Source organism: Burkholderia sp. Bp8994 (genome assembly GCF_003853805.1).
In the GTDB taxonomy this organism is placed as follows: Bacteria; Pseudomonadota; Gammaproteobacteria; order Burkholderiales; family Burkholderiaceae; genus Burkholderia.
Window position 1 is genome coordinate 1 of sequence record NZ_QTQH01000020.1, and the last position, 56607, is coordinate 56607.

The window sequence follows — 56607 nt, forward strand, 5'->3', positions numbered from 1 at the left end:
GCGAAGGGCTGCGCGTGCACGCGCAGCCGCGGCCTGCAGGATGTAGGCGAGTCCCGTCCGCTCCGCCAGAAAATGAAGAAGCCCGCCTCGTGCGGGCTTTTTCATTTGCGTCGTTGATCGCGCCCGCGCGTTGCGCACCTGCTTTTCTCCCGTGCCACCCCGTATGTTGTAATATCGGACGTTTTGTCCAATTTTCCCGTCACGCATGCTCGATTTCTTCCGTAATCACCAGCGCCTGATGATGGCGCTCCTGCTCCTGATCGTGTTGCCGGGGCTGGGTTTCGTCGGGATCCAAGGTTTCCGCGGCTTCTTCGACGACAGCGCGAACGTCGCGGCGATCAACGGGCACAAGATCACGCGGGTCGAATTCGACGGCGCGTTCCGTCAGCAGGTCGACCAGGCGCGCCAGGCGCTCGGCGGGCAGTTCGACATCAAGGCGTTCGACACGCCCGAACATCGCAAGCAAGTACTCGACGGCCTGATCCAGCAACGCGTGCTGGCCGACGAGACGCAACGCCTGCACCTGACCGCATCCGACAACGCCGTGCGCGATGCGCTGATGAGCGACCCGATGATCGCGTCGCTGAAGAAGCCCGACGGTTCGATCGACGTCGAACGCTACGCGCAGCTGCTGTCGTTCCAGGGGATGACGCCCGAGCAGTATCAGGAGCGCGTGCGCTACAGCCTCGCGCTGCAGCAGATTCCGGCGAGCATCATCGCGAGCGCGTTCACGCCGAAGGGCCCGGCGCAACGCCTGTCGGAGCTGGCCGCGCAGCAGCGCGAAGTGCAGGCGCTGCTGCTGAAGACGAGCGACTACGCGGCGAAGGTACAGCCGACCGACGCACAGCTCGCCGCGTACTATGACGCGCGCAAGCAAAGCTTCGCGACGCCGGAAACCGCGACGATCCAGTATCTCGTCTATTCGCCGGCCGCCGCTGCCGCGAGCGCGCAGCCGACCGAGGCGGACATCAAGAAGTTCTATGACGACAACCCGACGCACTTCCGCTCGGAAGCGCAGGTGCGCGTGAGCCACATCTTCATCGCCGCGGCGAGCAGCGCGAGCGCGGCCGACAAGGCAGCCGCGAAGGCGAAGGCCGAGCAGTTGCTGGCGGACGTGAAGGCGCATCCGGACCAGTTCGCGCAGATCGCGCAGAAGAGCTCGCAGGATGCGCCGTCGGCTGCGAAGGGCGGCGATCTCGGCTTCATCACGCGCGGCTCGACGGCGGGCGGCAAGGCGTTCGACGATGCGGCGTTCGCGCTGAAGCAGGGCGACGTGAGCGGTGTCGTGCAGTCGGATCTCGGCTTCCACATCCTGAAGGCGACGGAAGTGAAGCCGTCGGTGGTCAAGCCGTTCGCGGACGTGAAGGACCAGATCGCAATCGACCTGAAGCAGCAGTACGCAGCGAAGGCATTCACGGACAACGCGGAAGGCTTCACGTCGACCGTGTATGAAAAGGCGAAGACGCTGCAGCCGGCCGCCGACAAGTACAAGCTGACGATCCAGACGGCCACCGTCACGCCGACGCCGAATCCGCAACTGCCGCCGACGAGCCCGCTGAACAATCCGAAGTTCCTCGCTGCCGTGTTCGCGAACGATTCGGTGAAGAGCCAGAACAACACGCAGGCGATCGACGTGGGCAACAACACGCTGATCTCGGCGCGCGTGACCGACTACAAGCCGGCTGCCGTGCCCGCGCTCGACGCGATCAAGGACGTCGTGCGTCAGAAGGTCGTTGCCGAGCAGGCTGCGGAACTCGCGAAGAAGGACGGTGCGGCGAAGCTGGCCGAGCTGCAGAAGTCGAAGTCGGCCGACGGCTTCGCGGCTGCGCAGAAGGTGTCGCGCACGCAGTCGCAGGGTCTGACGCCGGCCGCGCTGAGCGCCGTCTACAAGGTCGATGCTAAGACGCTGCCGGCGTACGTCGGTGTCGACCTCGGTGCGGACGGCTATGCGATCTATCGCGTGAACACGGTGATCGCGGGTACGGCCGTCGATCCGCAACAGCTCGCGGCCGCGCAGCAGCAGATGGCGCAGGTCGAAGCGCAAAGCGAAGGTGAAGCATATCTCGCCGCGCTGCGCGACCGCTCGAAGGTGAAGGTGTACGGCACCACGCAGAGCCAGTCGCAGGACGGCGGCAACTAAGCCACGACCCAGCGCCAACCAAGCGAAGCGCCGTTCACGGTTTCGCATGCAGCAACAAGAAGCCCCGCTCGAAGCGGGGCTTTTTGCATTGCGGCGGTGGCGAGTCGCGAGGTCAGCCGCGCGGCTTGCCGAGCAGCGGTTTCAACGCCGGCCAGACGTTGTCGAGCAGGATGCCCTGCGCCTGCTGCGCGGGATGCATCTGGTCCGGCTGGAACATCTCGGGCTTGTTCTCGATGCCGGCGAGCAGGAACGGCACGAGCGGTACGCCGAGTTCCTTCGACAGGCGCGTATAGACCGCATGGAACTTCTGCGTGTAGTCGGGCCCGTAGTTGGGCGGCACGTACATGCCGACCAGCACGACCTTCGCGCGCGCCTGCCGCGCATCGGCGATGATGTCGCGCAGGTTCTGCTCGGTCGTCGCGAGCGGCACGCCGCGCAGCGCATCGTTCGAGCCGAGCTCGACGACCACGATCGACGGCTTGAGCCGTTGCAGCACCGCGGGCAGCCGTGCGCGGCCGCCGCTCGTGGTGTCGCCGCTGACGCTTGCATTCGCGACGCTATAATCGATTCGCTCGGTCGCGAGCCGTTGCCGCAGCAGCGCAACCCAGCCGGTGTCGCGCGGCAGCCCGTATTCGGCCGACAGGCTGTCGCCGAGCACGACGAGCGCGGGCTGGCCCGAGGTCGGGGCCGCCGCCGTCGCGGCGCGTGCGGGCATGCTTGTTGCGGCCAGGGTTCCCAGCAGTGCGGCGAGTGCCGCGCGCCTTTTCCAGCGGAATGTCGTGTCCATGTTCAAGATTACCGATCCGATCATCGAAGTCCATGACGTGTGCAAGCGGGTTGCCGATGCAACGGGCGAGCTGACGATCCTCGACGGCATCACGCTCGCCGTGCGGCCCGGCAGCAGCCTCGCGATCGTCGGCGCATCGGGGTCGGGAAAATCGACGCTGCTCGGCCTGCTTGCCGGGTTGGACAGCGCGACGAGCGGCACGGTTCGCCTGCTTGGCCGCGCGCTCGACCAGCTCGACGAGGACGAGCGTGCCGCGCTGCGCAACGGCGCGGTCGGGTTCGTGTTCCAGTCGTTCCAGTTGATGCCGCACCTGACGGCGCTCGAGAACGTGATGCTGCCGCTCGAACTGCAGGGCGGCATCAGTGCGCGCGACGCGGCCGATCGTGCCCGCGCGCTGCTCGTGCAGGTCGGTCTCGGCGAGCGTACCGCGCATTATCCGAAACTGCTGTCGGGCGGCGAGCAGCAGCGCGTCGCGCTCGCGCGCGCGTTCGTCACGCATCCGGCGATCCTGTTCGCCGACGAACCGACCGGCAGCCTCGATGCGGCCACGGGCCACGCGGTCATCGACCTGATGTTCGAGCTGAATCGCACGCACGGTGCGACGCTCGTGCTCGTCACGCACGATCCCGAGCTCGCGCGGCGCTGCGCGACGATGGTCACCATCGACGCCGGACGCATCGTCGCACCGCACGCGGCATAGCGCGGGACCGGATTTTTGCCGGCCGCGCCAGGTGCCAGGTGGATCGCCCGGTGCGGCCGGCATGCGTTCGACGCCGTCGCGTCAGCGCTTGAGCGCTGCCCGCGCGCGCTCGATCAGCGCGGTCGTCGACGAATCGTGCTTCGCGGGATCGACCGACTCGGCCGACAGGTCGGCTTCGACGACCTTGCCGAGAATCTTGCCGAGCTCCACGCCCCACTGGTCGAACGGATTGATGTCCCACACCGTCGCCTGCACCAGCACCTTGTGCTCGTAGAGCGCGATCAGCGCGCCGAGCGTGCGCGGCGTCAGCGCGTCCACCAGCAGCGTCGTCGTCGGGCGGTTGCCGGGGAACGTCAGGTGCGGCGCGAGCGCTTCCTTGCCGGGGCCGGCGACCTGGCGCGCCTCGTCGAGCGTGCGGCCGAGCATCAGTGCTTCACTTTGCGCGAAGCAGTTCGCGAGCAGCTTCGGATGATGGCTCGCGAGCGGATGCTCGGGCGTCAGCACCGCGATGAAGTCGATCGGCACGATCGTCGGGCCCTGGTGCAGCATCTGGAAAAACGCGTGCTGGCCGTTGGTGCCCGGCTCGCCCCACGTGACGGCCGACGTCGGGTAATCGACGAACGTGCCGTCGAGACGCGCGGACTTGCCGTTGCTTTCCATCTCGAGCTGCTGGAGATACGACGGCAGGTAGTGCAGCGCTTCCGAATACGGCGCGACGAGGTAGCTCTGCGAGCCGAAGAAGTTGCGATACCAGATGCCGATCAGGCCGAGCAGCACCGGCAGGTTGCGCTCGAGCGGCGCTTCACGGAAATGGCGATCCATGTCGTTCGCGCCGGCGAGCAGTTCGTCGAACTGCTCGGGCCCGACCGCGATCATGATCGACAGGCCGACCGCCGACCACAGCGAATAGCGGCCACCGACCCAGTCCCACATTTCGAACACGTTGTCCGCGGCGATGCCGAACTTCACGACTTCGGCCGGGTTCGCCGACACGCCGACGAAGTGCTTCGCGAGCGCGTCCTCGGGGCAGCCGCGCGCGACGAACCAGTCGCGCAGCGAGCGTGCGTTCGTCATCGTCTCGAGCGTCGTGAAGGTCTTCGACACGATGATCGCGAGCGTTTCTTCCGGGTCGACCTGTTCGAGCACGCGCGCGAGATCGGCGCCGTCGACGTTCGACACGAAGTGCGTCGAGATGTCGGGCGTCGCGACATGGTGCAGCGCGTGCACGACCATCTTCGGCCCGAGATCCGAGCCGCCGATGCCGATGTTGATCACGTGGCGGATGCGCTTGCCGGTATAGCCGGTCCACGCGCCGCTGCGCACGGCGCGCGCGAAGGTCGCCATCTTCGCGCGCTCGGCGTTGACCTGCGCATGGAACGGCGCGTGCGGGTCCGTCGCGCGCAGCGCGGTGTGCAATGCGGCGCGGCCTTCGGTCGGGTTGACGATCTCGCCGGCGAACATCGCGTCGCGGCGCGCTTCGACGCCCGCTTCGCGGGCCAGCTGCACGAGCAGGCGCAGCGTGTCGTCGTTGATGCGGTTCTTCGAGAAGTCGGCCGCAAGGCCGCCGCCCGGGACCGTGAAGCGTTCGGCGCGGGTGGGCGCGCGGTCGTTTTCCGGCGCGAACCAGTCGCGCAGCCGTGCATGGCGGATTTGTTCGAAGTGGGATTGAAGGGCAGTCCAGGCGGGGAGCGAATTCAGCGTCATGGCGGTTCGAGTGAAGCGTGAATCGGGAGGAATGCCGCGCCGGCGCCTCGGGATCGGAAGGCCGGCGGACGAGCGGGCCCGCCGTGCGGCGGGGGCACTCAGTATAGCGGCGTTACATGTCGGCGCGCGGCGACGGGTAAAAAAGGCGATTGATCAGCGTGCGCACCATCGGCGCGAGTTCGCCCGCGGTGAGGCCGGCCGGCCCGGTGCCGTGCGCGGTCAGCGTATCGGCCGCGAGGCCATGCAGGTAGACGCCCGCGAGTGCGGCTTCGTACGGCGCGACGCGTTGCGCGAGCAACGCGCCGATCAGGCCGCCGAGCACGTCGCCGGTGCCGCCGGTGGCGAGCGCCGCATTGCCGGTCGGGTTGATCGTCAGGCGGCCGTCGGGCGCGGCGATCACCGTGCCCGAACCCTTCAGTACGACGACGCTCGCGTAACGCGTGGCGAGCGCCTGGGCCGCGGCCAGTCGATCGTGCTGTACCGACGCCGTGTCGCTGCCGAGCAGCCGCGCTGCCTCGAGCGGATGCGGTGTCAGCACGCACGCATTGCCGCGTGTGCCGCGGGCGGCCACGGCGGCCGCGAGGTCGGCGTGCGTCGCGACGAGGTTCAGCGCGTCGGCGTCGAGCAGCGTCACGGCATCGTGCGCGAGCACGTCGCGCACGAGGGTGGCTGCGGCCTCGCGCGTGCCGAGGCCGCAGCCTGCCGCGATCGCGGACATCGCGTCGAGGTCGAGGCCGTCCGCGGGATGCAGCATCAGTTCGGGAAACGGCGGGTCGTACGGCGGCGCGCCGGCGCCGAGAAAACCGACATGCACCTTGCCGGCGCCCGCGAACAGCGCGGCGCGCGCGGCGAGGATCGGCGCGCCGCACATGCCCGTGTCGCCGCCGAGCACCGCGAGGCTGCCGAACGTGCCCTTGTGCGACGCGAACGCGCGGGCGGGCAATGCGGCGGCGAATCGTGCCGGTGCATTCAGCACGATGGCCGGCGCGGCGGGTGGGGCGACGTCGAGCGACGCGATGTCGATCTGGCCGGCGAGGTCGCGGCCGTCACCGGTGTAAAGGCCCGGTTTCGCGCCGATGAAGGTGAGCGTGTGGGTCGCGGCGACCGCGACGCCCGCGCCGACGATCCGGCCCGTGTCGCTGTCCAGTCCGCTCGGCACGTCGAGCGCGAGCACGCGGCCGCCGCGTCGGGCATGCGCGGCGATGCGCGCGGCCTGGGTGGCGAACGGACCGTCGAGCGCGCGACCGAGGCCGATGCCGAACAGTCCGTCGACGACCCAGGCGTAATCGTCGAGCGAGGCGGGCGGTTCGGTCGACAGCGGCACGCCGGCCGTGCGCGCGAGGCCGAGCGCCCATTGCGCATCGTCCGGCTTGACCGGCACGGGCATCCAGGCCTGCGTCGCGACACCGAGCTGCTGCAGCTGCGCGGCGGCCACCAGCGCGTCGCCGCCGTTGTTGCCGGGGCCGACCGCGAACCAGACCGGGCGATCGTCGCCGGCGACCCGTTCGGACAGCCAGCGCGCGGCGGCGGCGCCCGCGCGGCCCATCAGCGTGTGCGGCGGCAGTTCGGCGGTCGCGGCGGCCTCGGCCGCGCGCAGGTCGGCGACGCGCAGCAGCGCGAGCGGGACGGAATCGGGAAGCGGGCGGGTATTCGTCATCGCGGGGTCATGGCGGCGGGAGGAAGCGCCCCGGGACGGGCCCGCGGCGGTCAGGTCGTGAAGCGCGCGGCGCTGAGCGCGGCGAGCGCGTCGGCGGGCCACTGCTGCGTGTCGCCGGCCAGACAGTCTGTCACCACTTTAGCAGACCCGCACGCGAGGCCCCAACCGGCAGGGCCGTGACCGAAATTGACGAACACGCGCGGATGCGGGGTCGGACCGACGACCGGCAGGCCGTCCGGCGACAGCAGTTGCGTGCCTTGCCACGACAGCGCGGCGGAAATCTTCGCGGCGCCCGGCACCCAGTCGTGGACGGCCTGGCCGAGCAGCGCGAGGGCGGCTTCGGACAGCGGCTCGGGGAGCGGCTTCGCGGTGTCGGCGAGGCTTTGCAGCACGGCGCCGCCGCCGATGCGCAGCCGCTGGTGGGTGCGCGTGATCGAGATCCGCTTGATCGAATCGACGACGCTCAGGTGCGGCGCATGTTCTTCGTACGCGACCGGCGCGGTCAGCGTATGCGCGCGGACCGGGTGCAGCGGCAGCCGCCAGCCGAGCCGCTCTAGCAGCGGCAGGCTGCCGGCGCCGGCAGCGACCACGATCGCGTCGGCCGCCATCACGTCGACCTCGTGCGCCTTCTTCGCGTGCCGGCCGCCGGCCGGTGCGAGCTCGATCGCGGCGCGGCCGGTGTCGACGCGGATCGCCGCGACGTCCGCGCCGAAGCGGAACTGCACGCCGTGCTCGTCGAGCGTCTGCTTGACCAGTTTCGCGAACAGCGGGCAGTTTCCGGTGCGCTCGCTCTCGAGCAGCACGCCGCCGGCGAAGCCGGGCTCGGCCGGCACCGACGGCTCGAGCGCCGCGCATTCGTCGGCGGTGAGCACGCGGTACGGCTGGTCGAGCGCGCGCAGCAGGTCGAGCGCCGGCTGCAGCGCTTCCCAGTCGCGCGGGTCGCGCACGACGTGCAGGATCCCGGCTTTCTGCTCGAATTCGAGCTGGAAGCGCGCCTCGATGTCGGCGAGCGACTCGCGCGATGCGTCGATCAGCGGGCGCAGCCGTGCATACTGCGCGGTGAATGCATCGGGTTCGCGCAGCGCGGCGAGCTGCTTGACGAAGCGGCGCACGCCGCCGTTGAAGCCCGGCTTGTAGACGATGCCGGTGTCGCGCGGCTGGCGCTGGCGCATGAAGGTCGGGCCGAACCAGACGTCGAGCGGGCTCGGCAGCAGCGTGCCGCCGTCGCCGTAGGTCGCGCCCTGCGCGACGGTCGCGTGGCGTTCGACCACGCACACGCGATGGCCGGCCGCGCGCAGCTGGTAGGCGGTGGCGACGCCGCTGATTCCGCCGCCGATGACGATGACATCCATGGATTGCTTCGATGACGGGCGGCGCGCACGCCGCCCGGTGAGAATTCGCTGACGGGCCCCCGGCCCGGTGAACCGGGAATGATAGCGCCAAAATCGCGCGAACCGGTGCCACGCAACCCCATCCGATTCCGCCGTCTTGCGGTCACAGGCCACCGCGGCCGCGCACGCCGGCCCGGCGGCCGGCCGGGCGCCGTGGATGCCGGTGCACCGTCGCGGTGCGTGACGGGTGCCGATCAGGGTGCCGATCAGCCGGTCTGGGATGACCGACTTCCGGGTATAATTACGGCCTTCCTTTCGCCCCACGTCGCCACCTCGCGCGACTCATCGACGTCAGTCCAGCCCATGGCTCACTTCTCGTGTTTTCCCGGCGCTTCGGCCCTCTCCGATTTCCGTCAAACCCGTCTGCTCGACACGCTCAGGCAAATCGACGCCAACATCGTCGCGGTACGCGGCCAGTTCCTGCACTTCGTCAATGCGGCCGAGCCGCTGTCGGCCGACGACAGCGCCCGCATCGACGCGCTGATGCACTACGGCGCGCCGTTCGAGCCGGCGGCCGAGAAGGGCACGACCGAGACCTTCGTCGTGCTGCCGCGCTTCGGCACCGTTTCGCCGTGGGCGAGCAAGGCGACCGACATCGCGCAGCACTGCGGCCTCACGCAGGTGCGCCGCATCGAGCGCGGCGTCGAATTCACGGTCACGCTGAAGTCGGGCCTGCTCGGCGGCAAGAAGGCGCTGTCCGACGACGCGCGCGCCGCGGTTGCAGCCGCGCTGCATGACCGGATGACCGAAAGCGTGGTTGCCGCGCGCGACGACGCGAAGCACCTGTTCGACGAGCTGCCGGCCAAGCCGCTCGCGACCGTCGACGTGCTGGGCGTCGGCCGCGCCGCGCTCGAGCGCGCGAACGTCGAGCTGGGCCTCGCGCTCGCCGACGACGAGATCGACTACCTGGTCGACGCGTTCCGCAAGCTCGAACGCAACCCGACCGACGTCGAGCTGATGATGTTCGCGCAGGCGAACAGCGAGCACTGCCGCCACAAGATCTTCAACGCGAACTGGACGATCGACGGCGAAGCGCAGGACATGTCGCTGTTCGCGATGATCCGCAACACCGAGAAGCTGAGCCCGCAAGGCACGATCGTCGCGTATTCGGACAACTCGTCGATCATGGTCGGCGCCGAAGCCGAGCGCTGGTTCCCGCGCAACGCAGGCGCGGCCGGCGAGCCGGGCGAGCGCTACGGGCGCCACACCGAGCTCACGCACACGCTGATGAAGGTCGAGACGCACAACCACCCGACGGCGATCTCGCCGTTCCCGGGCGCGGCGACCGGCGCGGGCGGCGAGATCCGCGACGAAGGCGCGACGGGCCGCGGTGCGCGTCCCAAGGCCGGCCTCACGGGCTTCACGGTGTCGAACCTCGACCTGCCGGACGCACGCCAGTCGTGGGAGAACGCACGCGACGCGGCGCAGCCGGTCGCCGAGCGCAACCCGAACGAGCAGCACGGCCCGTATGGCCGTCCGGACCGCATCGCGTCGCCGCTGCAGATCATGATCGACGGCCCGCTCGGCGGCGCCGCGTTCAACAACGAATTCGGCCGCCCGAACCTCGGCGGCTATTTCCGCGTGTACGAGCAGAACGTCGGCGGGAAGGTGCACGGCTATCACAAGCCGATCATGATCGCGGGCGGCCTCGGCAACATCGCGGATCAGCACACGCACAAGCACGACGTGCCGGCCGGCTCGCTGCTGATCCAGATCGGCGGCCCCGGCATGCGGATCGGCATGGGCGGCGGCGCGGCGAGCTCGATGGCGACCGGCGCGAACACGGCCGAACTCGACTTCGACTCGGTGCAGCGCGGCAACCCGGAAATCGAGCGGCGCGCGCAGGAAGTGATCAACGGCTGCTGGCAGCTCGGCGCGGAAAACCCGATCCTGAGCATCCACGACGTCGGCGCGGGCGGCCTGTCGAACGCGTTCCCCGAGATCGTCGACGGCGCGGGCAAGGGCGCGCGTTTCGAACTGCGCAAGGTCGCGCTCGAGGAATCGGGCCTGTCGCCGCGCGAAATCTGGTCGAACGAGGCGCAGGAGCGCTACGTGCTGGCGATCGCGCCGGCTGACCTGCCGCGCTTCGAGGCGATCTGCGCACGCGAGCGCTGCCCGTTCGCGGTGGTCGGTATCGCGACCGACGAACGCCAGCTGAAGCTCGTCGACGACGAAGCGACGGGCGTCGAGGAATACCCGGTCGACATGCCGATGGAAGTGCTGCTCGGCAAGCCGCCGCGCATGCACCGCGACGTCACGCGTGTCGCGACCGAGCGCGCGCCGGTCGACGTGACGGGCGTCGCCCTGTCGGAAATCGCGGTCGACGTGCTGAAGCACCCGACGGTCGGCAGCAAGTCGTTCCTGATCACGATCGGCGACCGTTCGGTCGGCGGCACGTCGGTGCGCGACCAGATGGTCGGCCCGTGGCAGGTGCCGGTGGCCGACTGCGCGGTGACCGCGCTCGACTACGCGGGCTTCAAGGGCGAGGCGATGACGATGGCCGAGCGCACGCCGCTCGCGGTGATCGACGCGCCGGCCTCGGGCCGCATGGCGGTCGGCGAGGCGATCACGAACATCGCGAGCGCGCCGATCGCGTCGCTCGACAAGCTGAAGCTGTCGGCGAACTGGATGGCCGCGTGCGGCACGGCCGGCGAGGACGCCGCGCTGTTCGACACGGTCAAGGCGATCGGCATGGAGCTGTGCCCGGCGCTCGGGATCGGCATCCCGGTCGGCAAGGACTCGTTGTCGATGAAGACCAAGTGGGACGAGCAGGGCGTCGCGAAGGAAGTCGTGTCGCCGGTGTCGCTGATCATCTCCGCGTTCGCGCCGGTCGAAGACGTGCGCCGTCACCTGACGCCGCAACTGCGCCGCATCGCCGACGCAGGCGACAGCGTGCTGATCGCGATCGATCTCGGCCGCGGCAAGAACCGCATGGGCGGCAGCATCTTCGCGCAGGTCACGCAGCAGGTCGGTGACACGACGCCGGACGTCGACGATCCGGAAGACCTGAAGCGCTTCTTCAACGCGATCCAGTCGCTCAACGCGCAAGGCAAGCTGCTCGCGTACCACGACCGCTCGGACGGCGGCCTGTGGGCGACGGTGTGCGAAATGGCGTTCGCGGGTCACGCGGGCGTGTCGCTGAACGTCGACATGCTGACCCTCGACCCGAATCACGAATCCGACTACGGCGACGCGAAGGACTGGGCGAAGCAGACGAGCGGCCGTCGCGAGGATCGCACGCTGCGCGCGCTGTTCTCGGAAGAACTCGGTGCCGTCGTGCAGGTGCGCGCGGCCGATCGCGACGCGGTGCTCGGCGCGCTGCGCGAGTTCGGCCTGTCGGCGTGCTCGCACGTGATCGGCACGGTCAACGATCGCGACGTGATCGAGGTGTACCGCGACGCGAAGAAGGTGTTCGACGCGCCGCGCGCGGAACTCCATCGCGCATGGGGCGAAGTGAGCTGGCGCATCGCGCGCCTGCGCGACAACCCCGCCTGCGCGGACGCCGAATACGACGCGCTGCTCGATGCGGCCGACCCGGGCATCTCGCCGGTGCTCACGTTCGATCCGGCCGACGACATCGCAGCACCCTTCATCGCGACGGGCGCGCGCCCGCGCGTCGCGATCCTGCGCGAGCAGGGCGTGAACTCGCACCTCGAAACGGCATACGCATTCGACCGTGCGGGCTTCGACGCGCACGACGTGCACATGAGCGACCTGCTGGCCGGCCGCGCGACGCTCGCCGATTTCGCGGGCGCGGTGGCATGCGGCGGCTTCTCGTACGGCGACGTGCTGGGCGCGGGCGAAGGCTGGGCGAAGACGATCCGCTTCAACGCGAATCTCGCCGACATGTTCTCGGCCTTCTTCGCGCGCCCCGACACGTTCGCGCTCGGCATCTGCAACGGCTGCCAGATGCTGTCGAGCCTCGCATCGATGATCCCGGGCGCCGAAGCATGGCCGAAGTTCACGCGCAACAAGTCCGAGCAGTTCGAGGCGCGCTTCTCGTTCGTCGAAGTGGAGAAGTCGCCGTCGATCTTCTTCGCGGGGATGGAAGGCTCGCGGATTCCGGTGGCGGTCGCGCACGGCGAAGGCTATGCGGACTTCTCGCAGCAGGGCGACATCGATCGCGTCGCGGTCGCGATGCGCTACGTCGACCACCGCGGCGAAGCGACCGAGCGTTATCCGTTCAACCCGAACGGGTCGCCGGCCGGCATCACGTCGGTCACGACGGCCGACGGCCGCTTCTCGGTGCTGATGCCGCACATGGAGCGCGTGCACCGCACGGTCACGATGAGCTGGCATCCGGAAGGCTGGGGCGAGGCGAGCCCGTGGATGCGCGTGTTCCGCAACGCACGCCGCTGGATCGGCTGATGTTCGATCCGCACGCGCCGGTCGAGATCGTCACGCTGCGCGATGAGCGCGCGAGCGACGTCGAGGAGATCGGTCGCGTGATCGTGGCCGCGTTCGCGGACGCGCCGCAGCACGGCGCGTTCGAGCGGCGGATCGTCGACGCGTTGCGCGCGGATGGCGCGCTCGGCGTGTCGCTCGTCGCGGAGCGCGACGAGCGCGTGATCGGCCATGCCGCGTTCTCGCCGGTCTCGATCGGCGGCGAGCCGGCAGGCAGCCAGCAGTGGTACGGGCTCGCGCCGCTCGCGGTACTGCCCGAATGCCGGCGCCAGAGCATCGGCGCGGGGCTCGTGCGTGCGGGGCTCGACGCGTTGCGCCGGCTCGGCGCGCGCGGCTGCGTCGTGCTCGGTGATCCCGGGTACTACGCGCGTTTCGGTTTCGTGCCGTCCGGCGATCTCGTGTTCGTGGATGCGCCGCCCGAGCATTTCCTCGCCTTGGCATTCGATGACACCGCGCCGCGGCCATCGGGCGACGTCCGCTATCACGACGTGTTCCATCCGGTGTAACGGTTCGGTGCGCCGGCCGTGTGCGATCTCGCCGGACTCGACCGAATGAACTGAAAAGCCGCTTCGACGCGGCTTTTTCTTTGCGTAGCGCCGTTTTCGTCATCCATTCTTCCTGTCCCGCCCGCCGACCGGCGCAATCGCGCCGGCCAATCGCGTTTCAGTGATCCGGCACACGCAGCGGATCGTCCGCCCTTGCTACGGTGTCCGCGTCAACGGGAGTCATCGAAATGAATTCGGACAGCAACAGCGGCCGCGCAGGCGAGGCGCGCGCGCAACTGCACTCGATCCAGATCCTGCGGGCCGTTGCGGCGCTGCTGGTGGCGTTCTGGCATTTCGCCGCCGCGATGCCGCTCTATCACCATGCGCCCGCATGGATCAACACGGGCAATTTCGCGGCGATCGGCAATGCGGGCGTCGACCTGTTCTTCGTGATCAGCGGCTTCATCATCTTGCATACGCATCGCCGCGATGCGGCCGGATGGGCCGCGGCCGGCCGGTTCCTGAAGCGGCGGGTGCTGCGGATCTATCCGTTGTACTGGATGTGGACCACCGCGCTCGTGGCGATGTGGAGCGCGCATCTCGTGCTGAAGAGTCATCACGCGACGCTCCATTACCTGATCTGCTCGTACCTGTTGTGGCCGGCGGCGAATCCGGACGGTATCTGGCGGCCGTTTCTGGAGCAGGGCTGGACGCTCGGCTACGAGATCTACTTTTATCTCGCATTCGCCATGGCGATCGCGCTCGGCTTGCGCCGCCTGCTGCTGCCGTTTCTCGCGTCCGCCTTCCTGACGGTCGGCGTGGCCTGCCACCTGCTCGGTGCGCCGACGTCGGTCACGATGCTGACCGGCGCGCAACTGATCGGCGAATTCCTGCTCGGCATCGTCGCGGCGACGGCGTATGCGGTCGTGCGCGATCGCTGGACGCCCGCCGCGATGCTGGCCGCCGGCCGGATGCTGGTCGTCGCGGGTGTGCTCGGGCTGCTCGGCGCGGCGCTGGCCGGCGCGGACGGTGTGGGCAATCCGCCGATGGAGCTGTTCGTGGGTCATGCGCCGCGTGCGCTCGTCTACGGCGGTCCGGCGTTCCTGCTGGTGCTGGGCGCGGTGCTGATCGACCACGTGCGACCGGTCGCGGACAGCGCGCTGGTGTTGCTGGGCAACGCGTCGTATTCGATCTACCTGACGCACAACTTCGTCGTGGCGGCCGTCGCGACGGCGCTCAAGCACGGCGTGGGGCAGCAGGTCGGTGCGGACTGGATCGTCGCGGGCGGTCTCGCGCTCGTCGCCGTGGTTGGGGCAGGTGCGTATCGGCTGATCGAGCAGCCGGTACTCGGCGTGCTCGCGAGGACGTTCGCAACCGACCGGGCGCGTGCGCAATCGGCGGCGCCGGCGAAGGCGTAGCGCGATGTGCATGCGCTGGCGTTGACGTCGGGATCGGCGCGAGTGCGAGTGCCGGCACGGGCCGGCGATCGCGATACGTGTGACGATGGCGACGCGTTGGTTGCGCTTCGGCGCGCACTGCAAGCGCGCATGAAAAAGGCCGCTCCAGGGAGCGGCCTTCGCGTGGGCGATCGTCGCCGACGTTACTGGATTTTCGCCTGCTGGCGCAGGCCTTCCTCGAACGCCTGCAGCTTCTGCTGCACGAGCTGCTGCGCGATCTGCGCCTTCACCTGGTCGAACGGCGGCGGGGCGATGTCGCGGACGTCGTCGACACGGATGATGTGCCAGCCGAACTGCGTCTTCACCGGCGCGTCGGTCATCTGGCCTTTCTGCAGCTTCTGCGCCGCGGCCGCGAACTCCGGCACGTACGCCTTCGGGTCGGACCAGTCGAGGTCGCCGCCGTTCTTGCCCGAGCCCGGATCCTTCGAGTATTGCTTCGCCAGGTCCTCGAACTTCGCGCCGCCCTTGATCTTCGCGATCAGGTCCTTCGCCTGCTGCTCGCTGTCGACGAGGATGTGGTGCAGGTGATACTCGCGATTGCCGCCGGCACCCTTCACGAGGTCGTCATAACGCGCCTTCACTTCCGCGTCGGTCGGCTGGTTCTTCTTCAGGAAGCTCTCGATCATCGAGCGCAGCACGACCGTCTGCTGCGCGACGGCGACCTGCGCCTTCACGTCCGGGCGGTTCGGGATGCCTTCGCGGATCGCTTCCTGCATCAGGATTTCGCGGTTCACGAGTTCCTGGCGCACGGCCTGCTGCAGTTGCGGGCTGTCGGTCTGGCCTTGCTGGACGAGTTGCGCGACCATCGCATCGGCGCGCGACTTCGGAATCGGCGTGCCGTTGACGACGGCGATGTTCTGGGCGAATGCCGGTGCCGCTGCAAAAGCAGCCGCCGCGACCCACAGGCGGGGGGATTTCAGGATCATCGGGAATTCCTGTTGAGACTAGATTGAAGATTCGTTGAATTCTTCGGGCGTGTAAGCCACGATCGCGAGCGCGTGAATGCCGCGCTGCATCGCATCAGCGAGCGCATCATACACCAGCCGGTGCCGCGCGACGCGCGGCTTGCCCGCGAACGCGGCCGACACGATCGTGACCGTGAAGTGGCCGCCGGCAGCGGCGCCGGCGTGACCCGCGTGCTGCGCGCTGTCGTCGCGCACCGCGAGCGACAGCGGCGCGAGCGCGGCGGTCAGGCGCGCTTCGATCAGCGCGATGCGTTCGTCGGGCGAGGCGTCGAGGAAAGCGTCGGTCATGTCATTCGTCCTTCAGGTACTTCGTGAGCCACAGGCTCTGCAGGATGATGAACACGACCATCGCGCCCGTCGTGCCGAACAGCTTGAAGTTCACCCACTGCGATTCGGTGTAGTTGTGCACCACGTACAGGTTCGCGACGCCGAGCACCGCGAAGAACAGCGCCCATGCGACGTTCAGCTTGTCCCACACGGGGTGCGGCAGCGTGAGCTGCTTGCCCATCATCTTCTCGATCAGGTTGTTGCCGAACGCATAGCGCGCGGCGAGCAGCCCGATCGCAAACAGCCAGTACAGCACAGTCGGTTTCCATTGAATGAATTTCTCGTCATGCAGGACGAGGGTAGCGCCGCCGAACACGACGATCACGCCGAGACTGACCCACAGCATCGTGTCGACCTTCCGGTGCCGGAAGGCGACCCACGCGACCTGGGCCAGCGTCGCGACGATCGCGACGGCGGTGGCGGTGAAGATGCCCCAGACCTTGAAGGCGGCGAAAAACAGGATGATCGGAAACAGATCGAACAGGAATTTCATGGCGCTCGCAGCTGCGTGAAAGGCCGCATCGCGCGGCCTTTCACCGTTGTGGGGACCCGCCGGGCGCCACCGTCCGGGATCGGGGCAGCCGAGCAGGCTGTCCGACCGATCCGTCCGGTGCCGCTCATTCGTTTTCGGGTCGGGACTCGAAGTTTAACGCAGCCGAATTGATGCAGTACCGCAAACCGGTCTTGTCGCGCGGGCCGTCCTCGAACACGTGGCCGAGATGCGCGCCGCAATGGTTGCAGCGGACCTCGACGCGCACCATTCCGTGCGAGCGGTCGATCTTCTCGTCGATCACCTCGCCGTTGAGCGGCTTGAAGTAGCTGGGCCAGCCGCAGCCCGAATGGAACTTGGCGCCGGATTCGAACAGCGGCGTGCTGCAGACGACGCACTTGTAGATGCCGGCGTCCTCGGTGTCGGTGTATTCACCGGTGAAGGCGCGCTCGGTCGCCGCATGCTGCGTGACCTCGTACTGCATCGGCGTGAGCCGGCGGCGCAGTTCGGCGTCGTCCTTCTGGTACGGGAAGGTCTTGTCGTCGGAATCGTGTGACATGTGGGAGTTCTCCTGATCGGTCGGTCGGGTCACGACGAGCAGCTCACTTCGAGCGACCCGGCCCAGTCGGGCGGCAATGCCGCATAAGCTTCATGTTCCGGTTGTTCGTCGAACGGGCGGCGCAGCACCTGCGCGAGTCGTTCGACTTCGGAAAAATCCTTTTCCTTCGCGCGCCGGATCGCGACTTCGGCCAGATGGTTGCGCAGCACGTATTTCGGGTTCACGCGATTCATCGCGGCCGCGCGGGCCGCGTCGTCGCGCGTTTCCTCGGACAGCCGCGCGCGGTAGAGGTTCGCCCATGCGTCGAACGCGTCGCGATCGATGAACAGGTCGCGCACCGGCGCGTCGCGGCTCGCGTCGTGCTTCGAGATCTGCGCGAGCCGGCGGAACGTCAGCGTGAAGTCCGCATGGCTCGCGTGCATCGTTTCGAGCAGCTTGTTCGCGAGCTCGGCGTCGTTCTCGCGTTCGAGCTCGAGGCCGAGCTTCGCGCGCATCGCGCGCTCGAGCGCCGGACCGAAGCGTTCGGGAAACTTCGCGAGCACGGCCTGCGCGTCGTCGACCGCGCGCTCGGCGCGCGCATCGTCGTCGGCGATGCCGTGCTGCAGCCCGATCAGCGGCAGCAGCGCCTGCGCGAGGCAGTAGCAGTTCCAGTGCGCGATGCGCGGCTGCATCCGGTACGCGTAGCGGCCGCTCGTGTCGGAGTGGTTGCAGATGTGGTTCGCGTCGAACGCGTCGACGAAGCCGAACGGGCCGTAGTCGATCGTCACGCCGAGGATCGACATGTTGTCGGTGTTCATCACGCCGTGGCAGAAGCCGACGGCCTGCCACTGCGCGACGAGGTCGGCCGTGCGCAGCGTCGCGGCTTCGAGCAGCGCGAGGTACGGATCGTCGGCGTCGCGGCATGCGGGATAGAAGCGCTCGATCACGTGATCGGCGAGCTGGCGCAGCAGGTCCGGGCGATCGTTCGAGAAGAAGTGCTCGAAGTGGCCGAAGCGCACGAAGCTCTCCGACACGCGCGTGACGACGGCCGACGTCTCGATCTCCTCGCGCACCACCGGCTGGTCGGAGCCGATCACCGTGAGCGCGCGGGTGGTCGGAATGCCGAGGTGATGCATCGCTTCCGAACACAGGAATTCGCGGATCGACGAACGCAGCACCGCGCGGCCGTCACCCATCCGCGAATACGGCGTGCGGCCGCCGCCCTTGATCTGCAGTTCGTAGCGCTGGCCGTCGCTGCCGGCGAGTTCGCCGATCGTCAGCGCGCGGCCGTCGCCGAGCTGGCCGGCCCATACGCCGAACTGGTGGCCGGAATACACCGACGCGTACGGCATCGCGCTCGCGGGCCAGTCGCGCGTCGGGTTGCCGGCGAACAGCTCGGCGAATCCGGGTTGGGCGGCGAGCGACGCCGGCAAGCCGAGCAGGCGCGCGACTTCGTCGGAAAAGCCGACGACGTACGGCGCGGGCAGGGGTGCTGCCGGCAGCCGCGTATGAAACGCGTCGCCGAGTGCGACGAACGCGCCGACGGCCGGCGCGCCGAGCGTGGCGGCGAGGTCGGGGAGAGTGTCAGCCGTAGCGGCTGCGCTTCGGGAAAACGACATGTTGAGCGCCTCTGGGTAAGCCGATATTGTAAGGCGGCGCCGCGCCGCCCGCATGGCGGCCCGCGCGCCTTGCGCCAGGCCGGTCCGGGCCGTGGACGGGTTGCAGGCTGGCGCATCGCTTCGAGGCTGGTCACCGATTCGCGTCCTTCCGGGAGAACAAGACGATGGGTAAGCCGTTGCTGGGCCAGATGATGGACATGCCGTTGCTGGTGTCGTCGCTGATCGCGCATGCCGCGCGTTATGCGGGCGACACGGAGATCGTGTCGCGGCGCGTGGAAGGCGACCTGCATCGCTACACGTACCGCGACTGCGAGCAGCGCGCGAAGCGCCTCGCGCAGGCGCTCGCACGGCTCGGCGTCGAAGCGGGCGATCGTGTCGGCACGCTGGCCTGGAACGGCTACCGGCATCTGGAGGCGTACTACGGAATCGGCGGGATGGGCGCCGTGTGCCACACGATCAACCCGCGGCTCTTTCCCGAGCAGATCGCCTACATCGTCAATCACGCGGAAGACCGCTACGTCTTCTTCGACATCAATTTCGCGCCGCTCGTCGACGCGATCGCGCCGCAGTGCCCGAACGTGAAGGGCTGGATCGCGATGACGGATGCCGCGCACCTGCCGTCCGGCGCGACGCCGTACCTGTGCTACGAAACGCTCGTCGACGCCGAGGACGGCCGCTACGACTGGCCGCGCCTCGACGAACTGCAGGCGTCCGGCCTGTGCTACACGTCGGGCACGACCGGCAATCCGAAGGGCGTGCTGTATTCACATCGCTCGACGGTGCTGCACGCCTACGGCGCCGCGCTGCCCGACGCGATGAACCTGTCGGCGCTGGACGCGGTGCTGCCCGTCGTGCCGATGTTCCATGTGAACGCGTGGGGGCTGCCGTACGCGGTGCCGCTCACCGGCGGCAAGCTGGTGCTGCCCGGCAAGGACCTCGACGGCAAGTCGCTGTACGAACTGATGGAGGCCGAACGCGTGACGTTCTCCGCGGGCGTGCCGACCGTGTGGCTCGGGCTGCTGAACTATATGCGCGAGGCCGGCGTGCGCTTCTCGACGCTGAACCGCACGGTGATCGGCGGTTCGGCGTGCCCGCCCGCGATGCTGCGCACGTTCGAGGACGAATACGGCGTGCGCGTGATCCACGCGTGGGGAATGACCGAGCTGTCGCCGCTCGGCACGCTCGCGAAGCTCAACTGGGCGCAGTCGCAGCGGCCGCTCGACGTGCAGCGCCGGTTGCTGGAGAAGCAGGGGCGCGTGATCTGCGGTGTCGACATGCGGATCGTCGGCGACGACGGCCGCGAACTGCCGTGGGACGGCGTCGCGTTCGGCGAGCTGCAGGTGCGCGGGCCCTGGGTGATCGATCACTACTTCAAGGGCGATACGTCGCCGCTGTCGGACGGCTGGTTCCCGACCGGCGACGTCGCGACGATCGACCCAGACGGCTTCCTGCAGATCACCGACCGCAGCAAGGACGTGATCAAGTCCGGCGGCGAGTGGATCAGCTCGATCGACATCGAGAACGTCGCGATCGCGCACCCGGGCGTCGCCGAAGCCGCGTGCATCGCGTGCGCGCACCCGAAATGGACCGAGCGTCCGCTGCTCGTCGTGGTGCCGCGGGAGGGGGCGAACCTGACCCGCGACGCGCTGCTCGCGTTCTACGAAGGCAAGGTCGCGAAGTGGTGGGTGCCCGACGATGTCGTGTTCGTCGAATCGCTGCCGCACACCGCGACCGGCAAGCTGCAGAAGCTGAAGCTGCGCGAGACGTTCCGCGACTACGTGCTGCCGACGGCGCGCTGCGCACCGTAAGCCGCGGCCGCCGACGGCCCGCCGCGCGGTCGCCCGATCCGGCCCCCGGATCGTGAACAAATTCAAATTGAACGACCGTGCTTTTTCGTTGTATGCTGCCTCCGTTCGATCCGGACATGCGGCCGTTCGACCGCGCACAATGAAGCGCAGCCACCCCGGCGCGCGATGCATGGAGGCAGGCAGATGGCAGTGGATTACTCGACTCGCGACGGCGTGGCCGTCATCACGCTCAACAATCCGCCGGTCAACGGGCTTGGCCTGTCGACGCGCCAGGGCGTCATGGACGCGCTCGATCGTGCCGCGCAGGATCCGTCGGTCACGGCGATCGTGCTGACCGGCGCGGGCCGCGCGTTCTCGGGCGGCGCCGACATCACCGAATTCAATACCCCGAAGGCCTTGCAGGAGCCGACGCTGCACACCGTGATCCGCGCGGTGGAGGCGAGCGCGAAGCCGGTCGTCGCGGCGCTGCACAGCGTCGTGATGGGCGGCGGCCTGGAACTCGCGCTCGGCGCGCACTATCGCGTCGCGGCGCCCGGTGCGCAGGTCGCGCTGCCCGAAGTGAAGCTCGGCCTGTTGCCGGGCGCGGGCGGCACGCAGCGCCTGCCGCGTGCGGTGGGCCTCGAAACCGCGCTGAACATGATCGTGTCGGGCGCGCCGGTGCCGTCGGAACAGCTCGCGAACAGCGGGCTGTTCGACGCGATGGCCGACGGCGACCTGCTCGACGCAGCCATCGCGTTCGCGCGCAAGGTCGGCGCGCAGCAGGGGCCGCATCCGCGCGTGCGCGATCGCAAGATCGTCCACGAGAATGCTGCGGGCTTCATCCAGTTCGCGCGCAATTCCGCGCGGGCCGCCGCCCCGAATTTCCCCGCGCCGCACAAGTGCATCGACGCGATCGAGGCCGGCGTGCTGAACGGCTTCGACAAGGGCAGCGTCGCCGAACGCGACGGTTTCGTCGCGCTGATGATGACGCCGGAAAGCCGTGCGCTGCGGCACGCGTTCTTCGGCGAGCGCGCGGCGAGCAAGATTCCCGACGTGCCGGCCGATACGCCGGTGCGCGAGATCCGCCGCGTCGGCGTGATCGGCGCGGGCACGATGGGCGGCGGGATCGCGATGAACTTCGTCAACGCGGGCCTGCCCGTCACGCTGCTCGAGACGAAGCAGGACGCGCTCGACCGCGGCCTCGCCACGATCCGCAAGAACTACGACGCGCAGGTGAAGAAGGGCAAGCTCACGCAGCAGAAGCTCGACGCGCGCATGGCGCTGATCACGCCGACGCTGTCCTACGACGACCTGAAGGACGCGGACCTGATCGTCGAGGCCGTGTTCGAGGAACTCGGCGTGAAGGAGCAGGTGTTCGGCCGGCTCGACGCGGTGGCGAAGCCCGGTGCGATCCTCGCGTCGAACACGTCGACGCTCGATGTCGACAAGATCGCCGCGTTCACGAAGCGTCCGCAGGACGTGGTCGGCATGCACTTCTTCAGCCCGGCGAACGTGATGAAGCTGCTCGAGGTCGTGCGCGGCGCGCAGACCGCGAAGGACGTGCTCGCGACCGTGATGGCGGTCGCCAAGAAGATCCGCAAGACGGCGGTGGTGTCGGGCGTGTGCGACGGCTTCATCGGCAACCGGATGATCGAGCAGTACATCCGCCAGGCGCTCTTCATGCTCGAGGAAGGCGCGCTGCCCGCGCAGGTCGATCGCGCGATCGAGAAGTTCGGTTTCGCGATGGGCCCGTTCCGGATGAGCGACCTCGCCGGCAACGACATCGGCTGGGCGATCCGCAAGCGCCGCTACGTCGAGAAACCCGATCTGCACTACTCGAAGATCGCCGACCGCCTGTGCGAGCAGGGCCGTTTCGGCCAGAAGACGGGCGGCGGCTGGTACGACTACGTGCCGGGCGAGCGCAAGGCGAAGCCGTCGGCGCTCGTCGACGAGATGGTTGTCGCGTATTCGAAGGAGCGCGGCGTCGAGCGGCGCAAGATCGGCGACGACGAGATCGTCGAGCGGCTCGTGTTCGCGCTCGTCAACGAAGGCGCGAAGATCCTCGAGGAGAAGATCGCGTCGAAGGCATCCGACATCGACATGGTCTACCTGACCGGTTACGGGTTCCCGCTGTGGCGGGGCGGCCCGATGCTGTATGCGGACATGGTCGGCCTCTACAACGTCGAGCGCGCGATCCGCCGCTATGCGGCCGCACCGAACGGCGACGCGTGGCAGCTCGCGCCGTCGATCGTCGAGCTCGCCAGGGCCGGGCGCGGGTTCAACGGCTGACGGCCGGCGTGACCGCGCGGCCAGGCTTGCAAGGAGAAATGCAATGAAACGCACTGACGACGTGTTGCTCGTGATCGACGTGCAGTACGACTTCATGCCGGGCGGCGCACTCGCGGTGCCGGACGGCGACGCGGTCGTGCCGGTGATCAACGCGCTCGCGCAACGCTTCGACCAGGTCGTGCTGACGCAGGACTGGCACCCGCGCGAACACGTGTCGTTCGCGGCGAACCATCCCGGCCGCGAGCCGTTTTCCACGCTCGCGCTGCCGTACGGCGAGCAGGTGCTGTGGCCCGTGCACTGCGTGCAGGACACCGAGGGCGCGGCGCTGCATCGCGACCTCGACATTCCGCACGCGCGGCTCGTGATCCGCAAGGGCGGCGACGCCCAGGTCGACAGCTATTCCGCGTTCGTCGAAGCCGATCGCACGACGCGCACGGGGCTCGCCGGCTATCTGCGCGAGCTCGGCGCGAAGCGCGTGTGGTGCTGCGGGCTCGCGACCGACTATTGCGTCGCGTGGTCCGCGCTCGATGCGCGCGCGGCCGGCTTCGAGGCGGCCGTGATCAACGACGCATGCCGTGCGATCGACCTGAACGGGTCGCTCGCGCACGCATGGCAACAGATGCAGGCGGCGGGCGTCGCACATGTGACGTCCGCGGGCGCGCGCCCGACGGCGTAGCGCATTCCTATCCGACGCAGAACATCAAGCAGGACCGAAGGAGACTCGCATGACCGAAGCCGTAATCGTATCGACCGCACGCACGCCGCTCGCGAAATCGTGGCGCGGAGCATTCAACATGACGCACGGCGCGACGCTCGGCGGCCACGTGGTCGCGGCCGCGCTCGAACGCGCGAAGCTGGACCCCGCGCGCATCGAGGACGTGATCATGGGCTGCGCGAACCCCGAAGGCGCGACCGGCGCGAACATCGCGCGGCAGATCGCGCTGCGCGCCGGGCTGCCGGTGAGCGTGCCGGGGATGACGGTGAACCGTTTCTGCTCGTCCGGGCTGCAGACCATCGCGCTCGCCGCACAGCGGATCATCGCGGGCGAGGGCGACGTGTATGTCGCGGGCGGCGTCGAATCGATCTCGTGCGTGCAGAACGAGATGAACCGGCACATGATCCAGGAGGGCTGGCTCGTCGAGCACAAGCCGGAGATCTACTGGAACATGCTCCAGACGGCCGAGAACGTCGCAAAGCGCTACGGGATCGCGAAGGAGCGGCAGGACGAGTACGGCGTGCGCTCGCAACTGCGCGCCGCGGCCGCGCAGGAAGCCGGGCGCTTCAACGACGAGATCGTGCCGATCACCGTGCGGGCAGGCATCGCCGACAAGGCGACGGGCCGGCTGTTCACGCAGGACGTGACGGTGTCGGCCGACGAGGGCATCCGGCCCGACACGACGCTCGAGGGCGTAGCGAAGATCCGTTCGGCCGTGCCGGGCGGCGTGATCACCGCGGGCAACGCGAGCCAGTTCTCGGACGGCGCGTCGGCGTGCGTGGTGATGAACGCGGATGTCGCACAGCGCGAGGGGCTGCAGCCGCTCGGCGTGTTCCGCGGTTTCGCGGTCGCCGGTTGCGAGCCGGACGAGATGGGCATCGGCCCGGTGTTCGCGGTGCCGAAGCTGCTGAAGCAGGCGGGGCTGAAGGTCGACGACATCGGCCTGTGGGAGCTCAACGAAGCGTTCGCGGTGCAAGTGCTGTACTGCCGCGACACGCTCGGGATTCCTGACGAGCGCCTGAACGTGAACGGCGGCGCGATCGCGGTCGGCCATCCGTACGGCGTGTCGGGTGCGCGCCTGACCGGCCATGCGCTGATCGAAGGCAAGCGGCGCGGCGTGAAATACGTGGTCGTCACGATGTGCATCGGCGGCGGGCAGGGGGCTGCCGGCCTGTTCGAAATCGTCTGATATTTGTGCGCGGGCGGGGCGGCCGCGGCTTTCGGGGGACCGAAGCTGCGGCCGCAATGCGAATCGGCGAAATCCGTGGGCGATTCGTAAGGGAAAGGAAGCAAACGCCATGCATTCGATGCTGCCGTTTCCCCTTACTTGTCAAACGATTTGCCGCACCTATACTTGCTCTGACATTTGCCTTTCGGCGGGATGGGCCAACGCGTGCGTCGTACCGGCGCACGTAACGCGTTTCCGGTAGCCGGCGAAGACGATGCATCGCGCGTTTCCGGCACCGTGGGCGTTCGAACCACGCAGCAGACCGAAACGGGGACCAAATTGAGCACGACCTATGCAGCCGGGGAACCGCCGCGCGTCGTCAGCGCGGCCGCGAGGCTCTACGCGAAATGCCTGCTGGTCGGTTTTGCATTGCTGCCGGCCTATCTGATTGCCTATCTGTGGTTCTTCAGCGACCCGCACGTCGTGTTCGAGAACCACGCATTCCATGAAATCGCGATCGCGGCCGCGACCCTCGAAGGTGCGTTCGTCACCTACGTGACGTGGGTGTGCTACCGATCGTCCGGCGAGCCGCTGCTGCGCTGGCTGACGCTCGGCTTTCTCGGCTTCGCGATGATCTACGCGCTGCACGGTCTGTTCACCGGGATGGCGCACCACAACATCTGGCTGTTCCTGCTGTACGGGCCCGCCTCGCGCCTCGTGATGTCGATCCTGCTGCTCACGGGCCTGCTGTCGTATTCGCAGCCGCCCGATCGGGTGGAGAAGCGTACGCGCGCGCGCACGTGGCTGCCGTGGGTCGGGTTGTTCGTGACCATCAACGTGGCGGTTGCGTACATCGCCTATTCGCCGGTCGCCGGCGCGCCGGGTACGCGGCTGTCGATGGAAGGCGGCGCGCTGGTGTTTTCGCTGCTGAACGTCGGCGTGCTGCTCGCGCGGCGCATCCGCTCGCCGCTGATGGTGATCTACGGCGTGTCGATCATGGCGTTCGCGCTGTCGTCGCTCGCGTTCATCCTCGGCAAGCCGTGGAATCACATGTGGTGGCTCGCGCATGCCATCTTCGCGGGCGGGTTCTTCCTGCTCAGCTACGGCGTCGTGCAGGCGCTGCAGACGACGCGCTCGTTCTCGGCGATCTACAGCCAGGAAGACCTGATGAGCCGGCTGTCGGAATCGATGGCGCGCACCGAGAGTGCGTTGCAGGAACTGCGCCGCACGAACCAGAAGCTCGAATACATGGCCGCGACCGATCCGATGACGGGCGCGTCCAACCGTCGCCAGTTCATCGCGCAAGTCGAGCGCGAGATCGTGCGCGCGGAACGCGACGGCACGCCGTTTTGCCTGCTCGCGCTCGATCTCGACAACTTCAAGAACATCAACGATGCATACGGGCACCAGATCGGCGACGAGGTGCTGCGCGGCGTCGTGCGCCAGTGTCTCGAGGCGATACGTCCGGCCGGTGCGCTCGCGCGAGTCGGCGGCGAGGAGTTCATGGCGCTGTTGCCCGAGATGCCGCTCGAGGGCGCGCGCATGACGGCCGAGCGCGTGCGTTCGTCGATCGCGAGTTCGCCGTTCGGGCTGGATTTCAAGCGCGTGCAGGTGACGGTCAGCGTCGGCGTCGCGCAGTATGGGGTCGACGGCGGGACGGTCGATGCGTTGTTGCGCGCGGTCGATGAACGCTTGTATCAGGCGAAGCGGGACGGGCGCAATCGCGTGGTCGCGCACTGACGGACGAGCGGGCATCCGGCGGCGTGGTGGGCGCGGATGCAGCGCAATGGCGGCGCGATGCGATGTCCGCGCGGTTTGCGTCCGGCCTGAATGAAGCCCCGTACGCGAATATGCGTGCGGGGCTTTCGTTTCATTGGCGCATCGTCTGGCGAGCCGCGATGGCCGCCGCCTGCTGTGGCTGCACATCCTTCATCCGCTCCATCGCCTGCCACCAGTACTTGCCGGTCCGCAGTTGCGGATCACGAATCGCGAGATACGTCGTACTCCACAGCTGCGCCGCATTGGCCTCGGTCGCGTCCGCGCTGCGCGTGCCGAACGCGTCGGTCTGATACCGGCCGTTCACGTACGACCACGTCCACATCTCCGACGTGCGCATGTCGCGCCCGTTCGAGATCACTTGCCAGATCGTCTGCCGTGCCTGCGTCAGCAGCGCGCGCGTCGTGTCCGACAGATCCTGGCGCGCGAGTTGCCGATCGAGCCCGGCGACCCACATCGCCTGCTGCCACGACCAGATCACGGTGCCGTGATACGCGGAACTCGTGAACTTCGGCCACAGTTCCTGGCTCGCATACGCGGGATTCGCGATCACCATCCCGACATCGGTGACGAGCCCGGTCGGGAAGGGCCGCGTGACGTCGGCGACGATGCGCTGGAGTTCGTCGTCCGGCGGCGTGCCGAACAGCAGCGCGAAGCCGCCGTCGGAATTCATCACCGGAACCGGCGTGCCCTGCTGGTCGAGCGACAACGCGTAGAACGTGAGCGGCGCGCCCGGCGCGGTGCCGGCCGGTACGCCGGCCGACGGCGCATACGCCGACACGTCGGTCGTCGCCTGTGCGGCCGGCACGCTCACCTGGAACAGCGGTGGCGCTTGCTGTTCCCACGTGGCCGCTTCGGCCGCCGTGTTCGCGAGTGCCGCGCGTTGCCCGGCGTCCAGGTACGGATCGAGCAGGCCGCGCGTGAGGAACGCGTTCGCCGCGCGCAGCGCGGCCGGCACGAGCACCGCGTTCACGTCGTACGGATAGACGCCGCCGCCGAGCCCGTCGGTGCTGTCGCGCCAGTTGCCGACGATCTCGCCGGGCCGCAGGTGGATCAGGTTCGCAACCGACGGCTGCTGCGCGAACGGCTGCGCGGTCGCCGCGACGTGCAGCAGGTTGACGACGAGCCGGCTGCCATTGGTGTGACCGTCGCCGCCGCGCTGCGCGAGATAGGCGGCCGCGCGCGCCTGGCCGCGCGTGTCGTCGATCAGCCACGCCGCCGCGATCGGCGCGAGCAGGTAGTCGCTGTCGATCATCTTGTAGTCGTAGGTCGGCGTCGCATCGTTCGGCCGGCCGTGCTTCGTGTTGTCGACCAGTGCGAAGGGTGTCGAGCGCAACGAGCTGATCATCTTCAGTTGGGATGACGCGGCGCAGCCTGTCGGACTGTTCTAAAGGAAGATGATCGGTGGGGCAGTAGCCCCACCTCCCTCAAACACTCGCGTAGGTCGGCAGGAGATCCTGATCAACGAGGCGGATCTCGATGCGATTCGCGACCTCGACGTGCTCGGGATTGTCGATAGAGAACGGGCCGTCGATCACACTGACGACGATGGTGCCGGTTTGCTTTCCGGAAGCCGGGACCGGGATAAGGGCGCGTGCCTCCGGTACCTGTTGTTGCGTGATGACCTTCGGTAGATACAGCATCCAGCCGACGCCGGGCTTGTCGTCGAAGACTTGCTTATCAACGTACCCTTGCGGCTCGACTGTGACGTACGCCGGCGCGGTATATTGGACTACAGCTTCAATGACCGCAGCGGCTTGATCGGCTGAAAGTACGTGCTCGTCGTTGAAGTCGGCTTCGATCTTCTTCGGCCGCTCTTTGGTTGCGACGAGATAGGTCAATGTCGCACCGGTGCGTTGGTCATCGTCGCCATCCCACAACGAGATAATTTGCGGTCGGTGCTCCGCGCCTTCGAACTCGGTTCGCAAGACGGCCAATGCGGCCACCGTTGGCTTCCAGTCCTCAAACGCGGGGTACAGGCGCGCTTCCTCTTTCGAGTCGCCTGTCAGGAACCATTCGGCAAACTTGGGCGCATGTGCGTGTATCGCTTTGGCGACCGATCCGAGCTGTTCAAACACGACGGGCAGGTCTGACGCATCGTGCAACGGATCTCTGAAGCGGGAAGTGATTTTCATATTCAGCCAGTGACAACGTAGGGAATCCCGTTTTCCGCAAGCGTGGTGCGGAAATAGGACATCGTTAGCGGAGTCTGAAAATAGTACTGGAGTTTGGTCGGCGGGTTGGCATGGACCTTCATTGCTCGCTCTTCGATCTCCAACGTGATTTTAGTTAGCCCCTTGAACCACGTAACGGGCTTCTTCGTCGCCGGGTCAAAGAACTGGTCATAATCCCCTTTCGCTTCCTGCAAGAGGCAGGCTGCCTGTTGGAATCCGTCGAAGTCGGTGCCCAGCCATGCCCATTCCTCGCTCCAACCTTCCTCGACGCTATACGGCCGTCCGGTGATGCGACCTTGGTACTCGCGGGGTCCGCGATTCATATGGTAGCGCCGGCGGGCTGGTGCACCGGATTGCTCTGGCGGGCATTGCTTGCACTTTTCACCGGTGCGAGGAATCGCCCGGACGTCCGGATTGGCCTTGCTTTCGTCCTTTGGGGTATCACCCGACAGACTCCCCGTTCCCGCCACTGCCGCCCAGCCCAATAAGGCGACGCCAGCGCGCGCCAATACCGGTCCAAGCTCCACTGCCGCCGCTTCGATTATCGGTACCACCAATCCCGCCATCTCGAGATCCCCCGTTGTCTTGTGGATGTTCGATGCGCCACTTGATGACGCGAAGGTAATCGTGAAAACGTTCGTCGGCCGAGCGGCCAGGCCGAGTGAGCCACGCTTGCGTCGCGGGTTTCTCGTAGAACTTCGGCGCGTATGCCTCGATCCGAAGAAACGCAGCGACATTCTCGTCGGACTGGATGCCGAGTCGTCGAGCGGCGACGTATGCGTTCCAGAGGCGCGTCGGCAGCGTCTCGTCGCCGGCCAGCTTCGGGTCCGCTTTGACGAGATCTTGCCGCGTGCGTTCGACATATCCGCGCGCATCGATCTCGGCAAGGCCGGCGATCTGTTCGCTTGTCAGCTCAAGCATGCGGGTGCACTCCCTTCAATTTTCCGTTTATCTCCACGAGCCAGTTGAATGTCGGGACGAAGAATTGCATGCGCTGCGTGAGTTCCATCAGCGTTGCCATGTCGGCCATGATGCGGGCGTCGTAGAACCGGAGAAGGGCCGTGCGCCCGTCCGGTAGCCGCGCGTCGAGCCGGCGACGCAACTCGTCCGCAAGCGATTCGATCGGATAGGCGCTGATGAGCCACGACACTCCGGTCGAGCCACTGGCCATCGCAGCAAGCGCGCGTCGAACGCCGTCGGACGCGCGTTCCCAATCGAGCAGCCACGGTCCGGCGTCGGCGAGCGATGCGTCTGGTGTGCCGTCGAACAGGGCGACTGCCGCTTGCGAGCGTTGAGGAGGAGATCCGTCGCCCACGTCCGCGAACAAGAGACCGTCGACTAGGGCGTACAGATGCACCTGCATTGTCAACTGCTGTTGGCGTTCGAAGAAGAACGCTTCGATCGAGACCTCGGTCATGGGCTTACCCGCGCGCGATCATCGTCGCTGCGTTCTCTGCGGCGGACTTCAGGCATTCGAGACAGAGCGTGGGCGAAGGGGCCAATGCTGCAGCGGCGGCGGTCACTGCGCCGCCAGTCGTTGCTTCGCCGGCACCGACGTCGTCGAGCGTCGCGGACGATTGCGACGCGATCAGCGTCGCGCCGCACGCGGTCTTCATGCCTTCGATGGCCGTTTCCCGGCCTGCGATTTGGTGCGGGTAGCGTCGCCCGCTGGCGGGCAGGATCGGGAAGATGCCTTTGCACTTCGGGCAAAGTACCTTGTGCCCGACGCCTGCAATGGGTTTTCCGTCAATCGTCGCGTTCGCGCTGCCCTCCAGCACGCGGCCGCCGTGCGTCGTCGTGTCGCCGACGCAGATCATGGCTCGGGCCATATGTTCTCTCGTAGGTGTGGTTTTTATATGAATTTACCATTTCCGGGAGAGCGGCCGGCGCGCTGGCTATCGTGCAGTCGGTTAACTATTGTCAATCAAACTGGGAGGCATAGGCGTCAAGGCATCCCCGCTCGACCCTTCTCGGCACGCAGGAGATGGCATAGGCGCTGAAACTCGCCTTGTCCGCCCCCGGCGCGCCCCGGTCGAGGCGCGACAGACAGCAAAAAGCCCGCACGCAACGGGCTTTTTACGTAATTCAGATTGACAACAGCAGACAAGACATGCGTCCAAGAGCTGTATTGTATAAGCTTTACGCTTATTTTCATCTATATAGTCATCGCACGGATTTAGACGCGAAAGCAAACAATACTCTCGGAGCATTCTATTCTTCCGCCGCGATTTGAGGATTTTCCTCCGAGAGTGCTGAACGTAGAGTTAACTTGCTCGGTCTCGATTGATCGAAATTTCCCTCGCCCCATCGCAACAAAATCACGCGTGCTTAATCCATTGCTGGCTTTATTTGATGGGAATGTTAATACTAAATTGACCTCTTTGCGCATGCATATTTCAATAAGCCGTTGTGCTGCTGCGAAGGCTTGGCCTTTCTGGCTAAAATTAGAAGAAGGGCGTTGCGAAATGGGGGGGTAGCGCCCGACACCGGTCACAGGGACCTGTTTTCCTCGGGTAAGCGTTTCCAGTACATGGTAGAAGCGACTGTAATGTACATCGGAATACGGAGGGTCAGCGAAGACCAAATCCCCCGGTTCTAGTTGACTGATGCATTTATGGTAGTCCCCAAGGCATGTGGCCCCCTTCACTGTAGCGTGGGTCGAAGCAATTGTCTCCAATGCTTGTGAAACTTGTAGCCAAACATTGCGATTCCATGCCTCAGCAATAAATTTAGCGGCAGTTTTTGTCGGTTGAAAGGGCTGGGCGGTATGACCCGGTGCAGCCGCACAGCGGCTTGCCGCTTCCACAAGTGCCGCGAGACAGGCTTTTCGCGTCTCTGCGGACTTCGGTAACGTCTGCCGAAGTGCATCAATCTCGATGGCTTGTAGCGGGGAGAAATAATGACCGCCGTACGCGTGAGTCATCGGAAAGTCGCCACTCATTCGGGAGAGTAGCGGTGGTAGAACTTCATCGCAGAATGTCCTTGACCGAATAACTATACTTTGAATTTCAGGTATTGATATTTCGGGATGGATGGATTTGGCCGCATTTGGGAATTGGCTGACGATATTATCAACGACGGCGCGAGCAGACTCGAACCAGCGTTTGGTAATGCGGTTAGAATCAATTGCTCTTGTTCGCTCAACGACCGCAGCGGCGCGAGTTACAGCAAAAGACTGAAGATCACCCGATAAGACACCCTTATCGGTTTCTTGAGCCATATACCAAGAAACTGCGCCGGATCCACAAAAAGGATCTGCGATTTTTGAGGCATTAACTGCTTCCGCTTTCAAGATTTCCCCAAGTAGCGGCAGTAATTTTCCTTTGTGCCCCATGTACTTCATGCAACAAGACTCCAAGCAATACATGCATCGGGGCGCGAAAGTTTCGCTAACCGCGATGAATTCTCCCCATCCCACAGTGAGTTTGGCAGAGGGGGTGGGAATGAAAAATCCGTTACTGCTTCGCGATAATCAACTTCGATATCTATCGGATCAATTTCGAAAGAGCGAGACCACAAACCAGCGTGCTCGAGCCAGCTTTCGAGCCATTTGCGCGCAACTGGAGAGACACCAGGAATGGCAAGTGACCTTTTGAGAGCGAGCATAGCAATCCGGAGAAGTAGAAATGCGCGGCAGAGTACGTTGTCGGCGTTTGTCTTTTCCGAAGATGCCAATTCAAACGGCTTCGAAACATAAGAATCTATCGTGATTCGCCGTGAAATTTCGTCCGTAGACGCACCGGAATTATCCGCGATGTGCTTTGCTACTTTTTCGACGAAGGCCTTCCGTCTGGCCTCATCGTCCTCGGGTGCCAGTTTTGAGATAAAGTGGTTGCACAGAGCCGCGTCAAAACCAAGCGACCCGCCGTCTGGAAGGAAAAGTTTCCAAAGATCGCGAACCAACTCTGCTTCTTTTGTTTCCATGCGTGTGAGTTCAGCGCTCGCCCAGATGGCTTCATAGCTCGCGGTATTCCTTGCCGTATGGTCCTCGGACACTTTTACAAGGTCCGATCCCCATTGACTCAACGCCTGTTGAGGAATGGTGAAGTTGATCGCTTTTACCACATTCTTCAATGTCGCGACTGGATGTATGTGGATGCTATTCGCCAGAAGCGCTTCTACATCTGATCTCTTTGTCCATTGATTCCAAATATCCCAAATTCCAGTATGAGTCGGCGGATTTTTGGTGGTTGTCTTTTTAATGCCATTTTTGTCGAGATAGAAGTATCCGTTCCATTTGGCTCGAATTCCACTCCATGCGAAGAGCGACATCGCCGCCCTAAGTTCGGCGTAGTACGCAAAATGCGTAGCGGTAGCGTTCGAATGAGCCAAGAAGGCAGATGTTGCAGCGGCCGCATACCTCCATCCATCGACAAGATGGATGATTTGTTCTGCGGCGAGCAAGCACTGTGGGTTGTTGCTTAAAGCGGCGGTGATGAGCAAATTCTGAGGATTGCTGGCCGGGCCAAGTTGTTGCAGTCCGAGCAAAGTGCCTTTGCCATCGGCAGCGGCGCAGATAGATTCACTCCATTCCTGTCCTTTATTGACGATGGCGCTACCGCTCCCCGAAGCCTTACTCCCACCCACGTTTTTCTTCGCCCCGGCTTTCCCTTTGATTTTTGTTTTGCTCATCGCTTCATAAGCCCCGCAGCGGTAGTTGCGGAACTCGCCACGAGTTCATCGGGCGAGCTTTTCAATGCATCGAAGCATCGTTGTTGCAATAGCACATAGCCACTGCTTCCGCGATAAACGCTCTGCTCGTTACGCTGATTTTGGTCTAATCCTGGGGCGCTTGATGTGCGCCAATCTACGCCATCGATAAGCGCGCGCGATATTGCGCTCAGAAATGTATTCGGCCTCTTGTACTGCGAAAACTCGTTGAGTGCTTCCGTTACTTCATCTTCGTCCGGCTCGTCTGATACACGTTCAGATTCCCAGGATTCCAAGTCGAGATCGGCGTATGCTACTTGGTTCAGTGCATTAAATATAACAAGGATGGCACGCACCCCTTGGTCAGTGCCAAGAAGGGTGTTGGGGCCAGAGAAAGCGTCTTCCGGTGAAGTGTTTTTAGTTAATTCGCGAACCCACTTTGCATTGGATGTGCAGGTCGCCTCATAGAGATGTTGCCAGCATCGGATCAGAAACGCCGCTTGTTGCGAACGTTTCCAAGGTAATACTCGATCGGCTCCCTGAGATTGAAGGGAGCCGAATAGTCCGCCAATTTTATCTTCGTTGCCCCAGCTTCGGACAAAGCTGACCATTAGTGATCGAATAAATGCCGCGTTTGATACATGCCCGTCGACTCGATTGCCGTGTAGCTCAATCCGTCCTTTCCATGGGCTCAAATCATGGCGCCACAGAACTTCCGTGAGCTCTTGGGCACGGTGCTCTTGATAAACGCGAATGCCTTCGCCACCTTGAAGCCAACTTTGGTTTCGCAGTTCGGGATACAGGTCATATGCGAGGCTCGGATTGATCTTTTTGGGTTCTACGTTAATAACCCAAAAAAGATAAGCCTGCCAAGATGGACTCAAATTGTTGAAAATTACGACCGGTACTTCGTAATTTTCGATATCGGGTTCGCCATTGATTTCATCAATCGCATAAAGTCGATGCTGGCCGTCAATGATTTCAAGTGGTTCGAGGCTTGATGCGGGAATTTTAAACCCTTGTGCAAGAGCCTCCTGAGGTATTTTGAGAAATGCTCCGTCGTCACCTTCGATGACAGACACGCGACAATTGTCATCGACTACACGGTCCTTTCCGCCGCGTCTGCGCGACTCGTCGGCACCTACCACGTTCACGAGAATAGACGTAGGGAGCCAGCCCGGATGAATAAGGGTCCGATGTGTTTCAACATCGAGGCCAGACTGTCCCGACAGCGGGTACCCGAACTGAAGATATCGTGCAATGTTGCGCGACCGCGCCGGTTGGTGAGCCCGTTGGTAGCCTGCACCGACCTTTCTATCTCGCCGCTCATGCACGTTGCGAGTGCTTACGCCAGCCAAGCGGCGTAAGGTGGCGAGGCTGATCGACGCGATGAAAAAGTAGGGTGAGGGTTCAGGAAGGTGCTCGCTCCATTCAGCATTGTTCCAGCTTTGCATCCACTGATTGACCCGGACGAGCGGTATGCGAGTTGTTTTTGTCATTGTGAAAATTGGTGGTCTCGTTGACTTTGCGCCCGTTGCCGAGTGCGGTTTCGGAGAATGGTACTACGAGCGGCCCAGATCGATAGTCCTTCCGAGGCAATTGCCCCGAGAGCGTTCGACCGATGGATGGTATGTTCCCGTACCTGGTTCGACGGTCGCCGGTGAGGAGGGGCTATCGGTTCAGGTCGGGTAGTAGGTCGGAGCCAAAGGGGGAGCATTCATCGCGTCGTTAATCAGTCGTGATGGTGCTTGCCGCCGACGCGTCGGGGAGCGCGGCTTTTTCGACCTCGCCGAGCCAATCGGCCCATGCCTGCATCATTTCTCGTCGCTCTGGAAGATACTTCGCGTGATTGTACGTGGAGCGCGTCTTGTCTTTGTCCTTGTGCGATAGCTGCATCTCAACGACTTCATCCTTCCATCCCATCTCGTGCAGGTTGGTCGATGCAGTTGCTCGAAAGTCATGGCCCGTTATCGGTTCGGGGTTATTCGGCATCATCGAGTCGATCGCCCGGTTGATCGTCGCTCGGCTCATATGCGGTCGCTCTCGATTGCTATGAAGGGTCGGGAGGATATATCCGCGGTTGCCATACATTTCTTGCAGCTCGCGCAACAGACCGACAGCTTGTGTAGGAAGGGGAACGATGTGTAGCCGTCGCGATTTGATCTTTTCTGGAGGAACTCGCCACTCTGCGGCGCCCAGATCGATTTCTTCCCATCGCGCACGGCAAAGCTCGATTGTTCTCGGAAACAGCATCATCAGCAATCGAATCGCAATCGCGGTTCGTCTGCTCTTGTAGGTTGGAATCTGGCGAAAGAGCCTCTTCAGTTCGTCACGGCTCAACGCCCTAGCATTCTCTGTTGGTGGTTTCAGGACCGAGCCACGCAGCACCGATGCGGGATCTGTATCGGCTCGCAGTGTGATCACCGCATACTGGAACACGTTGGACACGTACTGGCGGAGCTTGATCGCTACGGAAGGGGAGCCACGCTCTTCGACTCGGCGCATCAAAGCGAGCACATCGTGAGCGGTGACTGAGCGCATGGGGCGGCTTCCGATGTAGGGGTAAGCGTCGGCTTCGAGCATCCGCAGAATCTCGCCGAAGTGTCGCTCAGTCCACGTCTTCCGTTTCTTCTCCAGCCACTCATCACTGACGGCGCGGAAAGTTGCTTTGCCTTCGTTGATGCGCGCGGACCGTACTTCCTGCCGTGCATGGGACGGATGCATTCCTTTTTTGACGAGTTCACGGGCATCGTCGCGCGCCGCGCGCGCGTCTTGAAGGCTGATGGCGGGATATTCGCCGATCGCGAAGAGATTCTCCTTCCCGGCAATTCTGTACTTGTATCGCCAGAGCTTGGAGCCGGACGGCTTCACCAACAGATACAGTCCATTGCCGTCGGTAAGTTTGGTAGGCTTGTTGCCTGCCTTCGCTTGTCGGATCTTGATGTCGGTAAGTGGCACGGTGAAAAAGGGGGTATCGTCTTTGGATGGTCACAATGATACCCCCTTTTATACCCCCTTTTTTTTCGGCTGGACACGATTTCCGGCGAACGCAAGCGAACAGTGGAAGGGCACAAAACCCCGAGCTGGTAAGGGTTTCGGGCAAGTTCCCGAACCAACACGAACTGGAGTGAACGAAGTGATTAGACATATTGTCATGTGGAAGCTGAAGGAATCGGCCGAAGGCGGCACGCGCGCGCAGAACGCGCTGAAGCTGAAGGAAAAGCTCGAAGGCTGCCGCGACCTCGTGCCGGGCATCCTGCAACTCGACGTCGGCATCGCGACGCCGGGCCTCGAAGCGACGTCCGACGTCGTGCTCGTGTCCGATTTCACGGACCAGGCCGCGCTCGATGCGTATCAGGTGCACCCGGTTCACCAGGAAGTGAAGAAGTTCATCGTGGCGGTGGCCGAATCGCGCCAGTGCGTCGACTACCTGTCCGACAGCGCACGATGAGCGACGCGACATCCCCGGCGGACGGTCCGTCGATCGAAAGCCCGTTCGTCGACCTGCTCGGCGTGCGGCTCGTGTCCGCGAAGGATGGTGCGAGCGAGATCGTGCTGCCGCTCGACGAGCGGCACATGAACACGTGGAGCATCGCGCACGGCGGCGTGACGATGACGCTGTCTGACATCGCGCTCGCGATGGCCGCGCGCAGCCTGACCGACGACGGCGTCGGCGTCGTCACGGTCGAGATGAAGGTGAACTTCATGCAGCCCGGGCGCGGCGAGTTGCGCGCATACGGACGCGTGATGCATCGTTCGACGACGATGGCGTATTGCGAAGGCGAAGTGCGCGACAGCGACGGCAACTTCGTCGCGAAGGCGCTCGGCACGTTCAAGTACATGCGGCGGCTCGCGGTGGGCCGCGACATCAAGCGGCAACGCACCCGCACCGCGCCGGATGCGCAGCCCGGCCCGAGTGACGCGTAAGCGCCCTCGACGAACGGCCCTGCCTTTTCACCGGCAGGGCCGTTTTGCGTGGCGGCCCGGCACCGCGCGGCGTGGCATCATGTGACGCTTGTCCGCTCACGGCGCCGCCCGCGCCGTCCTCACCGATGCCGCTGAATCCGAAGATTGCCCAGGTGCTCGACATGGTCGAGCGCGCGAAACGTCCGTCCTATCACCACCAGACGGCGCAGCAGGCGCGCGCCGCGTACGAGAAGAGCGCGCCGATCCTCGACGTCGCGCCGGCGCCGATGCATTCGGTCGAGGCCTGCGTCGTGCCGACGCGCGACGGCCGCTCGATCGGCGCGCGGCTGTACCTTCCGGTCGAGCCGAGCCTCGCCGAACCGCTGCCGGCGCTCGTCTATTACCACGGCGGCGGCTTCACGGTCGGCAGCGTCGATACGCACGACGCGCTGTGCCGGATGTTCGCGCGCGACGCGCAATGCGCGGTGCTGTCGGTCGACTACCGGCTTGCGCCCGAACACCGGTTCCCGACCGCGGTGAACGACGCCGACGACGCATTGCGCTGGCTGCATCGCGAGGCCGCCGCATTCGGCATCGATGCGACGCGGCTCGCGGTCGGCGGCGACAGCGCGGGCGGCACGCTCGCGACGGTCTGCGCGGTGCTCGCGCGCGACGCGGGCATCGGGCTTGCGCTGCAACTGCTGATCTATCCGGGCGTGACGGGGCACCAGGACACCGAATCCCACGGACGGCTCGCGAACGGCTACCTGCTGACGCAGGACACGATCCAGTGGTTCTTCACGCAATACTTGCGCGATCGGTCCGACCGCGACGACTGGCGCTTCGCGCCGCTCGACGGCACGCGCGACGCGCCGTCGTTCGCCGGTGTCGCGCCGGCCTGGATCGCGACGGCCGAATACGATCCGCTGAGCGACGAGGGCGCCGCGTACGCGGACAAGCTGCGCGCGGCCGGCAATACGGTTACGCTGGTCTGCTATCCGGGGATGATCCACGAGTTCTTCAAGATGGGCGGCTACGTGCCGGAGGTGCGGGCCGCGCATGCCGACGCGGTGGCGGCGCTCAGGGCCGCATTCGACGACGTTTGACGGCGGCGGCGCCCGGCGCCGCGCGGAGGAAGCGATGACCGACGGCTGGGTGGAAACGGGCGACTGGGCCGTGCTGGGTGGCGATGCCGCACGGATTCGCGATGCGGTGTTCGTGCGCGAGCAGCGGATTCCGCCGGAATGGGAACTGGACGACGAGGATCCGCTGTCGTTGCACGCGGTTGCCTACCGGGTCGATGCGGCGACCGGCTCACGCCGCGCGGTCGCGACGGGACGGTTGCTGCGCACCGGCACGATCGGCCGCGTCGCGGTGCTGGCCGACGCGCGCGGGCAGGGCGCCGGATCGGCCGTGCTGCATGCGTTGCTGGACGCGGCGCGGCATCGCGGCGAGCCGGTCGTGCGGCTTTACGCGCAGGATGCCGCGGTGTCGTTCTACGTGCGGCACGGCTTCGCGGCGATCGGCGAGCCGTTCGTCGAAATCGGCGTGCCGCACGTCGAGATGGCGCGCGCGCCGTAGCGCCGCCCGCGCCGCCCCCGCCGCTGGCTCAGCGCGGCGGCGTCGCGTCGATGTCGAACGTGAACGCGCGCTCGAAACTGCCCGGGCGAACGGTGCGGTGCGAGCCGTCGTCGTCGCAGCGTTCCTTGATGTCGACCGTCAAGCGCACGCCTTCCTTCATCGTCACGCGCAGCGCGGTCGTGCCGCGCGTGCCGTATTCGGGTGTCTCGATGAACGCGGCCGACAGCGCACGCTCGCGCTCGATCGGAATGCCGGTGTGCGGCAGCGCGTCGTCGTCCGCGACATGCGGATCGCGCATCAGCTCGATCAGCTCGTCGAGCGACGGGGCTGGGTTGTCGGTCAGCAGCGTGCCGAGTTCCGCGCGCTTGCGCACGACTTTCGGCCAGGGCGTATCGAGCCGGGCATTCGACAGCGCATGCACGCCGGCGGCGATCGCGACCGGCGCGGCGACGCGGGTTTCGCCTTCGGCCGCGCGGTTGCAGAACCACGCGAGCTCGCGCCGCTTCCAGTCGCCGACCAGCAGGTTGAAGCCGTTGTACACGGCCGCGTGCTCGGCCAGCTCGCCGAGATAGTCGAGCGGCGCGACGGACGGGCCGCGGAGGAAATCGGACACGAGCTTGCCGCGGGTCGGCGCGCCCGCGCGAATGTCGAACGGCGCGCGGTAATTGGTCAGCGCCGCGAAGCGGCCGTCGCGCGATACGCCGAGCCACGTGCCGCCCGCTTCGAGATCGCGGCCGGCCAGCACGCCCGGCACATCCTCCCACCACGAAAGCGGCGCACTCGTACGGCGAAAGAATTCATCGCGGTTGGCGGTCAGGGTAAAGACGGGACCGGCGGCGGCATCGGGCTGCCAGTCGAAGGCAATCAGACACATCGGGGGAATCTCTCGCAGGAAACATCGGGCGCCGGCTGCATCGTGCGAGCCGGCGTGCGACCGGGTTGTCAGTGCGTCACGCTTCCGTCGGCCACGCGTACGGCAGCGCGTCGAACGCGAGTGCCGGACCGTCGGCCGAACCGAGGTGCACGGTGCCGCTGTCGAGCGCGGCCAGCTTGATCTCGACCAGCGCGTCGACGCCGCCCGCGGGCGCGGCCGCCGCGTTGACGATCATCCCGCACGGCTGGCCCGGGTCGTCGCTGTGGAACAGCTCGACGCCGGCATGCACGGTGTCGGTCTCGCCGGCGACGTGCGCGAGCGCGGTACGGCGCTTGATCGTGCCGCGGTACTGGCTGCGCGCGACGATTTCCTGGCCCGGGTAGCACCCCTTCCTGAAGTTAACGGCGCCGATCACGTCGAAGTTGACCATTTGCGGCACGAACTGTTCGACGGCCGGCTGCGTGATGCGCGGCTCGCCCGCGCGCACGTCGAGCCAGTCCCATACGGCCGGCGACACGACCGGCAGCGTGTCGGCGAGCGCGGCGAGACGCGCGTCGACTTCCGCGCGCGGCCCGATCCACAGGTAGCGCTTGCGGCCGGCCGCGTCCGGGACGCGGATCAGCGCCCCGGCCGGGCCGTCGACCTTCACGTGCACGCCGTCCGGCAGCGCGTCGAAGATGCCCGACAGCGCTTCGCGCACGTCGCCCGCGAAGCCGACCACCGCGAGCGTGTCGCTCGCGTCCGTCAGTTTCGCCTTCGCGCGCAGCACGAACATCGACAGCCGTTTCTGCACGGCGGCCTGGACGTCCTTCGAGACCAGCAGGCGCACGCCGTGACCGGCGCGCCAGGCGAGGAACGACGCGAGCAGGCGGCCCTTCGGCGAGCAATAGCCGGACAGGCGCGCGCTCGCGGCATCGAGATGCTCGATGTCGTTGGTGAGCTGGGTGTGCAGGAACGTCGCGGCGTCGTCGCCGGCCACGTCGATCACGCCGAACTGCGCAAGCGGCATGCAGGCGCCCGGCGCGTCGAAATCGGCGGTGGACGGGCGGGGGAAAACGGGGAGCGAGACGGGTGCGGGCTGGGCAGCCGGTGAAGCGAATGGTGTGCTCATGGAATGAGGGAACAGTCAACCCTGACTTTGACGGAGGCGAGCAAGTATTATATGGGTCTTACCTGAGTCTCGTTTCCATGTCCCTACTGAAGAAATGCGCCGCGACGGTCGTGGCGCTGGCCGTCGTTGTGGCCGCTGCCGGCGCGGGCGGCGGGTATTACTGGGCGACCCGGCCGCTGCTGCTGGGCGCCGCAACGCTCGACGTCACGATCAAGCCGCGCAGCAGCGTGAAGAGCGTCGCGCTGCAGCTCAAGCACGGCGGCGTGCCGGTCGAGCCGTTCGGCTTCGTCGCGATGACGCGCCTGCTCGGGCTGTCGAGCCGGCTGAAGTCCGGAAACTACGAATTCAAGACCGGCATCACGCCGTACGACGTGCTGCAGAAGATCGCGCGCGGCGACGTGAACGAGTACGTCGCGACGGTGATCGAGGGCTGGACCTTCAAGCGGATGCGCGCGGAACTCGACGGCAATCCCGATCTCGCGCACGCGACGGCCGGCATGAGCGACGCCGAGCTGCTGCGCGCGATCGGCGCCCCCGACAACGCGATCCAGCGCGGCAGTGGCGAGGGACTGTTCTTCCCCGACACCTACCTGTTCGACAAGGGCACGAGCGACCTGAACATCTACCGGCGTGCCTACCAGCTGATGCAGACGCGCCTCGACGAAGCATGGGCCGCGCGCGCGCCGGGGCTGCCGTACAAGACGCCTTACGAAGCGCTGACCGTCGCGTCGATCGTCGAAAAGGAAACGGGCCATGCGGCCGACCGCGCGTTCGTCGCGGCGGTGTTCGCGAACCGGCTGCGCATCGGGATGCCGCTGCAGACCGATCCATCGGTGATCTACGGGCTCGGCGACGCGTACGACGGCCGCCTGCGCAAGCGCGACCTGCAGGCCGACACTCCTTACAATACCTATACGCGCCGCGGCCTGCCGCCGACACCGATCGCGCTGCCGGGCGTCGCCTCGCTGCAGGCGGCGATCAATCCGGCGCCGACGAGCGCGCTCTATTTCGTCGCGAAGGGCGATGGCACGAGCGTGTTCTCGGACACGCTCGGCGATCACAACAAGGCCGTGGACAAGTACATACGAGGTCAATAATGCCGAGCGGTAAATTCATCACCTTCGAAGGCATCGACGGGGCCGGGAAGACCACCCACCTGCAATGGTTCTGCGAACGCCTCCAGGCGAGGCTGGCCGCGAGCGGCCGGCAGGTCGTCGTCACCCGCGAGCCGGGCGGCACGCAGCTCGGTGAGAAGCTGCGCGAGATCCTGCTGAACCAGCCGATGGATCTCGAGACGGAGGCGCTACTGATGTTCGCCGCGCGTCGCGAGCACCTCGCGCTCGTGATCGAGCCGGCGCTCGCGCGCGGCGACTGGGTCGTGTCCGACCGCTTCACCGACGCGACCTTCGCCTACCAGGGCGGCGGCCGCGGGCTGCCGCGCGACAAGCTCGAGACGCTCGAGCGCTGGGTGCAGGGCGGTTTCCAGCCCGACCTGACGGTGCTGTTCGACGTCGCGCCGCAGGTGGCGAGCGAGCGCCGCGGCGCCGCGCGCATGCCCGACAAGTTCGAAAGCGAATCGGACGCGTTTTTCTCGCGTACCCGCGGCGAATACCTGCGGCGCGCGGAAGAGGCGCCGCACCGCTTCGCGATCGTTGACGCGACGCAGACGATTCCCGAGATCCGCCAGCAGCTCGAACGCGTGCTGGCCGCGCTGTAACACGAAGGAACGCACCACATGATCTATCCGTGGCAGACCGACGACTGGAACCGCTTGCAGCAACTGCGCGCGCAGTGGCCGCATGCGCTGCTGCTGCACGGCCAGGCCGGGATCGGCAAGCTGCAGTTCGCGCAGCATCTCGCGCAGGGCTTCCTGTGCGAGGCGCCGCAGCCGAACGGCGAGCCGTGCGGCACCTGCGCGGCCTGCACGTGGTTCGCGCAGGGCAACCATCCGGACTACCGGATCGTGCTGCCCGAGGCGCTCGCGGGCGAAGCGCCGGGCGCCGCCGACGACGCGAAGCCGGCCGACGCGGACGACGGCGGCAAGAAGACGCGCGCGCCGAGCAAGGAAATCAAGATCGAGCAGGTGCGTGCGCTGCTCGACTTCTGCGGGGTCGGTTCGCACCGCGGCGGCGCGCGCGTCGTCGTGCTGTATCCGGCCGAGGCGCTGAACGTCGCCGCGTCGAACGCGCTGCTGAAGACGCTGGAGGAGCCGCCGTCAGGCGTCGTGTTCCTGCTGGTGTCGGCGCGCATCGACCGGCTGCTGCCGACCATCATCAGCCGCTGCCGGCAGTGGCCGATGACCGTGCCGGCGCCCGACGCGGCCGCGGCGTGGCTGGCGGCGCAGGGCGTCGACGATGCGCGCGCGCTGCTCGCCGAAGCCGGCGGCGCGCCGCTCGCCGCGCTGGCGCTCGCGAGCGACGAGAACCGCCCGCTGCGCGATTTCACGCTCGGCCAGCTCGCCGCCGGCGCCGCGTGCGATCCGTTCGCGTGCGGCGAGACGCTGCAGAAGCTGCCGGTGCCGCTGGTGCTCGGCTGGCTGCAGCGCTGGCTGTACGATCTGCTCGCACAACGGATGGCGGGCGCGCCGCGCTACTTCCCGATGCAGGCGGCCGCGCTCGCGCGTTGCGCGGAAGCCGTCGACGCGAATGCGTTCGCGCGCTTCATGAAGGCCGTGACGCGCCAGCGGACGGTCGAGAACCATCCGCTCAACGCCCGGCTCGTCTTCGAGGAACTGTTTCTCGGTTATCGGGAAATGTTCGCGTGAGCGCGTATTGTTTCCTTGAAGAGGGGAAACGGCTGCCGGCGAGCGCATGAGCGCCCGCCTCACGTATTCAGGAAACACGATGTTCGTCGATTCTCACTGCCACATCAATTTCAAGGGTCTCGCCGACCGCCTGCCGGCCGTGCTGGAGAACATGCGCGAGCACGACGTCACGCATGCGCTGTGCGTGTCGGTCGACTTCGAGACGCTGCCCGACGTGCTCGCGATCGCGCAGGCGCACGACAACGTGTACGCGTCGGTCGGCGTGCATCCGGATCACGAGGACGCACGCGAGCCGACGCTCGCGGAACTGATCGAGCTGGCCGCGCACCCGAAAGTCGTCGCGATCGGCGAGACGGGCCTCGACTACTACCGCCTCGAAGGCCGCTCGATCGCCGACATGGAATGGCAGCGCGAACGCTTTCGCACGCATATCCGCGCGGCGACCGCGACGATGAAGCCGCTGATCATCCATACGCGCTCGTCGTCGGAAGACACGCTGCGGATCATGGCCGAGGAACGCGCGGACGTGCCGGGCGGCGTGATGCACTGCTTCACCGAGCCTTGGCCCGTCGCCGAGCAGGCGCTCGCGCAGAACTTCCATATCTCGCTGTCGGGGATCGTCACGTTCAAGAACGCGACCGACGTGCAGGACGTCGCGCGGCGGGTGCCGCTCGAGCGGCTGCTGATCGAGACCGACTCGCCGTACCTCGCGCCGGTGCCGTATCGCGGCAAGCCGAATGAACCTGCGTACGTCAGCCATGTCGGACGCTTTATCGCATCCGAGCGCGGCATCCCCGTCGAGGCGCTGGCCGATGCGACGACCCAGAACTTTTTCCGGCTGTTCAAGATCGCCCGCTAACGACGCGCGCCCAGCCGACAACCCAGGGAAGGAGCCCACAACAATGACGAAGCCGACCACATACCTGCCCAAGCGCGCCCTCGTCGCCGCCGCGCTCGTCGCGAGCGGCCTGTTTGCCGCCGCCGGCGCGCATGCCGAGTCGCTCGACGCGGTCGTCAAGGCGGTCAAGTTCGACGACATCGCCGACATCGGCAAGCAGCTCAAGAGCGGCAAGCTCGATCCGAACACGATCGCGCCGAACGGCGACCCGCTGATCGTGATCGCCGCGCGCGAGAAGTCCGACAAGGTCGCCGCGGCGCTCGCCACGACGCCGAACATCGACCTCGAGAAGGAAGACAAGGCCGGCGAGAACGCGCTGATGCTCGCGTCGCTGAACGGCGACGTCGGGCTCGTCAAGCTGCTGATCGACAAGGGTGCGGAAGTCAGCAAGAAGGGCTGGGCGCCGCTGCACTACGCGGCCACCAACGGCCAGGACGAGGTCGTCAAGGTCCTGCTCGACCATGACGCGTATATCGACACCGCGTCGCCGAACGGCACGACGCCGCTGATGATGGCCGCGCGCGGCAACCACGCGTCGACGGTCAACCTGCTGCTCGACCAGGGCGCCGATCCGCAGGTGAAGAACCAGCTCGGCATCACCGCGCTCGAGTTCGCGCAGCACTACAAGGCGCCGGATGCGATCGACATCCTGAGCAAGCGGACGGTGCGCGTCGGTGCATCGGCGCCGGCAGATGCGCAAAAGAGTGCAAAATGACGGTTTCGGCGCGGTGGCGCAGCGCCCGGCCGGCCGGAATCCGGCCGGCAGCGGGCGTCCGGCCGCCGCGCCGGTCAGCGCAGCAAGCGGCCCGAGGCCGCATTGACATAAGGAACACCATGTTGCGGGCTATGTTTTGTGCCGCGGCGTTTGCCGTGCCGTTGTCGGCGGCGGCTTTCACGGGCGCGGATCTCGACCGGCTGTGCGCGAAGACGGACGTCAAGTCGCGGGCGTCGTGCGCGGCCTACATCGAAGGCGCTGCCGATGGCGTCTACAACACGATCGACGCGATCGGCGGCACCACCGGGCCGCGCGTCGGGCAGTATTTCTGCCTGCCACCCGACATCCGGGCGCAGCAGATGACCGACGCGGTGCGCAAGTACATCGCGGAGAACCCGAAGCTGGCCGACTACAACGCGAGCACCGCGGTGTCGCTCGGTCTCGGCAAGGCATTCCCGTGCAAGGGCGGCAGTTGATCTGACACCGGGTCCGGGCGCGCGCTGCCCGGACGTCGCCGACGCATCCAGGACGAGGCCACCGCGCCTCATAACCGAAGCATCCCGGGCGCCGATGATTTCAATCGAGGAACTGCAGCGCATCGCCGATGCGCCGTTGCATTCGTGGTCCGGCACGCTGATCGTGTCGGTCATGGTCGTGCTGGTCGTCGTGATCGTGCACCGTCTCGGCGCACGCATCGTCAAGCGCATCGCGCAGCCGTATCCGCTGATGAGCGTGATCCTGCGCTACATCGACAAACCTTCGCTCGTCACGCTCGCGCTGCTTGCGCTCGAATTCCTGTGGATCCAGACGGACGAAGGCATGTCGTTCGTGGGCGGGATGCGCGCCGCGGCCGCGGTCGGCTCCATCGTATCGCTGACCTGGCTGCTGGTGCGGCTCGCGGCCGGCGTCGGCGACGCGATCATCCAGGCCCATCCGATGGATGCGGCCGACAACCTCCACGCGCGGCGCGTCCACACGCAGGCCAAGGTGCTCGTGCGGACCGTCATGGTGCTGATCGTGATCATCGGCACGGGCGCCGCGCTGATGACGTTCCCGAACGTGCGCCAGGTCGGCGCGAGCCTGCTGGCGTCGGCCGGCGTCGCCGGCCTCGTCGCCGGTATCGCCGCGCGGCCGGTGCTCGGCAACCTGATCGCCGGGCTGCAGATCGCGCTCACGCAGCCGATCCGGCTCGACGACGTCGTCGTGATCCAGGGCGAGTGGGGCCGCATCGAGGAAATCACCGGCTCGTTCGTGTCGGTGCGGCTGTGGGACCAGCGCAGGCTGGTCGTCCCGTTGCAGTGGATCATCGAAAACCCGTTCACGAACTGGACGCGCCACAGCTCGGAGATCATCGGCACGGTCTACCTGTCGGTCGACTACCGCACGCCGCTCGCGCCGCTGCGCGAGGAACTCGCGCGGCTCGTCCATGCGGCGCCCGAGTGGGACGGCCGCGTGCAGGTGCTGCAGGTGACCGATGCCACCGAGCGCACGATGCAGTTGCGCGCGCTCGTCAGCGCGGCCGACTCGTCGGCGTGCTGGGATCTGCGTTGCCGCGTGCGCGAGGGCTTGATCGCGTACCTGCAGGCGCGTTTTCCGCAATGCCTGCCGCGCAGCCGGATGGAACTGTATCCGCACGATTCGGCGCCGGGCGAGCCTAGCCCCGAACGGCCGCACGCGCGGCCGCCCGCCGCCAGCACGGCGGCCAACACCGCGGCCGATCCGAAGGCCGCCGAAGGCCGCTGAACGCGCGCCGGTGCCTGCTGCCATCCCCTCCATGACCGCGCTGAAGACGCTTGCCATCGCCAACTACCGCTCGCTGCGCGAGCTGATCGTGCCGCTCGCGGCGCTCACCGTCGTCACCGGGCCGAACGGCAGCGGCAAGTCGAGCGTGTACCGCGCGCTGCGGCTGCTTGCCGACACCGCGCAGGGCCGCGTGATTCCGTCGCTCGCGCGCGAAGGCGGGCTGCCGTCGACGCTGTGGGCCGGCCCCGAGCGCTTTTCGCGCGCGATGCTGAGCGGCGACACGCCGGTGACCGGCACGGTGCGCAACGGACCGGTGAGCCTCAAGCTCGGTTTCGCCGGCGACGATTTCGGTTACGCGATCGATCTCGGCCTGCCGGTGAAGAACGATGCGTCGATGTTTCGTCTCGATCCGGTCGTGAAGCGCGAATGCATCTGGGGCGGCGCGCTGCTGCGGCCGTCGACGCTGCTGGTCGACCGGCAGGGCGCGCAGATTCGCGCGCGCAGCGGGTCGGGCGACTGGCACACGGTGCCGCAGCCGGTGGCGAGCTTCGACAGCATGATGACCGAGTTCGCCGATCCGGTCGGCGCGCCGGAGATGATCGCGGTGCGCGAGCGGATCCGGTCGTGGCGTTTCTACGATCATTTCCGGACCGATGCGCAGGCGCCGGCCCGGCAGTCGCAGATCGGCACCCACACGCCGGTGCTGGCGGACGACGGCGCCGACCTGGCCGCCGCGCTGCAGACGATCCGCGAAATCGGGGATGCGGCCGCGCTCGATGCCGCGATCGACGACGCGTTCCCCGGCGCATCGATCGACATCGACAATCCGGGCGGGCGCGGCCGCTTCGACGTGCTGATGCGCCAGCCGGGGCTGCTGCGGCCGCTGTCGGCGGCCGAGCTGTCGGACGGCACGCTGCGCTACCTGCTGCTCGCGGCCGCGCTGCTGACGCCGCGGCCGCCCGCACTGATGGTGCTGAACGAACCGGAAACGAGCCTCCACCCCGATCTGCTGCCGGCGCTCGGCCGCCTGATCGCGCAGGCCGCGCAGCGTTCGCAGGTGCTGGTCGTGTCGCATGCGGCGCGGCTCATCGCGACGCTCGAACGCGAGGCCGGCTGCGAGTCGCTGGTGCTCGACAAGCAGCTCGGCGCGACCGTGCTCGTCGATGCGGACACGCGCGACCTGCCGCCGTGGAAGTGGCCGTCGCGCTGACGGGCAAAGCGGTGCGCGCGCGGCCGCGTCGGCGGCATGCCACGGGCAGCCCGCCGTCGGGCCTGCGGCGCGAATGTATCCTGTCTGTAACAACACCCATAAAATGAAAGCCCGGTGCTTCCGGGCATCGGGATCGCGAATAATAATGAGATATCCGGCCGGCGCGATGCCGGCCGTGTGCTGCACGGAGGGGATTGTGCGCCAGCCCCCGTGCCGGCCGACCGAGGACACAGGAGACGTGGACCATGAGAATTGCCCAGATCGCCCCGCTGACCGAATCCGTGCCGCCGAAGCTGTACGGCGGCACGGAGCGCGTCGTGTCCTACATCACCGAGGCGCTCGTCGACCTCGGCCATGACGTGACGCTGTTCGCCAGCGGCGATTCGACGACCCGGGCCAGGCTCGAACCGGTATGGCCGCGCGCGCTGCGGCTCGATGCGTCGATCCGCGACCGCGTCGCACCGCACATGCTGCTGATGGAGACGGTCGCGCGCCGCGCGAAGGACTTCGACGTGCTCCATTTCCACATGGACTACTACTCGTTTTCGGTCTTCAACCGGCAGGACACGCCGTTCGTGACGACGCTGCACGGCCGGCTCGACCTGCCCGAGCAGCAGCCGGTGTTCGACACGTTCAACACCGCGCCGGTGATCTCGATCTCGAATTCGCAGCGCCAGCCGCTGCCGCAGGCGAAATGGCAGACGACCGTGTACCACGGGCTGCCCGACACGCTGTACCTGCCGCAACCCGTCGAGCCGCGCTATCTCGCGTTCCTCGGCCGCATCTCGCCGGAGAAGCGGGTCGACACCGCGATCCGCATCGCGCACCAGTGCGGGCTGCCGATCAGGATCGCCGCGAAGATCGACGCGGCGGACCAGGAGTACTTCGAGCGGGAGATCAAGCCGCTGTTCGCACTGCCGCACGTCGAATACATCGGCGAGATCGCCGACCACGAGAAGGCAGAATTCCTGTCGGGCGCGCATGCGCTGCTGTTTCCGATCGACTGGCCGGAGCCGTTCGGGCTGGTGATGATCGAGGCGATGTCGTGCGGCACGCCGGTGATCGCGTTCAATCGCGGCGCGGTGCCGGAGGTGGTGGACGAGGGCGTGTCGGGCTTCATCGTCGAGGACGAGATCAGCGCGGTGGCCGCCGTGAACCGGCTGCACCTGCTGCCGCGCGCACGCGTGCGGCGGCGCTTCGAGGAGCGCTTCACGTCGCGGCGGATGGCGCAGCAGTACGTCGACGTGTACCAGTCGCTGATTCGTGCGCAAAAGCGCTCGCGCTTCAAGGTGATCGATTCGACGACCTGACGCGCGGCGGGTGCGGATAAAAGAACGGCGATGTCCGCAAGGACATCGCCGTTTGCACATCGCCCGCGCGCGGTGCGCACGGACGAGGACGCCGCAGCGTCAGATCTTCAGCTTCGTGACCTTCGTGCCGTTGATCGACACGTCGCCCATCAGGCCGGCGTTGGTCAGCACGATGACCTGGACCGGCGCGGTAGCCGTGTTGGAGTCGACCGCGCCGTTCGCGCCCATCTTCACGAGCGCGACCGATGCGCCGGCGCCGGCTGCCCAGCCGTCCGAGCCGCGGAATTCGTCGAGCGCTTCCTGCGTCATGAACAGGAACACGATCGCCTTCGACTGCGCACCGGCCTGCAGGCCGACCGACAGCGACGACGTGTTGTAGTAGCCGACCGTGCTGCCGCCGACGCGCAGCGCGCCGTTGCCCGACTGGCCGCCGACGATGAAGCCGGCCTGCAGCACGTCCGGGAACACGAGCACGCCGCGCGACTTCGCGACGAGTTCACGCGAACCCTTGACCGTGGAATACATGCGCGACAGCGTGGCGTCGACGCTGGAATCGATCGCCTGACGCTTCGACGCGTTGGTCGCGGCGTTGTCGGGCTTGTCGGGGGTAGTGGTGCAACCGGTGAGCGCAAGGCTGCCGACGACGAGCGCAGCGGCGGCTTTCAGCACGAGGTTCCGTTTTTGCATCGTTCTTCTCCATCGGATGACGTTCGGAGTGAGTCTCGCTCACGGAGCGGATCACGTCGGCAGTTATATCACAACGGATTACAACCCCATTTCGTGCGCGCATGAAAAGGCGCCGAATCGGTTTGCGGTGTCGCGGCGCACCAACGGACGGATCGGCGCGCGCACGGCGATATGTCGCTACATCGCGCGACGGCCGGGGCGGGCGGGAACGGCGGGGCCGGCAGGTGCAGGTCAGTGCGTGACGGGCGGCGCCGGCGGGGTCGGCGGCTTGATCGGCGGGCGCCGCAACGCGCGGCGGATCAGCGCGATCACGACCCCGCACGCGAACAGGAACGCGGCCGGCACGACCCAGTAGCCGACGAACGCGTGCCACAGATAACCGGCGAGCGTGTTGCGGCGCACGACGTATTCGTCGCGGGCCGCCTGCTGGCGTGCCGCGTTGGCGGCCAGCACGTCGGCCGGGCAGCCGGCCGCGCGCGCCGCGTCAGGATCGCCGTGGCACTTCGTGGCGGCGCCGGCCGCCTGCTGCGCATCGGTGAGCTGCCAGGTGGTCAGCGCGAGTTGCAGGTCGGCCTTGTTGTACGCCATTTCCTCGCGGATCTCGCGCACGGCGACGATCGCGACGGGCACGGCCCAGAACACGATCACGATCAGCCAGCGGCGGAACCAGCGGTGTTGTCTCCATGCCATCCATGCCTCCGTTTGACGCGGCGTGCGCGTCCGTCTCGAGGGCGGCCCGATGGCGCTTCTTGTACTTGGGTGGGCCGCGTTGCAGCCATCATAGAAGAAATCGCGGCGAATTGCCGCACCATGTGGCGGCATTTGTACGGCGTGCTGGGGAAGCGGGGCGGGCAGGCGGCGCAGCAGGTCGCGACGACGGCAGCGACGGTGCCGCCGGCCGGCGCGGCGACGCATTCGGCGTCATCGCGTGCGTCGATGCGCGTGCAACGAAAACAAAAATGCCGCGCCCGCCGAAGCGGTGCGCGGCATTCGCGCGGGAGCGCCGGAACTCAGGCGGCCGGCTGGCTGCTCAGGCAGCTCTTCATGAACGCCTTGCGGTCGTCGCCCTTCTTGTCGGCGGCCTGCGTGTTGCACGCCTTCATCTTTTCCTGCTGCGACATCTTCTTCGCGGGCTTGGCCGACAGGCAGTCCTTCATGAACGCCTTGCGTTCATCGCCCGTCTTGCCGGCGGCCTGCGTGTTACAGGCCTTCATCTTGTCCTGCTGGCTGTTCGCCGCGAAAGCGGGGGAAGCCAGCATGCCGCCGAGAAGCACTGCGGCTACGAGCGATTGGATTTTCATTTCGACACTCCCATGGGGTGAATTGCGTTTTATATCGACGCCGTCACGAAGCCCGGCGCAACGGGAACAGGGCCACATCACGCCGCGCGCTCCGATTATGGCAAATCAATGTGAAAACACCAAAACGGCATTCCTATAACGCGGCGGGCGACGTGGCCGTTGACGGCGTGCGTCCCGCGGTGATCGGGACTAACCATGATGCGTGGCGGCCGGCGGCGGCCGTATCTACCGGATGCCGGCCGCGAGCCATTACAATCGCGGCCATGAATACTCCGAACTCCGCATCCCCTTCGTCCGCGCCGGCCCTGCCGCGCATCGCCGTACTTGCCACCGGCGGCACGATCGCCGGCGCCGCGCCCGACGCCGCCAGCACGGCCGGCTATCAGGCCGGCGCGCTCGGCGTCAATTTCCTGCTCGACGCGGTGCCGGCGCTCGCGTCGGTCGCACGCATCGATGCCGAGCAGGTCGCCAGCATCGACAGCAAGGATCTCGCGCTGCCGCTGTGGAATACGCTCGCCGCGCGCATCGACGCGCTGATGGCCGATCCGGCGATCGACGGCATCGTGATCACCCACGGCACCGACACGCTCGAGGAAACCGCCTACGCGCTGCATCTGGTCGTGACCGGCGACAAGCCGGTCGTGCTGACGGCCGCGATGCGGCCGGCCACCGCGCTGTCGTCCGACGGCCCGCTGAACCTGCTGAACGCGGTGACCGTCGCCGCTCACCCGGCCGCGCGCGGCCAGGGCGTGCTCGTCGCATTCAACAACCGGATCCACGGCGCGCGCGACGTCGTGAAGACGAGCACCTACGCGGTCGATGCGTTCCAGTCGCCGGAACTGGGCGCGCTCGGCTGGGTGCAGGACGGCCGCGTCGAATTCGCGCGCCGCGTGACGCGCTCGCGCGATGCGCGACTGGCGATCGCCGCGGCGTGGCCGCCGGTCGAAGTCGTCGCGAGCTATGCGGGCGTGACGCGCACGGCCGTCGATGCGCTCGTCGCGGCCGGCGTGCGCGGCCTCGTCGTCGCGGGCACCGGCAACGGGTCGATCCATGCGACGCTGCAGGCGGCGCTCGCCGATGCGGTGAAGGCGGGCGTCGCCGTGGTGCGTGCGTCGCGCGTCGGCTCGGGGCACGTGATGCGCAACGGCGCCGCGAACGACGACGCGCTCGGTTTCGTGAGCGCCGGGTCGCTGAGCCCGTTCAAGGCACGCGTGCTGCTGATGCTCGCGCTCGCGAACGGGATTCACGAGCGCGACGCGCTGCAACGCGCATTCGACACGCTGTGACCGCTGGCCGCCGATCGGGCGGCGCGCGGCGTGCATGAAAAAGCGGCGCCTCGTGAACGGTTTGCGCGGCGGATTCGACTGCTTGCCCCGCGGCAAGCCTGCAACTCTGATGCCAAAAAGACGAAACCCCACGCTCCGAAAAGCGTGGGGTTCGTCAGCAGTCCGGGCAGGCCGTTGGCCTGCCTTTTTTGCGTCAGTGCCGCGCGAATGCTCAGGACTGCGGCGGAATCACGAGCTTCTGGCCCGGATAGATCCGGTCCGGGCTCGACAGCATCGGCTTGTTCGCCTCGAAGATCGCCGGGTACTTGTTCGCGTCGCCGTACACTTCCTTGGCGATCGCCGACAGCGTGTCGCCCGGCTTCACGTCGTGGTACTGAACTTCCTGATCGTCCGGCTGCAGGTCGTCGTCGTTGACGCCCGCGACGCCTTGCACGTTGCCGGCCGCGACCTTGACCTTCGCCTTCGTGTCGAGATCGGCGACGCTGCCCGACAGCGTGACGGTGCGCGACGCGCCGTCGAACGCGACGCTCAGGTTCGACGTGTCGAGACCTTGCGTGCCGATGTAGTTCTTGATCGCGTCGGCCGCGGTCTGGTTCGCGGCATTCGGATCTTCCGCTGCTTGCGCATCGGCGTGACCCAGCAGTTTTTCACCCGCCTCTTTGATAAACGAAAGAAGACCCATCGCTGCACTCCCTAGGTGGTTGAAAAGAAAACGCGCCGTGAAGTGGCGAAAAAAACACCGCGCTGGGCGCGCTCACCGGAGCGAGCGCCAAGCGCGGCGGTTTTCTCGAAAGGCGTGGCGAAAGTGTAGGCGTTCAACGCGACGATTGCATGAAAAATCGCACGCGTGAACGTAAAGAAATGTAATACGCGAAATCCGACAGGCGGACACCCGACGACGACGTCTGACCGACCAAGGCTTCCCCGGCGCCGCCGGGTGCCGCTGCGGACCCCACCACGCCGCTCTCAGCCCAGAGCGGCGTTTTTCGCCCCGTCGCGCACGCGTTTCGGCGATACGCGGCGGGGCGCCCCACCGTGATGCGCGCATCGTCGCGCATCGATGCGACCGGCCGTGACCGGACCGCTTGTATTCGTCGCGCGCGTTCCGCCGTTGCAGCGAAACGCGCGTCGTTGCGTCCGCGTTACGCGGCCGGCGTCTGGCCGATCTCGAAGTTCGACATGATCTCGAGCGCACGCACGAGTGCCGAGTGATCCCATGCCTTGCCGCCGTGCGAGGCGCACACGCTGAACAGCTGCTGCGCGCTCGCCGTGTGCGGCAGCGCGAGGCCGAGCTTGCGTGCGCCGTCGAGCGCGAGGTTCAGGTCCTTCTGGTGCAGCTCGATGCGAAAGCCGGGATCGAACGTCCGCTTGGTCATGCGCGCGCCGTGCACTTCGAGGATGCGCGAGGCGGCGAAGCCGCCCATCAGCGCCTGGCGCACGCGCTCCGGATCGGCGCCCGAGCGTGCGGCGAACAGCAGCGCTTCGCCGACCGCCTCGATGTTCAGCGCGACGATGATCTGGTTCGCGACCTTGCAGGTCTGGCCCGCGCCGTTCTCGCCGACGAGCGTGATGTTCTTGCCCATCTTCTCGAACAGCGGCTTCGCGCGTTCGAACGCCTTCTCCGGGCCGCCGACCATGATCGTCAGCGTCGCTTCGCGCGCGCCGACTTCGCCGCCGGACACCGGCGCGTCGAGGTAGTCGCAGCCGAGCGCATTGATCTGCTTCGCGAACTCCTGCGTGTCGAGCGGCGAGATCGAGCTCATGTCGATCACGAGCTTGCCGGCGCTCAGGCCCTTCGCGACGCCGTCGTCGGCGAACAGCACGTTACGCACGTCGGGCGTGTCCGGCACCATCGAGATGATGATGTCGGCGTGCTGCGCGACTTCGGTCGAGTTCGCGACGACCTTCGCGCTCGCGCGCAGGTCGTCGGGAATCGGGAACGCACCGTTCACGACGAGCTGATGATCGCCCTTGAGCAGGTTGCGCGCCATGTGCGCGCCCATGATGCCGAGGCCGATGAAACCGATGGTTGCCATGTGAAAGTCTCCTATAGGGGCGAAAGGGAAGAGCGGATCTCAGGCGGCGCGACGCGCCGAGCCCGGTGCGCAGCCGGCGACGCTTTGCAACCAGCCGAGCCCTTCCGTCGTGGTGGTGCGGGGCTTGTATTCGCAGCCGACGTAGCCGGCGTAGCCGAGCCGGTCGAGCAGCGCGAACAGGAACGCGTAGTTGATCTCGCCCGTGCCCGGCTCGTTGCGGCCCGGGTTGTCCGCGAGCTGGACGTGGCCGATCGAGGCGAGGTTGCGTTCGATCGTCGCGGCCAGTTCGCCTTCCATGCGCTGCATGTGATAGATGTCGTACTGCAGGAACAGGTTGTCTGAGCCGACCGCGCGGATCACGTCGAGCCCTTCGGACGAGCGGTTCAGCGCGAAGCCCGGGATGTCGAAGCCGTTGCACGGCTCGACCAGCAGGCGGATGCCTTCGCGCTTCAGCGCATCGGCGGCGAAGCGCAGGTTGTCGACGATCGTGACGAAGGTCTTGTCGCGCGCGGTGCTCGCCGACGGGATGCCGACGAGGCAGTTCAGTTGCGGCACCTTGAGCGCCTTCGCGTACTCGATCGCACGGCCGACACCTTCCTGGAACTCGCCGACACGATCGGGCAGGCACGCGATGCCGCGCTCGCCCTGGTCCCAGTTGCCGGCCGGCAGGTTGTGCAGCACGAGGCGCAGGCGGTGCGTCTCGAGCCGCTCGGCGAGTTCCTCTTTCGCGTACGGGTACGGGAACAGGAACTCGACGGCGTCGAAGCCCGCGTCCGCGGCCGCCTTGAAGCGGTCGAGGAACGGCACTTCGTTGAACAGCATGGTCAGGTTTGCAGCAAACTTCGGCATGAGCTAAGCCTCTTCGGTCGGTCAGTCAAAAAATGGCGTGCGGATCAGTCGAGCATCGAGATCGCGGTCGGCGCGTGCTCGGCCTTTTCGGCGAGCTCTTCGAATTCGTTGATCGCGTCGATTTCGGTGCCCATCGAGATGTTCGTCACGCGCTCGAGGATCACTTCGACGACCACCGGCACGCTGAATTCTTCCGCGAGCGTTTGCGCCTGGCGCAGCGCCGGCTCGATCTCTTCCGGCTTGAACACGCGCAGCGCCTTGCAGCCGAGGCCTTCGGCCACCGCCACGTGATCGACGCCATAGCCGTTCAGCTCCGGTGCGTTGACGTTGTCGAACGCGAGCTGCACGCAGTAGTCCATGTCGAACGCGCGCTGGGCCTGGCGGATCAGGCCGAGGTACGAGTTGTTCACGACGACGTGCACGTACGGCAGCTTGAATTGCGCGCCGGCGGCCAGTTCCTCGATCATGAACTGGAAGTCGTAGTCGCCGGACAGCGCGACGATCGGACGGCGCGGGTCGGCCGCACGCACGCCGAGCGCGGCGGGGATCGTCCAGCCGAGCGGGCCGGCCTGGCCACAGTTGATCCAGTTGCGTGCCTTGAACACGTGCAGGAACTGCGCGGCGGCGATCTGCGACAGGCCGATCGTGCTGACGTAGCAGGTATCGCGGCCGAACACCTTGTTCATCTCTTCGTACACGCGCTGCGGCTTGACCGGCACGTTGTCGAAATGGGTCTTGCGCTGCAGCGTCCGCTTGCGTTCCTGGCACTCGGACACCCAGGCGCTGCGGTCCTTCAGCTTGCCGGCGGCCTTCCATTCCTGCGCGACCGCGACGAACAGCTCGAGTGCGGCCTTCGCGTCGGACACGATGCCGAGATCCGGGCCGAACACGCGGCCGATCTGCGTCGGTTCGATGTCGACGTGCACGAACTTGCGGCCCTTCGTGTAGACCTCGACGCTGCCCGTGTGGCGGTTCGCCCAGCGGTTGCCGATGCCGAGCACGAAGTCGGACGCGAGCATCGTCGCGTTGCCGTAGCGATGCGACGTCTGCAGGCCGACCATGCCGGCCATCAGCGGGTGGTCGTCCGGAATCGCGCCCCACGACATCAGCGTC

General features: G+C 66.5%; 52 protein-coding genes and 2 pseudogenes (1 of these 54 only partly in view). 25 read left to right on the plus strand and 29 right to left on the minus strand.

Features of this window, described 5'->3' with window-relative positions; translation table 11 throughout:
* Nucleotides 1-207 (minus strand): hypothetical protein (locus DIE04_RS29965; protein WP_221621951.1); only part of this gene is annotated, 207 nt, incomplete at its 3' end.
* Between DIE04_RS29965 and DIE04_RS21750 the strand changes: the two genes are divergently transcribed.
* The gene (locus DIE04_RS21750) at nucleotides 206-2140 is read left to right on the plus strand and encodes a SurA N-terminal domain-containing protein (protein ID WP_124520064.1); all 1935 of its coding nucleotides are present in this window, start codon (nucleotides 206-208) and stop codon (nucleotides 2138-2140) included. The genes DIE04_RS29965 and DIE04_RS21750 overlap by 2 nt on opposite strands.
* A gap of 112 nt (nucleotides 2141-2252) precedes the next feature.
* On the opposite strand, the gene DIE04_RS21755 is transcribed toward DIE04_RS21750, so the two are convergent.
* Nucleotides 2253-2927, minus strand: a complete 675-nt coding sequence (locus DIE04_RS21755) for an arylesterase (RefSeq protein WP_044843673.1) — start codon at nucleotides 2925-2927, stop codon at nucleotides 2253-2255.
* Between DIE04_RS21755 and DIE04_RS21760 the strand changes: the two genes are divergently transcribed.
* Nucleotides 2926-3627 carry an ABC transporter ATP-binding protein gene (locus DIE04_RS21760; protein ID WP_044843672.1) on the plus strand — a complete coding sequence of 234 codons (702 nt, stop codon included), beginning with the start codon at nucleotides 2926-2928 and terminating at the stop codon, nucleotides 3625-3627. The two genes, DIE04_RS21755 and DIE04_RS21760, sit on opposite strands and share 2 nt — an antisense overlap.
* A gap of 81 nt (nucleotides 3628-3708) precedes the next feature.
* Here DIE04_RS21760 and pgi read toward each other — a convergent pair whose 3' ends face one another.
* The 3 genes from pgi to DIE04_RS21775 form a co-directional block, all read right to left on the minus strand.
* A complete protein-coding gene (pgi, locus tag DIE04_RS21765) occupies nucleotides 3709-5331 on the minus strand; it encodes a glucose-6-phosphate isomerase (protein ID WP_124520066.1) in 1623 nt (540 codons plus the stop codon).
* Nucleotides 5332-5443: 112 nt separating this feature from the next.
* Entirely contained in the window at nucleotides 5444-6988 is a 1545-nt protein-coding gene (locus tag DIE04_RS21770; RefSeq protein ID WP_124520068.1) for an NAD(P)H-hydrate dehydratase, read from the minus strand.
* 50 nt (nucleotides 6989-7038) lie between these two features.
* Complete coding sequence (locus tag DIE04_RS21775; RefSeq protein ID WP_124520070.1) at nucleotides 7039-8340, minus strand: FAD-dependent oxidoreductase; 1302 nt, start codon at nucleotides 8338-8340, stop codon at nucleotides 7039-7041.
* Between the two features lie 342 nt (nucleotides 8341-8682).
* Between DIE04_RS21775 and purL the strand changes: the two genes are divergently transcribed.
* The 3 genes from purL (at nucleotide 8683) to DIE04_RS21790 (ending at nucleotide 14686) form a co-directional block, all read left to right on the plus strand.
* Nucleotides 8683-12747: a phosphoribosylformylglycinamidine synthase gene (gene purL / locus DIE04_RS21780; protein ID WP_124520072.1), complete on the plus strand. Its 4065-nt coding sequence runs from the start codon at nucleotides 8683-8685 to the stop codon at nucleotides 12745-12747.
* Complete coding sequence (locus tag DIE04_RS21785; RefSeq protein ID WP_124520074.1) at nucleotides 12747-13289, plus strand: GNAT family N-acetyltransferase; 543 nt, start codon at nucleotides 12747-12749, stop codon at nucleotides 13287-13289. Before purL ends, DIE04_RS21785 begins: the two co-directional genes overlap by 1 nt.
* Nucleotides 13290-13516: 227 nt before the next feature.
* Nucleotides 13517-14686: an acyltransferase gene (locus tag DIE04_RS21790; protein ID WP_124520076.1), complete on the plus strand. Its 1170-nt coding sequence runs from the start codon at nucleotides 13517-13519 to the stop codon at nucleotides 14684-14686.
* A gap of 182 nt (nucleotides 14687-14868) precedes the next feature.
* Here the strand turns inward: DIE04_RS21790 and DIE04_RS21795 are convergent, their stop codons facing one another.
* From DIE04_RS21795 to DIE04_RS21815, 5 genes are all read right to left on the minus strand, one after another.
* A complete protein-coding gene (locus DIE04_RS21795; protein ID WP_044843666.1) occupies nucleotides 14869-15651 on the minus strand; it encodes a peptidylprolyl isomerase in 783 nt (260 codons plus the stop codon).
* An 18-nt stretch (nucleotides 15652-15669) separates the two neighbouring features.
* Entirely contained in the window at nucleotides 15670-15978 is a 309-nt protein-coding gene (locus tag DIE04_RS21800) for a BolA family transcriptional regulator (RefSeq protein ID WP_124486242.1), read from the minus strand.
* 1 nt (nucleotide 15979) lies between these two features.
* Nucleotides 15980-16510 carry a septation protein A gene (locus DIE04_RS21805; RefSeq protein WP_006753406.1) on the minus strand — a complete coding sequence of 177 codons (531 nt, stop codon included), beginning with the start codon at nucleotides 16508-16510 and terminating at the stop codon, nucleotides 15980-15982.
* A gap of 124 nt (nucleotides 16511-16634) precedes the next feature.
* Nucleotides 16635-17066, minus strand: coding sequence for a peptide-methionine (R)-S-oxide reductase MsrB (gene msrB, locus DIE04_RS21810; RefSeq protein ID WP_059529717.1), 432 nt, complete (start codon nucleotides 17064-17066; stop codon nucleotides 16635-16637).
* 29 nt (nucleotides 17067-17095) lie between these two features.
* Nucleotides 17096-18664, minus strand: a complete 1569-nt coding sequence (locus DIE04_RS21815) for a YdiU family protein (protein WP_124520078.1) — start codon at nucleotides 18662-18664, stop codon at nucleotides 17096-17098.
* Nucleotides 18665-18828: 164 nt separating this feature from the next.
* Here DIE04_RS21815 and DIE04_RS21820 point away from each other — a divergent pair, with 164 nt between their 5' ends.
* The 5 genes from DIE04_RS21820 to DIE04_RS21840 all read left to right on the plus strand — a co-directional run bounded on the left by DIE04_RS21820 (nucleotide 18829) and on the right by DIE04_RS21840 (nucleotide 26363).
* Nucleotides 18829-20472, plus strand: a complete 1644-nt coding sequence (locus tag DIE04_RS21820) for a 3-(methylthio)propionyl-CoA ligase (protein ID WP_124520080.1) — start codon at nucleotides 18829-18831, stop codon at nucleotides 20470-20472.
* A gap of 183 nt (nucleotides 20473-20655) precedes the next feature.
* Entirely contained in the window at nucleotides 20656-22740 is a 2085-nt protein-coding gene (locus DIE04_RS21825; protein ID WP_124520082.1) for a 3-hydroxyacyl-CoA dehydrogenase NAD-binding domain-containing protein, read from the plus strand.
* Between the two features lie 43 nt (nucleotides 22741-22783).
* Nucleotides 22784-23416, plus strand: coding sequence for a bifunctional nicotinamidase/pyrazinamidase (gene pncA / locus DIE04_RS21830; protein WP_044843660.1), 633 nt, complete (start codon nucleotides 22784-22786; stop codon nucleotides 23414-23416).
* 49 nt (nucleotides 23417-23465) lie between these two features.
* Complete coding sequence (locus tag DIE04_RS21835; RefSeq protein WP_124520084.1) at nucleotides 23466-24644, plus strand: acetyl-CoA C-acyltransferase; 1179 nt, start codon at nucleotides 23466-23468, stop codon at nucleotides 24642-24644.
* A gap of 318 nt (nucleotides 24645-24962) precedes the next feature.
* Nucleotides 24963-26363 carry a sensor domain-containing diguanylate cyclase gene (locus DIE04_RS21840; protein WP_124486247.1) on the plus strand — a complete coding sequence of 467 codons (1401 nt, stop codon included), beginning with the start codon at nucleotides 24963-24965 and terminating at the stop codon, nucleotides 26361-26363.
* A gap of 130 nt (nucleotides 26364-26493) precedes the next feature.
* Here the strand turns inward: DIE04_RS21840 and DIE04_RS21845 are convergent.
* A pseudogene (locus DIE04_RS21845) lies at nucleotides 26494-27720 on the minus strand (hypothetical protein); the annotation flags it as partial.
* Between DIE04_RS21845 and DIE04_RS30200 the strand changes: the two are divergent.
* Nucleotides 27719-27790, plus strand: a pseudogene (locus DIE04_RS30200) (DNA methyltransferase); the annotation flags it as partial. The pseudogenes DIE04_RS21845 and DIE04_RS30200 overlap by 2 nt on opposite strands.
* Before the next feature lie 36 nt (nucleotides 27791-27826).
* On the opposite strand, the gene DIE04_RS21855 reads toward DIE04_RS30200, so the two are convergent.
* From DIE04_RS21855 to DIE04_RS21895, 9 genes are all read right to left on the minus strand, one after another.
* Entirely contained in the window at nucleotides 27827-28534 is a 708-nt protein-coding gene (locus DIE04_RS21855; RefSeq protein ID WP_124573267.1) for an immunity 52 family protein, read from the minus strand.
* A 2-nt stretch (nucleotides 28535-28536) separates the two neighbouring features.
* Nucleotides 28537-29130 carry a restriction endonuclease fold toxin 5 domain-containing protein gene (locus tag DIE04_RS21860; protein ID WP_260426276.1) on the minus strand — a complete coding sequence of 198 codons (594 nt, stop codon included), beginning with the start codon at nucleotides 29128-29130 and terminating at the stop codon, nucleotides 28537-28539.
* The gene (locus DIE04_RS21865; RefSeq protein ID WP_260426274.1) at nucleotides 29015-29494 is read right to left on the minus strand and encodes a hypothetical protein; all 480 of its coding nucleotides are present in this window, start codon (nucleotides 29492-29494) and stop codon (nucleotides 29015-29017) included. The genes DIE04_RS21860 and DIE04_RS21865 overlap by 116 nt, the downstream gene beginning before the upstream one ends.
* The gene (locus tag DIE04_RS21870; RefSeq protein WP_124573271.1) at nucleotides 29487-29990 is read right to left on the minus strand and encodes a DUF4123 domain-containing protein; all 504 of its coding nucleotides are present in this window, start codon (nucleotides 29988-29990) and stop codon (nucleotides 29487-29489) included. Before DIE04_RS21870 ends, DIE04_RS21865 begins: the two co-directional genes overlap by 8 nt.
* 4 nt (nucleotides 29991-29994) lie before the next feature.
* Nucleotides 29995-30402, minus strand: coding sequence for a PAAR domain-containing protein (locus tag DIE04_RS21875; protein ID WP_124573273.1), 408 nt, complete (start codon nucleotides 30400-30402; stop codon nucleotides 29995-29997).
* Nucleotides 30403-30749: 347 nt separating this feature from the next.
* The gene (locus DIE04_RS21880) at nucleotides 30750-31916 is read right to left on the minus strand and encodes a DNA adenine methylase (RefSeq protein WP_260426273.1); all 1167 of its coding nucleotides are present in this window, start codon (nucleotides 31914-31916) and stop codon (nucleotides 30750-30752) included.
* On the minus strand, nucleotides 31913-33205 hold the full coding sequence (locus DIE04_RS21885) for a hypothetical protein (RefSeq protein WP_124573275.1): 1293 nt from the start codon (nucleotides 33203-33205) through the stop codon (nucleotides 31913-31915). Before DIE04_RS21885 ends, DIE04_RS21880 begins: the two co-directional genes overlap by 4 nt.
* Nucleotides 33202-34722, minus strand: coding sequence for a DGQHR domain-containing protein (locus DIE04_RS21890; protein ID WP_124573277.1), 1521 nt, complete (start codon nucleotides 34720-34722; stop codon nucleotides 33202-33204). The genes DIE04_RS21885 and DIE04_RS21890 overlap by 4 nt, the downstream gene beginning before the upstream one ends.
* A gap of 229 nt (nucleotides 34723-34951) precedes the next feature.
* A complete protein-coding gene (locus DIE04_RS21895; protein ID WP_124573279.1) occupies nucleotides 34952-36181 on the minus strand; it encodes a phage integrase central domain-containing protein in 1230 nt (409 codons plus the stop codon).
* A gap of 178 nt (nucleotides 36182-36359) precedes the next feature.
* On the opposite strand from DIE04_RS21895, the gene DIE04_RS21900 reads away from it, so the two are divergent.
* The 4 genes from DIE04_RS21900 (at nucleotide 36360) to DIE04_RS21915 (ending at nucleotide 38710) form a co-directional block, all read left to right on the plus strand.
* The gene (locus DIE04_RS21900; protein ID WP_121858954.1) at nucleotides 36360-36674 is read left to right on the plus strand and encodes a Dabb family protein; all 315 of its coding nucleotides are present in this window, start codon (nucleotides 36360-36362) and stop codon (nucleotides 36672-36674) included.
* Entirely contained in the window at nucleotides 36671-37150 is a 480-nt protein-coding gene (locus DIE04_RS21905; protein ID WP_124520185.1) for a PaaI family thioesterase, read from the plus strand. The genes DIE04_RS21900 and DIE04_RS21905 overlap by 4 nt, the downstream gene beginning before the upstream one ends.
* Nucleotides 37151-37275: 125 nt before the next feature.
* Nucleotides 37276-38235 (plus strand): alpha/beta hydrolase, encoded by a 960-nt coding sequence (locus DIE04_RS21910; RefSeq protein ID WP_044843656.1) that lies wholly within the window; start codon nucleotides 37276-37278, stop codon nucleotides 38233-38235.
* Between the two features lie 34 nt (nucleotides 38236-38269).
* Complete coding sequence (locus tag DIE04_RS21915) at nucleotides 38270-38710, plus strand: GNAT family N-acetyltransferase (RefSeq protein ID WP_124520187.1); 441 nt, start codon at nucleotides 38270-38272, stop codon at nucleotides 38708-38710.
* Nucleotides 38711-38738: 28 nt separating this feature from the next.
* On the opposite strand, the gene DIE04_RS21920 is transcribed toward DIE04_RS21915, so the two are convergent.
* Complete coding sequence (locus DIE04_RS21920; RefSeq protein WP_124520189.1) at nucleotides 38739-39584, minus strand: NRDE family protein; 846 nt, start codon at nucleotides 39582-39584, stop codon at nucleotides 38739-38741.
* Between the two features lie 76 nt (nucleotides 39585-39660).
* Nucleotides 39661-40695, minus strand: a complete 1035-nt coding sequence (locus DIE04_RS21925) for a folate-binding protein YgfZ (RefSeq protein WP_124520191.1) — start codon at nucleotides 40693-40695, stop codon at nucleotides 39661-39663.
* 77 nt (nucleotides 40696-40772) lie between these two features.
* Here DIE04_RS21925 and mltG point away from each other — a divergent pair, with 77 nt between their 5' ends.
* The 9 genes from mltG to DIE04_RS21970 all read left to right on the plus strand — a co-directional run bounded on the left by mltG (nucleotide 40773) and on the right by DIE04_RS21970 (nucleotide 49335).
* Nucleotides 40773-41792, plus strand: coding sequence for an endolytic transglycosylase MltG (gene mltG / locus DIE04_RS21930; RefSeq protein ID WP_124486261.1), 1020 nt, complete (start codon nucleotides 40773-40775; stop codon nucleotides 41790-41792).
* On the plus strand, nucleotides 41792-42412 hold the full coding sequence (gene tmk / locus DIE04_RS21935) for a dTMP kinase (RefSeq protein WP_044843651.1): 621 nt from the start codon (nucleotides 41792-41794) through the stop codon (nucleotides 42410-42412). The genes mltG and tmk overlap by 1 nt, the downstream gene beginning before the upstream one ends.
* An 18-nt stretch (nucleotides 42413-42430) precedes the next feature.
* A complete protein-coding gene (locus DIE04_RS21940) occupies nucleotides 42431-43459 on the plus strand; it encodes a DNA polymerase III subunit delta' (RefSeq protein WP_044843650.1) in 1029 nt (342 codons plus the stop codon).
* Between the two features lie 79 nt (nucleotides 43460-43538).
* Nucleotides 43539-44318: a TatD family hydrolase gene (locus tag DIE04_RS21945; protein ID WP_124486262.1), complete on the plus strand. Its 780-nt coding sequence runs from the start codon at nucleotides 43539-43541 to the stop codon at nucleotides 44316-44318.
* Nucleotides 44319-44361: 43 nt separating this feature from the next.
* Nucleotides 44362-45072, plus strand: coding sequence for an ankyrin repeat domain-containing protein (locus DIE04_RS21950; RefSeq protein ID WP_124486263.1), 711 nt, complete (start codon nucleotides 44362-44364; stop codon nucleotides 45070-45072).
* A 119-nt stretch (nucleotides 45073-45191) separates the two neighbouring features.
* Nucleotides 45192-45548 (plus strand): Rap1a/Tai family immunity protein, encoded by a 357-nt coding sequence (locus tag DIE04_RS21955; RefSeq protein WP_044843647.1) that lies wholly within the window; start codon nucleotides 45192-45194, stop codon nucleotides 45546-45548.
* A 94-nt stretch (nucleotides 45549-45642) separates the two neighbouring features.
* Nucleotides 45643-46815 (plus strand): mechanosensitive ion channel family protein, encoded by a 1173-nt coding sequence (locus DIE04_RS21960; RefSeq protein WP_124486264.1) that lies wholly within the window; start codon nucleotides 45643-45645, stop codon nucleotides 46813-46815.
* A 31-nt stretch (nucleotides 46816-46846) separates the two neighbouring features.
* A complete protein-coding gene (locus DIE04_RS21965) occupies nucleotides 46847-48025 on the plus strand; it encodes an AAA family ATPase (RefSeq protein WP_124520193.1) in 1179 nt (392 codons plus the stop codon).
* Nucleotides 48026-48270: 245 nt separating this feature from the next.
* Nucleotides 48271-49335 carry a glycosyltransferase family 4 protein gene (locus tag DIE04_RS21970; RefSeq protein ID WP_044843644.1) on the plus strand — a complete coding sequence of 355 codons (1065 nt, stop codon included), beginning with the start codon at nucleotides 48271-48273 and terminating at the stop codon, nucleotides 49333-49335.
* A 99-nt stretch (nucleotides 49336-49434) separates the two neighbouring features.
* On the opposite strand, the gene DIE04_RS21975 is transcribed toward DIE04_RS21970, so the two are convergent.
* From DIE04_RS21975 to DIE04_RS21985, 3 genes are all read right to left on the minus strand, one after another.
* A complete protein-coding gene (locus DIE04_RS21975; protein ID WP_044843643.1) occupies nucleotides 49435-50022 on the minus strand; it encodes a YSC84-related protein in 588 nt (195 codons plus the stop codon).
* Nucleotides 50023-50253: 231 nt separating this feature from the next.
* The gene (locus DIE04_RS21980) at nucleotides 50254-50712 is read right to left on the minus strand and encodes a membrane protein (protein WP_044843642.1); all 459 of its coding nucleotides are present in this window, start codon (nucleotides 50710-50712) and stop codon (nucleotides 50254-50256) included.
* Nucleotides 50713-51032: 320 nt separating this feature from the next.
* Nucleotides 51033-51323 carry a PsiF family protein gene (locus DIE04_RS21985; protein WP_044843641.1) on the minus strand — a complete coding sequence of 97 codons (291 nt, stop codon included), beginning with the start codon at nucleotides 51321-51323 and terminating at the stop codon, nucleotides 51033-51035.
* A gap of 263 nt (nucleotides 51324-51586) precedes the next feature.
* Between DIE04_RS21985 and DIE04_RS21990 the strand changes: the two genes are divergently transcribed.
* Complete coding sequence (locus DIE04_RS21990) at nucleotides 51587-52609, plus strand: asparaginase (RefSeq protein WP_124520196.1); 1023 nt, start codon at nucleotides 51587-51589, stop codon at nucleotides 52607-52609.
* 211 nt (nucleotides 52610-52820) lie between these two features.
* On the opposite strand, the gene lysM is transcribed toward DIE04_RS21990, so the two are convergent.
* The 4 genes from lysM to gcl form a co-directional block, all read right to left on the minus strand.
* Nucleotides 52821-53291, minus strand: a complete 471-nt coding sequence (lysM, locus tag DIE04_RS21995; protein ID WP_044843639.1) for a peptidoglycan-binding protein LysM — start codon at nucleotides 53289-53291, stop codon at nucleotides 52821-52823.
* A gap of 460 nt (nucleotides 53292-53751) precedes the next feature.
* Nucleotides 53752-54645 (minus strand): 2-hydroxy-3-oxopropionate reductase, encoded by an 894-nt coding sequence (locus DIE04_RS22000; RefSeq protein ID WP_124486267.1) that lies wholly within the window; start codon nucleotides 54643-54645, stop codon nucleotides 53752-53754.
* 39 nt (nucleotides 54646-54684) lie between these two features.
* Nucleotides 54685-55494, minus strand: a complete 810-nt coding sequence (hyi, locus tag DIE04_RS22005) for a hydroxypyruvate isomerase (RefSeq protein ID WP_124520198.1) — start codon at nucleotides 55492-55494, stop codon at nucleotides 54685-54687.
* A gap of 44 nt (nucleotides 55495-55538) precedes the next feature.
* Nucleotides 55539-56607, minus strand: partial view of a glyoxylate carboligase gene (gene gcl, locus DIE04_RS22010; protein ID WP_124520200.1) — the 3' portion only. It continues 707 nt past the right edge of the window; 1069 of the gene's 1776 nt are visible here — the last part of the coding sequence; its start codon lies off the right edge, out of view — the gene reads right to left on this strand; the stop codon is at nucleotides 55539-55541.

Coding starts and splice junctions, on each gene's coding strand:
- DIE04_RS21750 (WP_124520064.1), top strand. CDS start 206: ATGCTCGATTTCTTCCGTAATCACCAGCGCCTGATGATGGCGCTCCTG.
- DIE04_RS21760 (WP_044843672.1), top strand. CDS start 2,926: ATGTTCAAGATTACCGATCCGATCATCGAAGTCCATGACGTGTGCAAG.
- DIE04_RS21755 (WP_044843673.1), bottom strand. CDS start 2,927: ATGGACACGACATTCCGCTGGAAAAGGCGCGCGGCACTCGCCGCACTG.
- pgi (WP_124520066.1), bottom strand. CDS start 5,331: ATGACGCTGAATTCGCTCCCCGCCTGGACTGCCCTTCAATCCCACTTC.
- DIE04_RS21770 (WP_124520068.1), bottom strand. CDS start 6,988: ATGACGAATACCCGCCCGCTTCCCGATTCCGTCCCGCTCGCGCTGCTG.
- DIE04_RS21775 (WP_124520070.1), bottom strand. CDS start 8,340: ATGGATGTCATCGTCATCGGCGGCGGAATCAGCGGCGTCGCCACCGCC.
- purL (WP_124520072.1), top strand. CDS start 8,683: ATGGCTCACTTCTCGTGTTTTCCCGGCGCTTCGGCCCTCTCCGATTTC.
- DIE04_RS21785 (WP_124520074.1), top strand. CDS start 12,747: ATGTTCGATCCGCACGCGCCGGTCGAGATCGTCACGCTGCGCGATGAG.
- DIE04_RS21790 (WP_124520076.1), top strand. CDS start 13,517: ATGAATTCGGACAGCAACAGCGGCCGCGCAGGCGAGGCGCGCGCGCAA.
- DIE04_RS21795 (WP_044843666.1), bottom strand. CDS start 15,651: ATGATCCTGAAATCCCCCCGCCTGTGGGTCGCGGCGGCTGCTTTTGCA.
- DIE04_RS21800 (WP_124486242.1), bottom strand. CDS start 15,978: ATGACCGACGCTTTCCTCGACGCCTCGCCCGACGAACGCATCGCGCTG.
- DIE04_RS21805 (WP_006753406.1), bottom strand. CDS start 16,510: ATGAAATTCCTGTTCGATCTGTTTCCGATCATCCTGTTTTTCGCCGCC.
- msrB (WP_059529717.1), bottom strand. CDS start 17,066: ATGTCACACGATTCCGACGACAAGACCTTCCCGTACCAGAAGGACGAC.
- DIE04_RS21815 (WP_124520078.1), bottom strand. CDS start 18,664: ATGTCGTTTTCCCGAAGCGCAGCCGCTACGGCTGACACTCTCCCCGAC.
- DIE04_RS21820 (WP_124520080.1), top strand. CDS start 18,829: ATGGGTAAGCCGTTGCTGGGCCAGATGATGGACATGCCGTTGCTGGTG.
- DIE04_RS21825 (WP_124520082.1), top strand. CDS start 20,656: ATGGCAGTGGATTACTCGACTCGCGACGGCGTGGCCGTCATCACGCTC.
- pncA (WP_044843660.1), top strand. CDS start 22,784: ATGAAACGCACTGACGACGTGTTGCTCGTGATCGACGTGCAGTACGAC.
- DIE04_RS21835 (WP_124520084.1), top strand. CDS start 23,466: ATGACCGAAGCCGTAATCGTATCGACCGCACGCACGCCGCTCGCGAAA.
- DIE04_RS21855 (WP_124573267.1), bottom strand. CDS start 28,534: ATGAAAATCACTTCCCGCTTCAGAGATCCGTTGCACGATGCGTCAGAC.
- DIE04_RS21865 (WP_260426274.1), bottom strand. CDS start 29,494: ATGCTTGAGCTGACAAGCGAACAGATCGCCGGCCTTGCCGAGATCGAT.
- DIE04_RS21870 (WP_124573271.1), bottom strand. CDS start 29,990: ATGACCGAGGTCTCGATCGAAGCGTTCTTCTTCGAACGCCAACAGCAG.
- DIE04_RS21875 (WP_124573273.1), bottom strand. CDS start 30,402: ATGGCCCGAGCCATGATCTGCGTCGGCGACACGACGACGCACGGCGGC.
- DIE04_RS21880 (WP_260426273.1), bottom strand. CDS start 31,916: ATGAAGTACATGGGGCACAAAGGAAAATTACTGCCGCTACTTGGGGAA.
- DIE04_RS21885 (WP_124573275.1), bottom strand. CDS start 33,205: ATGAGCAAAACAAAAATCAAAGGGAAAGCCGGGGCGAAGAAAAACGTG.
- DIE04_RS21890 (WP_124573277.1), bottom strand. CDS start 34,722: ATGACAAAAACAACTCGCATACCGCTCGTCCGGGTCAATCAGTGGATG.
- DIE04_RS21905 (WP_124520185.1), top strand. CDS start 36,671: ATGAGCGACGCGACATCCCCGGCGGACGGTCCGTCGATCGAAAGCCCG.
- DIE04_RS21910 (WP_044843656.1), top strand. CDS start 37,276: ATGCCGCTGAATCCGAAGATTGCCCAGGTGCTCGACATGGTCGAGCGC.
- DIE04_RS21915 (WP_124520187.1), top strand. CDS start 38,270: ATGACCGACGGCTGGGTGGAAACGGGCGACTGGGCCGTGCTGGGTGGC.
- DIE04_RS21920 (WP_124520189.1), bottom strand. CDS start 39,584: ATGTGTCTGATTGCCTTCGACTGGCAGCCCGATGCCGCCGCCGGTCCC.
- DIE04_RS21925 (WP_124520191.1), bottom strand. CDS start 40,695: ATGAGCACACCATTCGCTTCACCGGCTGCCCAGCCCGCACCCGTCTCG.
- mltG (WP_124486261.1), top strand. CDS start 40,773: ATGTCCCTACTGAAGAAATGCGCCGCGACGGTCGTGGCGCTGGCCGTC.
- tmk (WP_044843651.1), top strand. CDS start 41,792: ATGCCGAGCGGTAAATTCATCACCTTCGAAGGCATCGACGGGGCCGGG.
- DIE04_RS21940 (WP_044843650.1), top strand. CDS start 42,431: ATGATCTATCCGTGGCAGACCGACGACTGGAACCGCTTGCAGCAACTG.
- DIE04_RS21945 (WP_124486262.1), top strand. CDS start 43,539: ATGTTCGTCGATTCTCACTGCCACATCAATTTCAAGGGTCTCGCCGAC.
- DIE04_RS21950 (WP_124486263.1), top strand. CDS start 44,362: ATGACGAAGCCGACCACATACCTGCCCAAGCGCGCCCTCGTCGCCGCC.
- DIE04_RS21955 (WP_044843647.1), top strand. CDS start 45,192: ATGTTGCGGGCTATGTTTTGTGCCGCGGCGTTTGCCGTGCCGTTGTCG.
- DIE04_RS21960 (WP_124486264.1), top strand. CDS start 45,643: ATGATTTCAATCGAGGAACTGCAGCGCATCGCCGATGCGCCGTTGCAT.
- DIE04_RS21965 (WP_124520193.1), top strand. CDS start 46,847: ATGACCGCGCTGAAGACGCTTGCCATCGCCAACTACCGCTCGCTGCGC.
- DIE04_RS21970 (WP_044843644.1), top strand. CDS start 48,271: ATGAGAATTGCCCAGATCGCCCCGCTGACCGAATCCGTGCCGCCGAAG.
- DIE04_RS21975 (WP_044843643.1), bottom strand. CDS start 50,022: ATGCAAAAACGGAACCTCGTGCTGAAAGCCGCCGCTGCGCTCGTCGTC.
- DIE04_RS21980 (WP_044843642.1), bottom strand. CDS start 50,712: ATGGCATGGAGACAACACCGCTGGTTCCGCCGCTGGCTGATCGTGATC.
- DIE04_RS21985 (WP_044843641.1), bottom strand. CDS start 51,323: ATGAAAATCCAATCGCTCGTAGCCGCAGTGCTTCTCGGCGGCATGCTG.
- DIE04_RS21990 (WP_124520196.1), top strand. CDS start 51,587: ATGAATACTCCGAACTCCGCATCCCCTTCGTCCGCGCCGGCCCTGCCG.
- lysM (WP_044843639.1), bottom strand. CDS start 53,291: ATGGGTCTTCTTTCGTTTATCAAAGAGGCGGGTGAAAAACTGCTGGGT.
- DIE04_RS22000 (WP_124486267.1), bottom strand. CDS start 54,645: ATGGCAACCATCGGTTTCATCGGCCTCGGCATCATGGGCGCGCACATG.
- hyi (WP_124520198.1), bottom strand. CDS start 55,494: ATGCCGAAGTTTGCTGCAAACCTGACCATGCTGTTCAACGAAGTGCCG.